This window comes from Erythrobacter sanguineus, assembly GCF_900143235.1.
GTDB lineage: Bacteria > Pseudomonadota > Alphaproteobacteria > Sphingomonadales > Sphingomonadaceae > Erythrobacter > Erythrobacter sanguineus.
In genome coordinates this window covers 56,356-112,865 of the sequence record NZ_FRDF01000006.1, presented here as the reverse complement: position 1 = coordinate 112,865, position 56,510 = coordinate 56,356, and the positions used below count along the sequence as shown (strand labels likewise).

Genomic DNA, 56,510 nt, shown 5'->3' with positions numbered 1-56,510 from the left:
ATTTCCGATGTCATGAACCAATCAAGCAAGGCAATCGCACCAGATTCTGTCGCTAGAGAGTCCTCCCGAACCAGATCACGCGACCAACCACATGCACCTCGGTCCTATCCATGTCGTGCCATGTCGGGTAAGCCGGATTGTCGCTGGCAATGGTGATCTGACGACCGCCTGGCTTAATCGCAATACGCTTCACCACGAGCGCATCATCAGAGCGAAGGACATAGATCCCGTCACGCAGCCGCGAGCCATGATCTGATGCATCGACGAGGACCTCGTCACCGTCGCTTAGCGTCGGCTCCATCGAATCTCCCTTTACCCCGACAATCGAGAGGCTGGCGCTCTTCGCCGACGTCAGGTGTCGCAGCCAGTGCTCGTCGAACCCGAACCGAGTATGCGCAGTCTCGCTAGCGGCGACCGCGCCAAAGCCGGCAGATGCTTCCACATCGAGTACGGGAATTTCAACCATGCCGTCGGTGACCGGATTGGCGGGGCCACCGAGGACCTGTTCATCGACTCCGAAGAAGCAAGCGAGCGTCTTTCGATCCTGGTCATCGAGCTTGCGGGGCGACCCGCGCTTGATGAACTGCTGCACATAGGCAGGGTTGCGGCCGAGCAACCGCGAGATCGAGGCATAGCCATATCCACCCTTGAGGATCAGCCGGTCGAGCTCTTCCCTCACATGTTCCATTCGTCTGCCCTTCAAATCCTGATTGTAGGAATTTTCCTAGACTCGAAGATTTGATCCTAGTAGGAACGAAACGAGAACACAAGGAAATTGCGAGTCGGAGCGAAAGGGATATGACCTTGCTGGAGAAGATCGAAAAGCATCTGAAAGAAAACCATATTTCCGCGACGCGCTTTGGTAGGCGTGCGGTCGGTGATCCCCGGTTCGTCCTCGATCTTAGGATGGGGCGCCGCCCGAGGCGCAGGACGCTGGAAAAGCTCGAATCCTACCTCGCTTCATTCGAGCGATCAGCCATCACGTCGGATAAGGTTACTAGGGAGCCCTGCGCTCTTCCAACTGCTCGAAGAGTTGTGCAACCTCCTGCCAGAGCGTCACATCGCCCCGCAGGTCAAAGTGCTCCAGTTCCTCGATCTTCACCAAAATGAAATCTTCTTGGGCTGCGAATTGATTCCGTTCGACCGGCTGGCCCTCTTTGACCTTGCGAACCAAACTACAAGATGCAGGACCTCGCATTGCCGATGATTTTCAGCTATTTTCTCTGAGAAAAAATGATCCGGAACTGAGGGGAGGGGGCTCTCTGCTCGCGAAGGAGCTAGTGACATGAACGATCAAGGCAAAGTGCCCCCCGAAGGCAAGGAGGACTGGGAAGGCTTTCGCGAGATCGATCGAGCTATCGCGGAAGACCGCCTGACTGCATATTCATGGAAGAAGATCTGGGCTGATCCCTGGGAAAGGCGTGGGATCTACCTGTTCGCGACCTTGTTCATTGGGTTCGTCATATACGTCGTGATCTACGACGGGCTGATCTGAGCTACCATTCCTTGACGTCATCGGCTGCTTCTGCGGAGGCACCCTTCGCATCGCGCGTCTTTCCATCGACATAGCTCTTCACGGTCCCGATCCGTTGATTGCCTAGACGCTGTGCCCGGTCGACTTCGCCAGCGATGTCTTCACGCTCGCTTCCGGGGCCGCTGAGGCTGCCTGGCACACCTCCAATGCGGACCGAACCACGCACGCTGCCAGGACTGGTGACCGAGGGGCGTGCAACAGGCTGCGAAGCTGGAAGGACGAGATCATCGGCGATCTCATCGTTGAGGCGTTCGGCATAGCTCTCGACGAACCGCGCCTGTAGCTGCTGCCCGCGTGCACTCATCTGGAAGTCGATATCGTCGAAGCGAACCTGGCCATAATAGTCGCGGTTGGAATCGATCTCGGCCATCCCCCATTCGCGGTAGGCCTGGCTGAGGTTGAGCGATCCCGCTGCATTGGCGCTCTCGTACCAGCTGGCCTGGTTCTCAAGGCGGCTGGCGATCTCCTCGGAGCGCCGCGCTTCGAGCGTGTAGCTTTGTGCCTCGGTCAGCGAAGTCGTGATGCCTGCGGCATTGCTCGAGACCAGCGCTTCGGAACTCGAGCTTGTCTCGCGAAGGAACCCTTCACGCGTGCTCGACCAGTTACGGCTGTCGGAAAGCTGGCGCAGTGCACCCGTTATGCGCGATCGGTCTTCGGAGGCGATCCCGATATCGCTGTCGGTCCAGCTCTGGTTGCGACCCCCTCCTAGCCCAAGCGTTCCCTTGGTGCCCTTTCGCTCCCCTTTGCCCTCGATTCCCGCATTTCCATTCAGGAACCATGAGACGGTGATGTCGTCGGATGCCCGGCGCGACAGGCCGAACTGCTGCTGGAGCGTCTTGGAGGCGTTGTCGACTTCGCTGAACGCGCTGCCGATGCTGTCGCTGGTCGAGGTGCCGCTCACGGTCTCGTTCGAGCGCGAGCGGGTGTAGGCATCGCGGATCTCGTTGAACCGTGTGACCGCCGAACTGGTCGATTGCTGGGCAAGGTTGGAGTAGGTCTCGCTCTGCCCGCGGCTCTGGCTCGCCATCGTCGACAGCCTGCTCGAGAAATCCTGCCCGAGCGTCGGCGTAAAGGGATAGCTTGAGGTCGGCACAGCCGCGAACTCGGCTTGTGGGAAGCTGGTCGTCTGCGTGCCGCTCTCGCCTATGCCGCGCGTCTGCGCCGCGCCATAGGCGATGCTGGGCGCAAGGGAGCCTTGCGCAAACTGGCGCGAGAACACGTTCGAATTGTCGAGGCTGGTGTTACCGAGCGAGACATTGCCGGTGCTCGCTTCGCGCGCGGCCTCCTCGGCAGCGTTCTGGCTGGGATTGAGGTAGCTGGTCGCCTGGCCCGAGATGGCCATCGCGCCTCTGGCGACGCCTCCTGCAAGGAACGGAATCGATGCCACAAGGTAGCCTGCAAGGATACCGATGTCGTTGTTGACGTCGGTCATCCCGGAGAATGTGGCGAGGGTGAGACCACTGGTGCCGCCCGCCGCTGCGACATCGCCCGCACCCTTCAGCATCAGGATCATGTGGAGGATGACGAACAGCGGCCCCCAGGCGGCAAGGTAGAAGAAGCCCGTCACATAACCCCTCAATGCAATCGGTCCGGTCTTCGGCATCAGGAACAACGGAAAAAGCACCGGGAACAGTGCGTAGAAGACGACCGTCAGCACAACGTTGAGGATCGGCACCCATTTCATGGCGTTATGTGCGATCGAGGAATAGGTCCGCTCCGTCTGGATATCGGCACGGGTCTGCGCAAACACATCCACGCTCGATGTGCCGCTTGCGCCGGCGAAGCCGTGCATCGCCTGGTTCATCGCGTTGATCGTCAGCACCTGGCGAAAGATGGTGCTCGCATCCTTCGAGACCCCGGTGAGATACTGGTAGGCGATCGGCAGGTCGGCCATCAGCTTGGCCTTTGCCAGCGCTTCGGTCTGCCTGGGATAGAGCTGGCGACCGGCAACGAGCGTCATCTCGCCGATCATGTTGGACCATTGGTGGCCGAGCGTGGTGTAGGCTTCGCGGCAGGTCACAATGACGGATGCTACCTCTCCGTTGTCGACATTGCGGATCACGAAGCGCTGGGCGCGCGCTTGGCTTCCCGGACCAATTGTCGTCCAGATGTCGTCCGAATCCGCCAGTTCCTTCATCGAATATCGGCCCAGGAGGATGTCGTAGAAGACGCATTGGCGGACATGTTCGTCGAAATTGGCGGCGAATTCGGGGTCGGCAATCCGCAGGCTCCGTGTCGCTTCGAGCAGGCGCGCGCCATAGATCATGCCGTTCTTCGAATAGTTGAGATCTTCCGGCAGCCCGAACACGGTCTCGGCCGAGCGGGTGAGGTAGTCACCCACCTGGCTGGTGAAACTCGCCATAAGCGCGAGGCCGAGCGGGACATTGGCGACCGTTGCAGGGGCAAGCCCCGGATTGACGCGATCGGTCACCTGCACATCCATCCGCGGCACCATCAGGCACATGTAGATGAGCGTCGCCCCGAGGAACCAGTTGAGCCAGGCGCGCCAGTCCTGGTTGAACGCAACAACGATCACACTTAGCGCCATCCCCATCACCAGCGCGACCTGTATCAGGCTCTTGTAGCCGCCAGCTCCGGTCCAGGCGGCGACAGCGTTGAGGACGTTGACGATGTACTCGCCGCCGCCGGTGGTGAAGATCTCGACCATGGTGTGTTCCTCAAGGGATGATCGAGCGCGACTGCAGCCCACGCGACCAGTCGAGCGCAGCCGACATCGAGGGCGACATCGAGGCCGCCAGCGCATTCTCGATCATCGCGGTCTTCTCGATGATCTGCATGATCGCGGAGACCTTGGCCTGACCCGTCGCCTGACGCTGGACGAGGCCCGAGCGGACCTCGGCGACCTGGCCGCGCCAGATCGCGAGCTTGGCTTCGTCAGCGGCGATGAAACTCGCCATCGAGCGCCCGGCTTCCGACACGATCCGGTCGAGGATCGCGTAAAGCAGGTCGATGCTGGCGATCTCCGCGAGCGTGTCGCGGTCGTCGGTCGGCATGCCGCGCCCGTATGCGGCCTGGACCGTGAGAATCTTGTAGAGCGGCACCGAGGCGACCTGCAGCAGCTCCTTCTCGGCATTGCCGATCGCGGTATCGGCGCGGATCGCATCGACCATGTTGCCGATGAGGAGGGCAACGCGCGGCCGGATCGCCTTGGCATTGGCGAGAGTCATTTGCTGGAAGGTGGGGTTCAGGCAGAGATCGGTCTCGTCGCAGCGGAACACCCGCACGGTCTGGCCCTGTGTCCCGTCGAGGAGCGCGGTTACCAGCGTCGAGGAGGCATCGCCCGCGAAGGGAACGAACTTGCCTGGCTCATCGTCTTTTGGCGGCACGTAGATCACCGTGCCGATCAGGGTCATGGCGTATTCGGCAAGCTCGCGATCGAAGGTGCCGCCGGGACTGAAGAAGGCGCTCTTTTTCAGGACATGCCAGGTGTAGTTGCGCGGCACACCGGGATTGACGTCGCCGTAGTCCGCACCTGCGCTCTCGTTGGTTGAGCTGCGCTGCCCGCGCGTGCCGCAGCCGTGCTTGGCCGCAGCATAATCTGTGAAGATGCCTTCGGAGTTGCCGATAGCTTCGCAAATCGCCTTGTCGGCCAGATCGCCCTTGGGCCACAGGCCGCCGACCAGCCCCTGCGCCATCTCGCAGGAGTTGATCGAGAGATTGTTCATGAGCTGCGCCTTCTGCGAAAACTCCTGCATGATCTTGTTGCATTCGGGACAGACCGTATCGATCGCCAGGCTGAAGGCGAACCCGACCGCGTTGTTGGCGACCGCTTTCAGCATCGCGACCATCTCGCTTGCATTGATGAAGGAAAAGGACCCGGCGAAGATGTCGATCCCGCCGCAGCCTGCCCGTGCTCTCGGAAGCTGGAGATTGGCGATGTTGGTCGTCTTCTGGGGGAAGCGCGTCCAGACATTGCCGAGACTGTAGTAGCCTGCCGACTGGCCTTCGAAAGCGGTCGGACCGGTGACGTTGGCCGCCGCGCCCATGTCATCCATGAAGCGGTCCATGCTGTCGCCGACGTTTGCAGAGAGCGGCGAGGCAATCATGCTGGCGGCGGCGAGTGTGAGCGCCGCCTTGCGAATGCTAATAGTCATGTCCGGCTTCCTTCGAGGTGAGGAGGTAGATGCGGTCCTGGAGCTCGTCGGCCGAAAGCACGCCGTATCCGATCGGGATCGGGCGCCTGGTCACACTGTCCCACAGCACCAGCGCCGGGGTGACCTTGGGTTCGAGGCCGAGCTTGCTGCGCTGGGTTGTCTCGACGCGGTAGTCGGGGAAGTGCCGTGAAGGCCCGCCATCGGTCGAAATCGCGCGCACGGTGATGCGCCAGCGGTCCGCGACGCCTTTGACGATCGGGCCCATTACCTCGCACGGAGCGCAGGTCGAGCTGAAGAAATAGAACAGGCCGTAGCGCTGTGTGAGCTGGGCCATGACCGTATCGCGCTCGGCGGCGCGCGCGTCCTGCCACTGCTTTTTCGCCAGCGCTCCGACCGGCCGTTCGAGCGTGTAGTCGAGCTCGGGGTCCTGCCAGATTGCCCGCTGCCAGACGTCGGAGAAGAGCGAGGCCCGGTCAAGCTGCGCGCGCTGGAAACGGATATAGGCCGCGACATTGGCCTCGGTCGGATAGAGGATTGCGCGTGCCTTCAACTCGCGCAGCTCTGCCGTGATGGCGTCGAGCTCCTGCGTCGCCCGAACCGGATCGGGATTGGCCTGTTGCGGCAAATCTTCAGTCTTGGGGTCAGGCTCCGGTTTCACGCAGTAGAACCAGTAGCCGAGCCTGCGCTGCTCGCAGTAGAGTGCCTCGGCGCTGGTGCTCGCCGCCGAATTCGTCGGTGGTTCGGCGGTTGCCGACACGGCTTGCGCGGTAGCGGCGAAGGGCAGGAGGGCGGTGCCGACGAGCGTCAGCGCTCCCAGGGTTGAAAGACGGATCATCGGTCGGTCCTCGCGTAGTATTCTTCGATCTTCTGCTGGATGAGGATGCTCGTCTCGAGTTCGTCGGGCAGCCGGGCGGCCTCGGTGAACTCGGCATAGACTTCGCTGAAATCCATCTGGCTGAGGTCGAGCCGGGCGAACTCGTCGAGGGTGAACCCGGCGCATTGTTCTTCCTTGGGCTTATCCCACGGCTTGGGCAGCTGTCGGCGCCCCTGTTCCTGGAGGATCCGCGAGAGCTTGGACTCGAAGCAGCAGTAGGCCTTTCTCTTGGTGAGGCAGACGCCGAGAAACCTGTCCGAGCAATAGGTCCCGACATAGGCGCACAGGCCCTGTGCATCGCGCTGGTGGAGCAGCACTTCCTCGCGGTCGCAGCCGAGCGCGACCAGCAGGCTGATGCCCGGGATGAGCGGGAAACCCTTGCCCTTGCAGCAGTTGAGCACGCCGAAGACCTTGGACGAACAGGTGTTGCGCGTCCCCCGGAACAGCGTCAGCGTCTCGGGATCGAACTGGCCGCGCGCCTCGTCCATCGCGTGGAGCGCGACCGCGGCATCCTTGAACTCGTCGTTGGCGGTACGCTCTATCGTCTCGCAGGAGCCGTCGATGCAGTAGAGGTCGCCGTCGCAGACATATTGGGTCGCGGTATCGGTCTGGGGAAGCGGACACTCATAAATCCGTTCCCAGGTCTCGCAGGGCGTTTCGTCGGTCAGGCATTCCTCGCGGATGAACCGGCAGGCGTTCTGGCTCTCGATATCCGCGCAGTCGGTCGCCGCTTCGCGCGAGGTGCAAGTGAAGCTCCGCTGCCATTCCCAGCAGGGCCTGGTGACCGGGACCCCGTCGATTTTACGAGTTTGCGGATCGGCGTCGGTGCAGATCTCGGCATCGAGCGTACAATCGCCGTTGTCGGCGAGCCCTGCGCACTGGCTTTCGTCGGGCGCGGACGTGACCGTGGTCGCGGTTGTGACCTGGTAAGGCGTCTGTCCCGGTACCTGTTCGTCGCAGGTCAGCTCGCTGATCGGGTCTCCGGGTTCGGTGCACCACCTGCGTCCGCCCGACGTGCCCCATCGCAGGCAGGTGTCACGGTGCCAGGTGACCCGGCAGGAATAACCGTTGAAGCCGGGGCACTCGGGCTCACCCGACCCGTTGATGTCGCCAAAGCGATTGCAAAGGTAGTGGTATTGCGGGCGCTGGCTGACGCTGGCGACGAGCGGCACGCTGCATTGGCCGGCCGACTGGTCGATCCGTGTGCCGGTGTTGCAGGTCGCGGTGTAGGTCCCCGCCGAGCCGGAACCCGGCGGCAGCGGAACGCAGGTTCCCTGTCCGCCGCCGATCGCCATGCCGCTGGTGTAATCAAGCGGTGTCTGGTTGATCGCGCGGCTGCGGGTGATGACCGCGTCGATATCCTGCGGGTCGAACCGCGCGCGGTTGGCGAGGCTGTCCTTGATCGCGCGGTAACCCTGATGGGTCGTCGTGGCAGCGGCTGCACCGCGCTCGATCCGGTCGGGATCGTCGGCGAGCGTCTCCAGGCCGCGCACTGCGTTGCGGTCGTAATGGGGAAGGGTGTTGCTGTCCGGCTGCACCTGCGCGGCTTGCTGGGCCTCGCCGCGCAGTTCCTCGGCGAAGGCCTTGCCGTCGGCGCGCGCGTCCTGCTGCGCCGCAGCGGGCAGGGCGGGCAGCAGCGCGGCAAGTGCGGCCAATGCGAACGTGAGTGCGCGGGTCATGGGCGATCTCCGCGCAGGCGCTGCAGGTGCAGGCGGGCGAGACTTGCGCCGGGTCCGCCTCCGGAAGCGAAGGTGTCGAGCACCTCCTCGACGCGGATATTGCCGGTGAGACGGTCGTGCGGGGGCGGCGCGTCGGTGCAGTCGAACCCGTCGCAAGGGTGGAAATCGGCCGCGAGCATCACGAAGCTAGGCGCTTGCCTGATATCGAAAGCGCGGAACAGGCGCGGATCGATGCCGAGCGCGCCCGCCTCCCCGCTGTCGCTCCAGATTGCCACGAGACGCTTCTTGAACCTGGCGCTGTCGTCCTGCGGGAACCCGCGCAGCACCGTGACCCCGCCCGCACGGGTAACGTCGCGGACCAGCGCCTTGAGCGAGGCTTCGGGCATGCCGAGCGAGGCAAAGGCGATGAAGCGGGGGCTCTCGCCTATCGCGGCGACTTCGGCGTCGGCCGCGCCGCGGATCATGCCGTCGAGATCGAGCGGACCGGTGTCGGCATCAGCGACGGCGATCGATGGCAATATGTCGGCATAGGCGGCGCGGTTGGCGTGAGCCTGCTGGCGCGACGCCTGTGCGTCCTCGGCAAGCGCCTCGGCCCTGGTCCGAACCGTCGTCGACAGCGCTTCGGGATCGGGCGCATGCTCGGCGGCGCGTTCGCGGATGCGTGCAAGATCGAGCTCGGGTTCGCTGTCCTGCGCCGAGGCAGCAGCAAAGGCAGCGGCTATACCGACGCTAGCAAAAACAAGAAGGTGGAAAGGATTTTTCATAGCGCGCAGCAATTCCTCTTGCGCCAGACGAGGTATCCCATGTCTTCGCCGATGGCGGGGATGACCTGTCCGGGTTCCTGAAGCGTGGTCGATGTTCCGATCGGCGGGCAGGCGTAGCGGCCCTTGGTCGCCGGGTTGGGGTTGGTGGCCTGGAAGCGGTATTGCTGCTTGCGCATGACCGGCATCAGGTACTTGCCGCACAGGCCCTTGGATCCCATCGTGCCCCAGGAGACGAGTTCGCGGTGGAGCTTGTAGGCGAAGCGCGAAAGCACCAGCCGCGAGGCCTGCACATGCCCGATCGAGGCCGAAACATTGCCGTTCATCGGATACATCGAGCCCTGGCAGCCCGCGCACCAGAACATCTCGTCGATCGGGAGCTTCGCGGTCGAGGCCACGCAGTCGGCCGCGCAGGCGGCGAGCGCCAGCGGGTTGGCGAAGAGCACGGCTTCCGGGTTGATGATCGCGGTAAGTTCGCTGTCCTGCCACAGCGGATCGATCTCGGAGATGTAGAGTATATCGATCGAGCCCGGCTCGAGGCACAGGAAATCAGCGACGATCTCCATCCAGTAGATCAGCGGATAGGCATACCAGTGGACATGCCAGCTTGAGTAATACTGGCTCGCGCCGCCGACTGCCGAGGGTCCGGAGATCGAACGGAAGCCGATGTCGAAGCCGGGATCGAGTTTCATGCCGCCGAGGTTGACGAAGCACCAGGGCTTCATGCTGACATCTGCCAGCCGCACCGGCTCCCAGAAGCCCATCGCGATCCCGGGTCTGAGACCGCACAGGCAAACCGGCAGGTCGGGGTTGTCGGGATCGGGCCGATTGCTGGGCCAGATCTTGAGCCCGCCGACCGAGATCGGGAACAGACATGACCAGCAGATATCGGTGATCGGATTGACGAAGCTGCCGGTGCATTTGCCCGGACCGGCATCGGCGAGGGCGGGGCTCGCGAGGCCCAGCGACAGGCTCGCTGCGAGAGCGAGGAACAGCGATCGCAAGCGCTTCATGGCCGCGCCCCTTTCGGAGGCAGCGCGATTTCGCTTACTTCGAGCAAGCGGCCCTGCTGGCGCACCCGCGCAGGCACGGCCCTGATGCCAAACTTCGCGGTCAGCTTGCCGCCCTGGTCGAAGTAGAAGCGGCGCTGGCGCGCCTTCATCAGTTCAAGCGGCGCGCCATTGACGAGGATCAGTTTGGCATTGCGGTCTTCGCTTAGCGCCCAGGCCAGCTGGGCTGGATCGTCGCCGTCGAGGAACAGCAGAGGGCTCCTCAGCTGTACGCTGTCGAGCGGGTTGACCAACGTGCCTGCGGCATGGATCAGCTCGCCTCTGGCGCCGCGAATGTCGGCAGCGAGCGTGATGGTCGGATCGAAGGTCCAGCGCCGATGGGCACTGGCGTGCGCGAGACCCGCAACCGGATCGGGCCGGTTGACGCGCGCGATGGTACGCCGTTTGAGTTCCTCATTGAGCCGCGCGGTCTCGCCCGAAGCCTCCATCGCCTTCAGCCGCGCATGGATCTGCTCGAGAAGGTCGCGTTCGATAAGCGGAAAGACCGCGCCGCGCTGGCCGTAGTCGCGCGCACCGACGCCCGTCGGCATGGCGGTGACGAGCAGGGCTGCGAGGAGGATTTGCACCGGCTTCACAGGATCGCCCTCCCGCTGCCGAGGATGCGGTCGCGGCAGACGAAGCCGATCTGGCCATAGCGGCTGTCGAGCCCGCGCGGATGGCCGGTGCCGGTGTAGTAGCATCCTTCGGGGATCCGGCCTTCGGGGCCCTGGTCGAGCGCGATGTCGAGGCGGGTGACCGCCAGCCGGGTCGCAACTCTCTTGCCGTTGATGAACACCTCCTGCCCGTGGTGGCTGACCACATCGCCGGGCATGCCGAGCACACGCTTGCCGAACATCTGCGGTCCTTCACCGAAATGTCTTTCGACAAGCTCGCTTGGCGGCGGCTCGAAGAAGATCAGCCTGCCGCGCTCGATCGGTGCGGTGCGATCGAGCCAGAACGCCCAGTGGGGCAGGCTCGGGCTGGCATTGATCAGGAAGGCGTGGTCCTTGCTGAAGGCGTCGAGCGGCGCCCAGGCAAGCGGGAGGAGCACGAGCCCTGACAATAGCAGCGGGCGGCGAAGCGGGCGCAGCAGGTTCATGGGCGCTTCCCTTCGGCAAGCTTGCCGGCGATCCGGCGTTCGAGTTCGGGGGTGGCGTCCTCCGCTGCACCGGCCAGCACCGCCTCGGCGACCAGCACCACGCGGCCATCGTGGCCCATTTCGGCAACCGCGCTCTCGGCGGCCTTGAGATAGGCGAGGCTGGCAGCCTGGACTGCGGCGGGATCGGCATCGGCGCGCGCAGCTTCTTCGACAAACCTCCCGATGGTCTCGGCGAGCCGGACGGTGACGATGCGCTGGGGCGGTTCGGCGAGAGCCTCGCGGGTGAGCCACGCGGCCCACAGCAGTCCGGCGATCAGAGCCAGAATGGCAAGGATTCTCAGCGCGAGCGCGCGTATCTTATGGGCGGTGTCAGGCATGGGGGGATGGTCCTTCGGCAAGCCGGCGATCGAGACGGCGCAGGAATGCGGGAAGCCGCAGCAGCGTGAGGCCGCCCGCGGCGATGAGAAAGGCGATCTGCAGGTCCTGGGCAAAGAAGCGCCGCGCCAGTGGCTCGGCGGTCCGGTAGTGCTCGGCAAGATTACCGAGCTGCGCGAACAGTGCCTCGAGATTCCAGCCTGCCAGCAGGAGGAAGACGAACAGCGGCAGTCCGAGCACCAGCAGGAGCGTGCTCGCGGCGAACCCGGCGCATTCGATGAGGACCAGGCAGGTGCCCTGGAACAGGGCTAGCCAGTCGAGCGACTGCCTCTCCCGTGCCTTGCGCGGTGCGGGGAGCGGGACGCGGTCGACGAGGGTGGTGGTTTCGAGGACCATCATGCACCTCCCCCAGGAACAGCAGGGCCGCCTGCGACCAGCGCGACCGCTCGGTCCAGCGGCATGCCGGTTTCGACGTGCCGCCGGATCGCGGCATAGGTGTCGGGATCGGATGAGAAGATCGTGGCCGAGAGCGGGTCGAGCACAAGCCGCCCGACCGCTTCCATCTCGGGACCCTTCACATAGATCTCGCTGTACTCGGTGCCCGAGCGCTTGAGACTGCGGATCAGCGTCTCGGTGCGGTCGTCCATGTCGAGCCGCGCTTCCTTGCGGAAATCGGCAATGGTCTCGGGCTTCTGCTGGAGCACCAGCATCCAGTCGCTGTTTTCGAGCGCCGCGCGCGCGCCGTCCGACTTGTAGTAGTCGTTGAGGGACTGGGTCGCGGTGGCGAGCGCGCCGCCATATTTGCGGGCGGTGCGGGCATAGGTCTCGACGAACTCGCCCATCGAGCCGCCCTTGAGCATGGCCCAGGCCTCGTCGATCAGCAGCAGCTTCTTGGTGGCCCGCGAGCTGCGGGTCATCGCCTGCCCGGTCATGAACATGATTGCCGAGAGCACGACGCTGCGCAGTTCCTCTCTGGCCGCGAGGTCGCTCATCTCGAAGACGGTAAAATCATCGTCGAGCGCGAAGCTCGCCTTGCCGGAGAAGAACCCGGCATAGCTGCCGCCGCGGCAGAACGGCGCGATCGCGGTGGCGAGATCCTTGCCCGCTTCGTTCTCGCCGCTGTGGAGTGCGTGGGCGACGTCGTCGATCGACCCTCCGCTGCCGAGCGTGTTCCACACCTGCGTCACCGCCCGGTCGATGAGCCCGCGCTCGGTGTCGGACGGCGCGGCGCTCGGCCGCGCCATCTGGCCGACGATCGCCTTGATCATCGCAAAGCAGTCGAGCCGGTAGTCGTCGTCATGGTCGGCGCGGGCGTCATCGACGAGCGAGAAGGGGTTCAACGAAAAGCCAGAGGCGAGCGTGAACTCGACGAAGCGCCCGCCCTGGAGCTTGACCGAGTGCTCGAAGCTGCGGCCGTCGTCGATCACCACGACCTTGGCGCCTGCTCCGCGCAGCGCGGCGCACAATTCCTGCAAGAGCACCGACTTGCCCGAGCCTGACTTGCCGCAGATCGCAATATTGTGGTTGCCTGCCTTGTTCTCGAACGGCGACCAGAAGAAGGGCTGGCCGCGCCGTCCGAGCAGCAGCAGGTGCGGAATGTCGCTGCCGAGATATTCGCCCTGGAGCGGGGCAATGTTCGCCGCCGTGGTCGAGAGCATGGTGCGGAAGCGCTTGAGTCGCGCAAGATCGTGGACGAGCCCGTCGGCAAGGCTCAATGGGAATGCCGCGACGAGACCCTGCAACTGCAGGAAGCGCTCGTCGGCAAGGTCCCACCCCGCTGCCTTGTAGATCGCCTTGACCGTGCGCTCATGCGTGTCGCCTTCGCCCAGCGGCGAGATGGTGGTGAGACCGTAGAACAGCTTGACCAGCTTCTTGCCCGCCTGGAGCTCGGCCTGGACATGGCGCCATTCGGCGGACTGCTCGGCGAGCTTGGGCAGGAAGCGCGCGCTCTTCGTTTCCGAAAGACTGGTGGTGCGCATGAACTTGTAGCCCGCGCGCGCACCGGCTGCTTCCTGGTCGGGATAATGGAGGCACAGCATGGTCGCGGCCGGGCAGGGGAAGCGCAGCTTGTCGGTGAACATGTCGCCGATGAGCCGTGCGCATTCCCACGGCGCCCAGCGCTCCGGCGTTGAGCGCACACCGTAATGGCGTAGGTCGAAACGGTCGGGATAGCAGGCGCCGACCTGCGGCACGCCGTCGCGGCCGCGCCCGGTCTCGCGGAAGCGTTCGGTGCGCAGGATCAGCCGGTCGTCCTCGACCTCGAGTTCGATATCGCGGCGGATCGCCTGCACGTCGAGCGTGTCCTCGCGGTTCCATTCGGTGCGGTCAGGCTCGCGCGCGGTGGTCGGCGAGGTGAGTTCGTCGATGAGCGCAAGCAGGCCTGCCGGTTCGAGCCGGTTCGACGACAGGCCGAGCGAGGCCAGCATGCCGACAAGCCCGTCGCGGCATTCGGTGAGCTCGGCATCGGTGACGCTGCCGGGAACGGGTACGCCGAGCGAGACGACCAGGCGGACGTGGCGGGCGTGGAACGGGGCATGTGCCGAACCCGAACGCCAGACGAGGTCGTAGAGCCGGTCGACGCGCGCGCGGGCGATGGCTTCGTAGATTCCACCCTGTTCGTAACGAGGGCCGAACCAGGGGCCGACGATCGCCCCGATCCGCGGGGACGCAAAGTTGAGCACCTGAAGGCAGGTGCCCTGCGGCAGGCTCTCGGAGAAGAACTGGCCGAGGATCTCGCCGGTGCGCTCGTCCGCCCCGATCAACGGGGTGACCTCGAGGACGAAGCCCTTCGAATGCGCGTTGCGATAGAGCCCGGTCTCCTCGTCGTAGACCCGGTACGGGAGCCAGTCCGAGAGCATATCGAGCGCGAAGCGCGGCCGCGCATGGTCGGCCTGCCGCGTGTCGCCGAACAGGCCGGCCAGCAGCGCATCGCGCGCAGCGGCGAACGATAGCGTCATGGCCGGTCTCCTTCGGGTTCGATCGTGTGGGGCACCCGGTCGGGGGAGGGGGGACGACCGGGTGCCCCGGTGACCGGCGCCGAGGCGCCGGGCAGCTCCGGAAAGGGCTGGGAGGGGTGCACCAGAACCTCCGGCAGCTGCAGGGGTAAAGGGGGTAGGGGATCGCTTGCGGGCGAGGCTGGAGCAGGGCCCGGCGCAGTCTCCGCGAGCAGACTGTCAGGTGCGGCCGCATGGCCGAGCGCGCGCAGGACCTCGCCGCTCGAACGCGGCGCCCGCCAGCTTGGCGCCGGACCTTCAGGCAGCGGGACATGGACCACGCGCGCCTCGTGGGTGCGCCCCGCTGCATCGCGGGTCGCGGCGATGACGATCCGCAGCGTCCGGGCACCGGATTGGTTGGCGGCGTGCGAATTTGTGGTGGCGCGCGCGGGAATAGCGGGCGCGTCGCTTGCGCCCGCCTGCCCGATTGCGCCGCTGTCGATGACCGTGGTCGGCGCGCAGGTCCCTCCGGGCGCACGGCAGGCAAAGCTGCCCTCGACATTGCTGCCGAGCGTGGTGCAGCCGCCAAGGACCATGGCAAGCCCTGGGCTGAGCATCAGGCTGGCGAGCGCGGCGCGGCGGCGGCGATAGGCGCTCATTGCCCGACCTCCGGCGCTGCGGCGGCGAACCGGCGCAGTGTAGCGGCATCGCGGTAGCCATGCAGCACGGCGCCGTCGCGCGCGCGCACGATCACCGGGGTTCCGGCAAAGCCGTTGCTTTTGGCGAAGGCCTGGTTGGCTTCGAGCGCGCGGGCTTCCTTGCAGGTCGCGCCATTGGGAATTGGCTTTCCGGCATAGGCATCATGCAGCGCGCGGACCGGGTCCGGCGCGCACAGCACGCTTTCGGCGATCCGCCGGCTTGCCGCCCCGAAGATCGAGATCGGACGTTCTTCGACCAGCACTCCGGCCTTGGCAAGCTCGCCTGCAAGGCGCTTGCAGTAGCCGCACTGGAAGTCGGAGAAGACCACCAGTCTTTGACCCTTCGGGTTGCCCCAGCGGATTGCGCCAGCCTTGGGAAGCGCGGTGAGATCAACCCTGTCAGGTGCCGCAGCCTCAGGGCGATCGCCTTGCTCGTGACGGCCGGCGGCCGCTTGGCCTGCGGCGCGCGCCGCGCCTGCCGCGAGGAGGTCGGGATTGAGATCGAGCAGCCGCGCCGCAGTGACGTCGCGGCGCTCTTCCATGTCGTAGAGACGTCCGACGAAGAGGTAGCGTGCCGCCTCGTCGACATAGAACAGCGTTTCGCCCGAAATCACCTCGCACCACGGCGCGAAGGTCTTGCAGTCGATCGCATCGATCGGGGTCCTGGGCAGACGCAGCTCGAGCGCCTGGAAAACGTCGCGCGTCATCGCGGCCTGCGCCGGCATGGCGGTGAGGATCGCGACACCGCTGGTAAGCAGTGCGGCGGCGCTGGCAGCGGCGAGTGTGATATGTGCGGCACGGGCCTTGAGGCCCGGCCGGTGTTGCAAGTAGTTCATTGGGGAGTGCTCCTGACATGGACGCCGTCGAGGAAGACGATCTCGACTGCGATGCCGGTCGGCATCTCGACGACGGGTTGATATTGTTCTGCGCGTTCGATGAGGTATCTGGCTGTCGTGTCGGCCGCTTCGCCTGCGCCCTGGCCCAGACCGCCGGCGAGAATGTCTGTCGGCGAGAGCGCTTCGCGCTGGCCGCCGCTGCCCACCTGGCCTGCGAAGATGCCGTTGGCATTGGCCGAGAAGCCGCGCCCGAAGCCGCCGACGATCCCGGCGAGCAATGCCTGGCTGACGAGGCTGCCTTCACGGCTGACCACGCGGCCGCGCACCCCCGACTTGCCGGCAAAGGCGATGAACCCCTTGACCTCGCTCACCGCGAAGCGGCCGCCGGGCTGCGCGCAGGTCATGCGCACCAGCTTGACGTAGACCTTCTCGCTCGAGAGATCGCCGCGCGCGGCACCGTTGACGAGGCAACCCGTGAGGTCGGTGGTTATCAGGCGATTGCCGCTCAGCACCGAGCGCGCCGGGCCGGTAATCCTCAGGACGACGGGTAGCGGATCGCTCTGGCTGGTGACCCCGGTCGAGGCATCGACCCCGACGATCACCGTGGCGGGCGCATAGCTGTTGGGCGGGAGGTAGTCGCGGCTCGCCTCCAGCAGCAGCGGCGGAGAACCGTCGGCCGCCCTCGGTTTTGCCGCGGCGGGTTTGTCGCCCGCGAAGCTCAGCAGGCTCGGCTTCGCCTCGCCTTGCGGGCCGCCGAACGGATCGGGCGCTGCGGCCTGCCCGCCGGGCGTGCGCGGATCGCCGATGGGGACAGGTGCTACCGGCGGGTTGGCGCGGACCGCCTCGAGTTCGGAGCGCAGCGCGGCATTTTCGGCAGAGATCGCATCGATCGCTGCCTGGCCGTCGCTGACCATGCGTGCGTTCTCGCCCCGCAGCGTTTCGAGTTCCTGCTCGATCGAGGCCCTGGGCAGCTGGCTCTCCTGCAAATCCTTGATCGCACGGCCCTGCGCATCGAGACGGTTGCCGTAGGTGGCGACGAACTCCCGGTTGGAGAGGTTGCGGTTGACGAGCGCGCCGGTCTCGATGGTCTCGGCGCCTGCGCCGGTAGTTTCGTCCTCGTCGTCGCCGCCGAAGATGAACATCGATCCGGCGAGGAGCGCGAGGGTGCCGATGCCGCCGAGCAGCAACTTCTGACGCTGGGCGACCGTGCGGTTGAGGTCGCGCCGCGGTTCCCCGTGGGCGCGGTTGTCATCGCCCTTGCTGGTGTCAGGGCGCTTCTCGGCAGCGGTCTGCGGCGCGCTGTCGCGGGTGTCCTGGTCGGCCATTATTCGAGCCCTCCTGCGGCAAAGACGAGGAACGCCTGGGTGGTCTCGCCAGGTGCCAGCGTGTCGCGGCCATAGGCAAAGGCGAGCGCGCCTGCCGGTGCCTCGCGCTCCGCGCCGAGATTGATCGGCGCGGCGCCCACATTGCGCAGCGTGAACGCCTGGCCGGTCAGCTCGGCGCCGCGGTATTCGGCGACCTGCTGGACTTCGATCGTGTCGGTGCGGCGCGGCCGCGAGAGCGCTGCGCGCACCCGGAAGCCTGGCAGCACGGCATTGCTTGCCATCGCTTCGATCAGGCGGACTGTGGCATCCTCTCCGCTGAGCGCGGCCTGTTCCCATTCACCGGCCTCGGGCCTGGCGAGCGCCGGGTTGGTGACGAACAACTGGCTCGCGTCCTCGCCTTCGACGCGGCAGACGAACTTGTAGACGTAGCCGCCCGTGCTGGTGGCGAAGAAGCTGACTTTTGCGCTCGCATATTGCAGCGGCACCGAGACATAGATGTCGCCGCGGACCGGCTCGTGGGTCACCTCGAAATCATTGTAAGGATAGCCGCTCGCCATCTTGGAGACGTTGGCGAATCCGTCCTCCACGAGCGCAATCCGGGTGAGCGCGCCGCGAGCGAGCACGCAGTCGATCGCCGCGCCGTCGGCGGCCTCGACGAACTGGTCGGCATGCGCCGGGCCTGGCGTCAGCGCGAGCGCCAGCGAGCTGCCGAGCGCGGCGAGACCGGATGGCTTAAGGCCCGGATCGGGACGCCGGATCGTTCCGGTTGCGAACAGGGTCACGCCGGCCGTAGCGAGCAGGGCAGGAAGGGGCTGGGCGAGCAGGGTCATTGGTCCTGGTCCTTGTTCTGGTTTTCCTGGGGGTCGGGAAGCTGGCGGAACCCGGTGAGACCAAGGCTCAGGCCCCGGCGCCTCCAGGTGAAGGCAAAGCTGCGCTGCTGGCTGGCGATCACCTGCGCTCCGACAAAGGTCTTGAGCGTGCCGGTGACGGTTGCGGTCAGTGCGCCCGGATCAACTTCCATTCGCGCAATCACGAAGGCCTGGCTGATGTCCGACCCGCGCTGCTCGTCGACGATCTTGACGAGCGCGGCCTTGAGGTGGCCGTGCGCGGCGGGATCGGCGAGCTTGAGGACTTGCTCCATCCAGTAGTCGAGGCTCTCGGGCGCACGGTTGAGCAGCATCAGCGCGGTGTCGCGGGTAACAAGCTCGAGGTATTGCGCCTCGAGAGCGCCGCTGGTAAGCGTCAGCCGTTCGGCGGTGACGGGCACGAGGATCACGCTCTCCTCGCGCGTCGCGGCGACGCCGATTGCGACGAGGCTGGTGAGGCCGAGCATCGCGGCGAGCGCGGCGAAGCGGTTGCGCTGTGCGAGATGGCGCTGGGCTTCCTCGTAGGCGAATTCGTGTTTCATGGTGGTCCTCCCTCAGCCTGCAAGCAGGCGGCAGTGGGAGGGCGGCGTGGCCTTCAGCCCGAGGAAGCTCCCCGGCAGGTACCAATAGGCAGCATGGACCAGTTTCGACCCGGCACCCGACGCCTTCGCCTTTCGAAGAGCGAACCAGGTGAGCCCGGACAGGGCGGTGCCGATGATGATGTGCTGCGCAAGGATGCCCCAGGCGAACGGGACGAGCAGTCCCGCAAACTCGTCGATGGTCCAGAAGCCTATCAGCTCCGGATCGTCGAGCCGTCTTGGAACGAGATACCTGTCGGCCATGCCGCCCTCCCTTCGTAGCCGCGGATCAGATGACCGCGGTCACGACCGAAGTGACGATCGGCACACCGGTACCGACGCCGATCCCGACACCCACCGGGACCGCGACCTGCCCGAGCGCGAAGCGGCCCGAGGCAAGGGCAATGAGGCCGCCGGCGAGGCTGAGGACGGTGATGATCTTGCCGCCCGAACCTTCGAGGAAGTCGGTGAACTTGGCGAGCGCCGGATCGAAGGTGGTGTCGGCACCTGCATAGGCCGCGCCTGCACAGGCCAGAGCGATAGCGGCGGGCAGGATGTAATCCCGGGCGCGAGTGGTGCTTTTGTGCCGGGAGGGAAGGGCGATTGTCTTGGTCATCGAGGAACTCCGTGTCGAACATACAGCGATGTGTTCGCTGTATGTTCTTTCCTCGATTGAGCGGCAGGGTGTAGGAAATCGGAAACGCGCCGAAGCGGATAGATCGCCAAGAAAAATCGGCAGCAACACTAGCGATTGACGCAATCTGCGCTCGCGAAGCCGTGGCATGCGCTCCAATTGCCGGAATATGCGCATGACGTGCCGGGAATTGCGTAGAGGGTGCCGGTTTTTGCGCGAATCACGGGTAGGCAAGGTAAATCAAAGCACTCCATGTTCCCTTTCTGTTCTTTTCGTTTTCCTACACCCTTCCTATGGGGGTACGGGTGAGTCGATGACAACCAGGGAGATAAGATGCGCAATGCCAGACCCCGCCTGCCCCGCAGAAATACCACTTGATGACGGCCTGGATCGGCTGCTCCTGTCCGCTGTGACCGCAAGCGGCAGGTCGCGCCAGGACATTGGCCAAGAAGCGCGCATCCATAAGGATGCGCTGCGACGGATCCTCGAAGGTAAGCGCGCCGCGACGCTTGACGAGGCCATCCGCATTCTATCGGCCAGCGGCGCCAAGCCGCATGTGGCTCTGGCGCTTCAGCTGCTTGGGGAAACCGGCAAGGCTGCAGAATGGATGTACACCGATCTCGGATCTTTCCTCGAGATATTCCTGCAAGAGCTCCCCGAAGCACTCGAAGCAATTTTGGGCTGCCAGCTGCACGAGGTCAGGCCTCGCTGGGCCAAGGGGGCGGCGCACAGGGTGGCGAGCCTTCTGGCCGAGCATATCGACGATCTCGAGCGAAGGGACACGCTCTATGCGAGATGAGCCCAATTCAGTGCCTAGTGAAGGTCGCACAATCGCAAGTAAAGCGCATGACCAGCCGATTCCGGGAGGATTTGCTCTGCCGGAACGTCTCTTGCGCCTGCCAGAGGTTATCGAGCGTGTCGGTCTTAAACGCACCGCAATTTACCAGCGAGCAAAAGAGGGGCGCTTTCCAAAGCCTCGATCACTGGGAACCAGGTGTACGGTGTGGGTCGAATCCGAAGTCGACGAATGGATTCAAGCCGTCCGAACCATAGATCTGTAGCCGCTGATCATGCTGGCAAACTCAGCCGGTGAAACCAGCCCACCGGATCTGGGCAAGGCGGAAAACTCCAGACCCTAGTGGTCCGAGGTTGGGTAGCAGTGCACAACCACCGCCCTGCTCTAAGCCCAGCCGGGGGAAAGCGGGGGGCATGTCTTTAAACGCCATAGGCCTTTAGAAACCGGTCTACGGCATCACTCACGTTCGCGCACAGTTTTTCCCGGTCGGGCTCTTCGGTTGAAAAGCGCGCCATGCACATGTCGAAGCCGCACAGTAGTCCAAAAAGATGGCCTGCCGCGAGGCAGCAGTCATGACAGCGGATTTTTCCGTTGGCGACTGACGCCTCCAACAGCGCGGTCAATTCGCGCTGCATCCGCCGCGGTCCGGTATTCAGGAATAATTCGCCGACTTCTGGCCGCAATTCCGCTTCGGCACCGATTCGGCGCCCAAAACTAATTATGTGGGGCTGGGTAAGGAAGTGGATCACCGCTTGTCCAAAAATCATCAGTGTGTCCCTGAGGTCGCCACCGGCTTCTTCAGGTGAGACAAAATCCGCTCCCATCATGACGCATTCGCGTTGTACCATGGCTGTGAACAGGGCCTCCTTGGTCTTAAACCTGTTGTACACCGTGACTTTTGAAACAGCGCTGCGGCTGGCGATGGTTTCGATTGAGGCACCAGCAAAGCCATGCATAAAAAATTCGTCGCGCGCCGCGTCCAAAATCGCCTCACGCTTGGCAAGGTCGATGGGGCGGTGCCTTGGCCATTTTCCTGCATTCACATCTTGCTGCCTTGCATTATGAGCCCAGGCGTTCAATTTGACGCATGCGTCTATTATCTAATATCGACAAGTAGAGCGTAAGGCCACCCAGCAGGTGGCTATTTTTGTCAACCTGATCCGGCGCGGCGCCTCTGCCGTACAAAATATCGGTACGGTCGATTTGTCGGTGATGGATCCGGCATCGCGCACCACCGATGTTGTCTTTCCCATACCATCAAAGGCGCCCGTACGGGTGCGCGGGGTGAAGGGTGTCGAATGGGCAGCAAACCATTTGTAATCCGGCACTACCATCCACACGCCTAAGGGGGACCTCGAGGGGTCAGCGTCATTGGTGTTGACGATAGTACCTTGATTGTCCTGCCCCATGAAGGACACAGTTACGTTCGTCGGCTTCGTTGGTAGCAGTCCGCAAATCCGCAAAACCCAGCCAGACGCATCGATCACCATCGTACCCGAAGGCGATCAGGGTGGACAATGGCAGCGAGTTCATCTCTCGGGACATGGACCTATGGGCTTACCAACGCGGGGTGATCCTTGACTTCTCCCGTCCTGGTAAGCCCACAGATAATCCTGCACTGAGCCTGTCGAAGGGGCATTCATCAAAGCATTCAACAGCAAGCTGCGCAGCGAATGCCTGAACGCGCACTCGTTCTTATCACTGGAAGATGCTTGCGAAACGCTGGAGGCGTGGCGCAAACATTACAACGAAGAGCGACCGCACAGCGCGATCGGGAATATCCCCCCGATCATGCTGGCAAACTAAGTCGGTGAAACCAGCCCACCGAACCTGAGCAAGGCGGAAAACTACAGACCTGAGTGGTCCGAGGTTAGGTAGCAGTGCAGCAAGGCGGAATACTCCAGACCCGAGTGGACCGAGGTTGGGTAGCAGTGCACTGACGACTGACGACCGTCAATGATGCCGAAGCTCAGAGACGCCCATTCCGCCTCAGGTCACTTGCGCCTTTGTGCAATGCGTTGCACTATTTGGCGGACTTTCTTGCGATTCGAAGGCTAACGGGCAAATCTCGTCACGTTTAGGGAAACCAACTTCATTATGAACAAACAAGTCTACGCCTTCGGCGGCGGCGCCACCAGGCAGGGCCCGCGCAGCCGCGACAAGACCATTGTCGGCGGTAAGGGCGCGAATCTGGCGGAAATGGCCGGAATCGGCCTGCCAGTTCCCCCGGGCTTTACCATCACCACCGAACAATGCGTGTTTTATCTGGCGGAAGGGAATGACTTTTCCGACAGTCTGAAGGCCGAAGTGGCCGTAGCGCTGGCCCATATCGAGGCTGCGGTTGGCAAAAGCTTTGGCAATCCGGCCGATCCCTTGCTGGTTTCGGTCCGTTCGGGCGCACGGGTGTCGATGCCCGGGATGATGGATACCGTGCTCAATCTAGGGCTCAATCACGCCACCGTTGCGGGGCTGGCGCAAACTTCGGGCGATCCGCGCTTTGCCTGGGACTCCTATCGCCGCTTCATCCAGATGTATTCCGATGTGGTGCTGGGTGTGGACCACCACCTGTTTGAAGGCGCACTGGAAATCGTCAAGGAGAACAACGGCTTTTACTCCGATGTTGAGATGGAGGTGCAGCATTGGCAGGCGCTGGTCAAGGAATACGAAGAGATTGTCGAGGCTGAGCTGGGCCGCCCGTTCCCTCAGGATGTCCACGAACAGTTGTGGGGAGCGATTCGAGCGGTGTTTGACAGCTGGGATGCCGACCGGGCCAAGGTCTATCGCCGGCTAAACAACATCCCCGGCGACTGGGGCACCGCGGTCAACGTCCAGGCGATGGTTTTCGGCAATATGGGCGATACCAGCGCCACCGGGGTGGCCTTTACCCGCGATCCGGCGACCGGCGAGCGGGCGTTCTATGGCGAGTGGCTGGTCAATGCCCAGGGCGAAGACGTGGTCGCCGGGATCCGTACCCCGCAATACCTGACCAAGGCCGCGCGCGAGCGGGCCAAGGCCAAGCCGCTATCGATGGAAGAGGCAATGCCGGCAGCTTACGGCAAACTGGCTGCGGTTTTCGAGCTGCTTGAAAAACACTACCGCGACATGCAGGACATCGAATTCACGGTTGAACGCGGGCAGCTGTGGATGCTCCAGACTCGCAGCGGCAAGCGAACCGCCAAGGCCGCGCTGAAGATGGCGGTCGACATGGTCCACGAAGGGCTGATCGATGAAAAGACCGCGATCCTGCGGGTCGATCCGATGGCGCTTGATCAACTGCTGCACCCCACGCTCGATCCCCAGGCCCCGCGTGACGTCTTGACCCTGGGGCTGCCGGCATCGCCCGGGGCGGCATCGGGCGCGATCGTGCTCGATTCCGACAGCGCCGAAAAGCGTTCGGCGATGGGCGAGGCGGTAATCCTAGTGCGGGTGGAAACCAGTCCGGAAGATATTCACGGCATGCACGCCGCCAAGGGCATCCTGACCGCGCGCGGGGGCATGACCAGCCACGCCGCGGTGGTGGCGCGTGGCATGGGGCGGCCCTGCGTTTCTGGCGCCTCGGCCGTCTCGATCGACCTCGCCAGCCGGTCATTGCGGATCGGCAACCGCGAGTTGAAGGAAGGCGATGTCATCACCCTGGACGGTGCCAGCGGCGAGGTTATGGCCGGGCTGGTAAAGACGATCGAGCCCGAACTGGTCGGCGATTTCGGCGTCCTGATGGAATGGGCCGACCGGCACCGCCGGATGAAGGTTCGCACCAATGCCGAAACCCCGGCCGATTGCCGCACCGCGCGTCAGTTTGGCGCCGAAGGGGTCGGCCTGTGCCGGACCGAGCATATGTTCTTTGACGCCAAGCGGATCGCCTCGGTACGCCAGATGATTCTAGCTGAAGACGATGACCAGCGACGCGCCGCCTTGGCCAAACTGCTGCCCGAGCAACGCGCCGATTTTCACGCGATCTTTGAGGTCATGGCGGGCCTGCCGGTGACGATCCGGCTGCTCGATCCGCCGCTCCACGAGTTTCTGCCGCACGAAGATGCCGAGTTCGAGGATCTGGCCGAGATGATCGGGGTGGGGGCAGCAACCCTGCGCCGCCGGGCCAACGAGCTTCACGAATTCAACCCGATGCTGGGCCATCGCGGCTGCCGCCTGGGGATCACCTTTCCCGAGATCTACGAGATGCAGGCCCGGGCGATTTTCGAAGCCGCCTGCGAGGTGGAAGCCCAGCACGGCGAGGCCGTGGTGCCCGAGGTGATGATCCCGCTGGTCGCCACCCGCAAGGAGCTGGAAATCCTCAAGGCCCTGGTCGATCGGACCGCGGCGGCGGTGTTCGCAGAACAGGGCCGGACACTGGCCTATCAGGTTGGCACGATGATCGAACTGCCGCGCGCGGCGCTGATGGCTGGCAAGATTGCCGAAGTTGGTGAATTCTTCTCGTTCGGGACCAACGATCTGACCCAGACTACGCTGGGCGTCAGCCGCGACGATGCCGCGCGGTTCCTTGGCGCTTATGTCGAAAAGGGAATCTTCCCGCGCGATCCGTTCGTCAGCCTGGATATCGAAGGGGTCGGCCAGCTGGTCCGGCTGGCGGCCGAACGCGGGCGGTCGACGCGGCCCGACATCAAGCTGGGGATCTGCGGCGAGCATGGCGGCGATCCGGACAGCATTGCCTTCTGTGAGGAGGTCCGGCTGGACTATGTCAGCGCATCGCCCTTCCGGGTACCGATCGCGAGGCTGGCCGCAGCCCAGGCAATTTTGCAGAAATGAAGGACAGGCTCCTTAAGTCGGTGAATATTCTTACACTGTCCATCAAAAGTTTCTCGGTTACAAAATCACCATCAGCCTCTTGCTCGATCAGTTCGATCAGACCTTTTTTGCCTAAAGACATCGTCATAGTCTAAGGTCGAAATCGCGTCCGGACCTAGCGAGAACTCCATAGAAGCGTTGGAGGCGATCCTTGGTGTTAGGAAGGCCGCCCAGACCGAGCGCTTAGCACTGATGCCAATCGACCAGCTAGGTAATGACCTCAGCGCGGTAGCATGGGACGATATGGCTGTGCCGATCATGACAAATTTTGAGACTGATGCTGCATATTTGCGGGCCTACGTGCGCGATGATCGAACGGTTGCAGGCGGCCAGGGGTCACTCAACCATTGTGGTCCTGCTCCGATCTTTTCGTAGCAGGGTTGCGCTAGCCACCGCCAGAGCAATCAAGGCCGCAGCTACGATTGGCGCGTCACTCTGCGCGCCAAATTTGCGAAACAGCAATGCGGCCAGAATGGCCCCTAACGTTTGACCAATCAGCCTTGACAACGACAGCATTGCCGAAGCCGCTCCAGCGCGGGCGTGTGGAGCAATAGCGATCATACTATGGTTGTTGGGAACCTGGAAAATGCCGAAGCCGATGCCGCAAATCACTGCCGCTGCGACGATCTGGAAAGTCGAAACGCCCGGTTGCAACAATGACAGCCAAATTGCGCCACCGGTTAGGACAATCAACCCCGAAGCGCACAGCCAGGCTGACGCATAGCGATTGACCAGACGCCCGGAAACGAACGCTGCAATCACGATGCCGAGCGGCAGTGGCACCATGAAAAGGCCGATAGTCTCAGGTTTGAAGTGAAACCGTTGTTGCAGAATGAATGGGAATGACAATGTGATAAGCATCATGACAGCATAGGCTGTTGCAGACATAGCATAAGCTGTGCGCAGCGAGTCCAGCTTCAGCAAATCGAGCGGTACCATCGAGTCCTGGTTGGCTGTCGTGCGTTTACCGAGGAACCATATGGCCGGGATCGCGATGCCGATTGAAAGCAATGTCCACCGAGAAACGGAATCTTGAGCCAGATCATTGAGGAAGAGGAATAAGGCCGCAAAGCCCGCACTGCACAACAAGGCCGAACGGTAATCGAATGCCTTTTTTTGCGACCCGGTCGAAGGGATTGCCCAGAATCCGAGTGCAAGCGCGAGCAAGCCGAACGGAAGCCCCACTGCAAAAATGGCGTGCCATCCCGCAATCGAAAGGACGAGCGCACCGACCGCCGGTCCGGCGGCCGAAGCAATCGAAACGGCGATGGTATTGTATCCTATGCCGCGCGGGACCAATGCAGGAGGGTAGATTGTCCGAACCAATGCCCCGCTGACCACCATTACTGCCGCGGCACCGATACCTTGCACAAAGCGCGACGACGCCAGAACTGCCAAACTGTGTGCGTTGATACTGCCAAAGGCCGCAAGCATGAAAATCAAGAGGCCGCCCAGATAGACTTTCTTGTAGCCAAGGATTTCGGCGGCCTTCGCCATCGGCAAAAGCGCCATCACGATGGCGATCTGATAGGCGTTGATTGCCCATACCGATTTTGCCGCAGTTATGGCCAAACCTTTCGAGATAAAAGGCAGAGCTACGTTAGCAATTGATACGTCCATAATGGTAAGAAATATGGCACTCCAGATCGAGAGTGCCGCCCAGAACCGACGAGGAACTGGAAGCCCGGTTGTAGGTTGGGATCCGTCCGCAATAGTTGACGTCCCGACTTGAGGCGCTCCATCGATCGAGCTCATGACGCCGCGGCTTGGGGCTTTTGGCCCATCTTTTTGCACTTCCCAAACATTATGACGGTCCTTAGCGTCATCCGCCAAGTGCGAGGCACGCGGTTTGCAGGTCTCTATTCGACTTCAGAATTGTAAGCCCAACCTTGGTCATCGACGTGCGGCTTGCCGCATGGAGCACTAAGAGCGAACGGCAGGCGATGCTCCTGTCCGTTAGCTCCCATTTTGTGGCCCTGCTGGTCGATCGGCCCCTAATCGGTCTAGCCCTGCGCCGAACTCTGTTGCGGTGATCGACCGCAGAGTGGGCGCAAAGGCCGCATTACATCTTGAGAATGGCCTTGATCGCGTTGCCGGAAACTTCCGTTTCCTCGACGGCTTGATTGATCTGGTCGAAATCGTAGAACGTGCAGAGCCGTTCGAACGGAAACAGACCGGCCTCGCGCATCGCAATCAGTTGCGGGATGAAGACTTGTGGTGTGCTCGAACCTTCGACCACCCCGCGCAATTTGCGGCCGAAAAGCATGTTGTTCATGTCGAGCGAGAATTCAGTTCCCAACTTCGCCCCGCCGACTACGGCCGTTTCCCCCATTGTATGGGTACTGTCTACCGCGCTGCGCAGAACCTGCGGAATGGCGGTGGTATCAATCGCATAGTCCGCGCCGCCCCCCGTCATGGCAATGATCGTTTCCTGAGCATTGTTGGTGTTGGCATCAATAATGTCGGTTGCACCAAGTTCACGGGCCAACTGCAGACGCGTGGGATTGCGGTCGACAGCGATAATCTTGACGCAACCGGAAGCCTTTGCAGCCATCACCGCGCTGAGACCAACCGAGCCGACGCCGAAGATTGCAATCGACGAGCCGGGGGCTGGCTGCAGCGCATTGAGGACGGTGCCTGCGCCGGTCTGAATTCCGCAGCCTAATGGGCCGAGAAGCTCAATCGGTGCGTTGTCGGCAACCTTGACGCAGTTGTTTTCAGTTGCGATCGAATAGGTCGCGAATGAAGACTGTCCGAAGAAGCAGGCATTCACATCTTCCCCGTTGCGTGTGATCGGGGTCGATCCGTCAAGCCGACGGCCCATGAAATTGAGCGGAAAAAGGCTTGGGCAATAGGCTTGGTGACCCTTCATGCACGACGGGCAAGTCCCGCAATAGCTGAACGATAGCACCACCTTGTCGCCCGGCTTGACCGTGGTGACTCCGCGCCCGACCTTTTCGACAACGCCAGAACCCTCATGGCCCAGAACGGCGGGAAGTGGGGTCGGGTAATACTGGTCGCGGACGGTAAGATCGGTGTGGCACATCCCAGCCGCAGCAATCTTGACAAGTACTTCACCGTCACGGGGCTCTTCGATATCGACGTTATCGAGGACAAATTTCCCGCCCTGGCTTTCAATGATTGCGGCATAGGCTTGCATAAAGGCTCTCCTCTTATTGCGCTCTTGGGCGCTTTATTAGCAGAAAAAGTACAGGTTCTTGTCTTGCGTCACGCGCGCATCGATCAGCAGTTTGCGCCGGAACACCTGGAAACCATTACCAACCCGGCGCAGCTTATCCTCACGCCCCAGCGTATGAACGGTCATTTCAAGTTGGCGGCGGTTGCGATAGACGACCACGTTTGAATAAACGTCGAACTCGCCATCGCCTGCATCGAAAGCTTCGACGTTGCTGACCATGTACCGGATCTTGGACGGCGGATCCTCCATCCATACGGTGCCGGTATAAAGCCGCTCTACGCGTTGCTTGAGCTCGCCATAATCGTCATTATAAATTGCAGCATCGTCGGGTGTCGGATCGGGGCGACGGTCGCGGATCAAGCGTTGTTCATAAATCGGCATCCAGTAATGGATGTCCTCGGCGACCATGTCCGTTAACCATTCTCGGTATTGCCCGTTCTGAAGCATCCGGACTTCGGCACGATAATGCATTTCAATCGCGGACTGGACATCCAATCCCGCTAAGGTCTGTTTACCCGTCATAAACTCTCCGGCATTCGATGCGTTTGAAAAAGTTTGTGAATTACTCGGCTGCGTCGACTTTGTCGGTCCAGTAATTACGATTGGTGAACATCGAATCCCAGGTGTCGTCGTTTGCCTTCACCGCCTTCCAATCGGGCGCATCCAGCATTTCCTTCCAGAAACGATAGAAGCCGCGATGGGATGTTTCGCCGATGAAGCTGGATCCAACAATCCCCGGAAAAACGGGGTGCGGACCTTCGAAGCCGGCACCCATGCTGGAGTTGATGCGGCCGTCGCGGGTGATGGTTCCGCGGTTGACAAAGGTGGACGACGACATGTTCTCGCCATCGTCGCTTTCCAGCGTTCCGGCAGTGCCGAAACTCCGGGTGGCTTCGCGCTGGATCATGCTCTTCGTTTCCGCGTCGGCGTCACGCGGCACCATCGTGTACGTCCACACTTCAATCTCGTGCGGGCCACGCGGATGCCAGACCTTGAACGTATTGGTTCCGTAAAGGAACGAGCAGCTCGGGAAGATCGAGCAGTTCCAGTGGCCAACATAAAGTTCTTCACGCTCCGGTCCGAACTTTCGGCCAACTTCAGCGCGGGTGTCGGCAAGGTATTTTGCCCAGCCATCGCGCTTGACGTGGATCGCCGGGGCGGCGTTGTTGATCACTCCGAAGCCATGCCCGTGCCGGGTCGTGAACTGATAGCCCAGACTTTCAAAGGGCAGGTCCGCCCGGTTCCCCGACAGACCGGCAAGTTCGCCGCCGATCTGGGCCAAGGCGCCGGCGTGGGTCCAGCCGACATGGTAGCCATCGCCGACGAAATTCTCTGTCGGCACCTTCCAATTGCAGGCCAGAAGACTTTTCATCGGCGGACCCAGCAGCTCCAGCCCGCCTCCGGCACCTTCCCAGATCGTATCGAGGTACCAACGGAATTCGCCCAGAAATTCCTCCAGACTTGGCGCGTCGGCATCGCCGCAGCCGAAAATGAAGCCTTTGTACGTCTCTACCCGAACGTGCTTGGCGCCCAGCTTCGCCTTGTCGAGCTGGCCATGATAGCACCGCGTTTCGAGCGGGACATCGACCAGACTGCCGTCCTGACCGTAAACCCAGCCGTGGTAGTTGCAGACGAACGCCTTGGCATTGCCGCTGTCGGCATGGCAAATCTGGTTGCCGCGATGGGTGCACGAATTGATGAACGCCCGGAACGAGCCATCTTGCTGATGCGACAGGATGACCTTGTCTTCAGCCATATAGGTGGTGATGAAATCGCCGGGCTTGGGAAGGAGCGACTCGTGCCCCAGAAACAGCCACGAACGAGCAAAAATCCTTTCCAACTCAAGGTTGTATACGTCCTTATCCCAGAAAATCTCGCGCGACTGATTCGATTCGACATTGTCGACAAGGTTGAGGATTTCAGACATACTTCTCTCCGTACAGCTCTCTTGGCTTGAATCTAAAAAAGTCAAACACTATAGGCAATGCGATGCATGATATGCAAAAAACTGAGCTTGCGCAAGTGCTGCTTGGCCTGTTTGGATCCTGGTTTTGAGCACGCTTGCCCGTGGTCTCTCTGTCTGGCGAGACGCGCGATCGGGAGTCTGGAACTCGCCAACCTTGCTGCTTTGCCTGGCATCCTTCTTCTGGGCTTTGAATCCGATTGTCGCCCGCGCAGCGCGCGACTTGATCTCACCCACGTCGCTTGCATTCTGGAGGTGGGTGGTTGCTTTTCTGTTCGTGCTTCCTTTCGCCTGGCGACATATCAGGGACGATAGGCAAACTCTGCGCGAATCATGGCCAGTGCTTATGCCGCTCGGTTTTTTTGGTGTCGGGCTGTTCAGCTACCTCGTCTATGCGGGTCTACAGTATACTACTGCAACCAACAGCCTGATGCTGCAAGCCATCATGCCGATCATGACGATGGTGATACCTGCGGTTGTGTTTGGGGAGCGGTTGCGTCCACTTCTTGCTCTCGGCGCCGGACTATCGTTTGCGGGGGTCGTGTGGATCGTCACTCAAGGGCATCCGCTTGCCCTGCAATGGGGCGCACTCAACCGCGGGGATTTGCTCGCAGTGACAGCTGTATTCCTTTATTCGGCCTACGCCACCTTCCTTCGCAAGGCGCCGGCCGTGCATCACCTCAGCTTGCTCGCCGCCCTTTTTGCGATCGGCGCGGCGTCGTTGGCAATACCCTACATCGCTATGCTGGCCAGCGAAGGCCTGTCCTTGCCGTCGGTCGAAGTCGTGGCTACCGTTCTGTATGTCGGGATATTTCCCTCGCTTGCCGCCTATGGCTTGTTCAACCGTTCGGTAGTACTGATCGGATCGGTTCGCGCAGGGGTTTACATGAATTTGCCGACGGTGTTCGGGGTCGGACTCGCCATACCGCTCCTTGGTGAATATTTATCTTCATATCATTTTGTGGGCGCGATCATGATCATCGCCGCGATCGCCATTTCACGTCGATAGCCCCGAGACTCTTCGAATGCGCAACCCAGGATGCATGAAGCCATGACCGAAAAACAGCACAATCAGTCATATGCCGAAGCGTTTCGTCACGCTGCCGAAGACCCTGAAGGCTTTTGGGCGGACGCCGCGCAGACGTTGGACTGGTTTTCGGAGCCCCGACTGACCTATGACGAAGAAAAGGGCTGGTTTTCCGACGGGATTCTCAACACCTGCCACAATTGCCTGGACAGGCATGTCCTGGCAGGACGCGGCGATGCAGTTGCACTGAACTACGACAGCCCTTCTACAGGTGCCTTTCGCAGCTTCACCTATTCACAGCTGCTGATGGAAACGGGACGGGTGGCGGCGATGCTTGCCAGCCTGGGTGTGTCGAAGGGCGACCGGGTCGTCATCTTCATGCCGATGGTGCCCGAGACGGCCTTCGCGATGCTGGCTTGCGCACGATTGGGCGCGATCCATTCGGTGGTTTTCGGCGGATTCGCCGCACCGGAACTTGCCAAGCGGATTGATGATGCCAAACCCAAGGTAATCCTGACCGCTTCGTGCGGGCTCGAAGGGGCGAGGGTCATTGCCTACAAACCTTTGGTTGATGAGGCGGTCGAACTTTCGTTGCACAGCGTTGAACATGTCGTCCTTCTAAAGCGCGAGCGGCTGACGGCCGACCTTGGCCATGAGCGGGATATTGATTGGCAGGAACTGCGCAACCGCACCGCAAGCGATCCAATGCCAGCCTGTGTGTCGCTCGTTTCGGGGGACCCGCTCTATATCCTCTACACCTCGGGAACTACCGGCATTCCCAAGGGTGTCGTGCGCGACAATGGAGGCCATGCTGTTGCGCTTTCGTGGTCCATGGAGAATATCTATGGCATTGGTTCGGGTGACGCGTTCTGGGCGGCATCGGACGTTGGCTGGGTCGTTGGCCACAGTTACATCGTCTATGGGCCGTTGCTGGTGGGAGGAACTTCTGTCTTGTTCGAGGGGAAACCGGTTGGCACGCCGGATGCTGGCACTTTCTGGCGGACGATTACACGCAACAAGGTCAGAACCTTCTTTACTGCACCCACTGCGATCCGGGCGATCCGCAAGGAAGATCCCGAAGCAAGATTCTTGAAAGAGATCGGCACGGGCGAATGCCGCGCGATCTTCCTCGCAGGTGAGCGCGCGGACCCCGCAACCATTGAATGGCTTGAGCAGGAAAGCGGGCTGCCAGTGTTTGATCACTGGTGGCAGACCGAGCTGGGTTGGCCGGCCATCGCCTCATGTTTCGCGATGGGCGATTTGCGGCGCAAACCAGGCAGCGCGGGGCTTGCAGTGCCCGGCTACAAATTTGCAATTCTGCGCGACGATGGCACCGCAGTGGACGAAGGCGAAAGCGGCAACGTTGTCATTCAGACACCCCTGCCGCCTGGAGCCTTTCGGACGCTGTGGAACAACCAAGCTGCCTTTGCGAAAAACTTCGCCAGTTTTCCAGGCTATTACGAAACGGGCGATTCTGGCTATTGTGACGGCGTCGGCTTTCTCCACATCATGGGGCGGACCGATGACATCATCAATGTCGCAGGCCACCGACTTTCTACCGGTCAGATGGAGGAAATTGTGGCGCGGCTTGCGGAGGTCAGCGAATGCGCGGTGGTGGGCGCAAAAGACGCCGTCAAGGGCATGGCGCCGGTCGCCTTCATAACCGCACAGTCTGGGGCAGCGGATGAAGGCGCGATTGCCGGACTTGCAATCTCGGCCGTGCGCGCTGAACTGGGTGCCGTCGCGGCATTAAAGACCGTGTATGTGGTTGATCAATTGCCGAAGACCCGATCGGGAAAGATCCTTCGCAATCTGCTGCGCAAGATCGTTGATCGCGAACCTTTCAGTGTGCCACCAACGATCGATGACCCGGCCATACCCAAAGCTATCGCCGCGCAGTTTGATGAAGATTGATCCTCAGCCAGGCCAGTCTTGAAAGTCGCTATCAACAATACCTACCGAAGTCCTCCGCGCGACAATCCGGTTCAAGGAGTTTGTGTAAGCAGATGAACCCACTACACGTCGCTGATCATCTTTTCAGACGAATCCGTGCACCAAATTTTGCTCGACGCCGATCCACATTTGAGGGAAAGCGCCTGGTATCTCACTCATCATCGCCATACTTGATAAATTTGAAATAATGGACCACGATATGAAGAAAACTAGTGAAGATTTTGAAAATGGGCTCAATGAAAGTAATGATAAGAGGAAATCTATTCAGTCAGTTGAAATTGGGGTGCGCGTTTTATTGGCTTTAGTGGAGACTGGAGGAGGTGAAGGGGCCTTTCTCCGCGAAGTGGCAGAACATTCAGGTCTGTCCCGCAGCCAAGCCCACCGGTATTTGCTTTCCTTTGTGAATACCGGGGTGGCCGAACAGGACGAACGGAGCGGGCGGTATTATTTGGGGGGGCTCACGGTCCGTCTTGGCCTGGCGGCAATGGCACGGCTGGACACTGTGCGCATAGCCGCGGAGCATTTGGAAGATCTTTTGGCAGAAATGAAAACTACCGGCTTGCTTTCCGTGTGGGGCGATTACGGCCCAACTGTCATTCGCTGGATCGATGGTGGAATGCCGCTGTTTACATCTCTGCACACGGGATCGGTATTGCCATTGCAGACATCGTCGACCGGGATCCTCTTTCTGACGCATTGCCCTCCTGAACAGACCAGGGAACGGGTCGAACGCGAGCGGGCTGAGGGTATTGTCGTCGATGACCTCGAACTTGCCGCGCAAATTGAGGAGGCCAGGCGTGTGGGTTTCGCCAGGACTTACGGAACTGTCGTACCGGGACTATCGGCGACGTCTGTGCCGGTTCTGGATTCACAAGATCGCTTGGTCGCGACGATGAGTGTCTTGGCTCGTGCGGACCAAAAGACGTTTTTCAGCAAGGCCAAAATCGATAGGATCACTGGTGTGGCGCGCAGTGCAAGCAGGGCCATCGGTTGGCAGGGTTAGGGCCGACACCAGATCACTCAGACTGTCAGGGGGAGAGGTAAAATAGTTGAGGGCAAGGCGTATGCACGCAGCATTGAGCCATTGCGACGTACCGAACGCAGAGCCGAAGAGCCCCGCCTGACCCAAACCCCGGTAGCAGCAGCTCCGTTAGCCAGATCAGGCCAATTCTGGACAAACGAGTGTCGGGTATCGCATTTGCAAAGCCATAGGAGCGAAATTTGATGTCTCGTCAGCGCCAACTTCACCTCGGTGCGTTCATGCGACCGGTCAGCATCCACACCGGCGCCTGGCGCTATCCCGGAGCAATCCACGACGCCAATTTCAATTTCCCGGCCATCAGGCAATTTGCGCGCAAACTGGAGGAGGGAAAGTTCGATGCCTTCTTCATGGCCGATCATCTCGGCGTGCTGAACATGTCGGTCGATGCTCTGCGGCGCAGCCACACCGTCACCTCGTTCGAACCTCTTACCCTGCTGTCAGCCCTGGCGGGCGCTACCGAACGGATCGGCCTGGTTGCGACTGCATCGACCACCTTTGAAGAACCCTTTCATGTCGCGCGTCGGTTTGCTTCGCTTGATCATCTCAGCGGTGGGCGAGCTGGCTGGAACGTCGTTACCACTGCAAACCCTGACAATGCCAAAAATTTTGGTTACGAAGTGCAGCCGGAACATGAAGGCCGCTATCTGCGCGCCCGCGAATTCTACGATGTGGTGACCGGCCTGTGGGACAGCTTTGCGGAGGATGCTTTCGTCTGCGATGCCGAGAGCGGAATATATTTCGATCCTCAACGGATGCACGTGCTCGATCACAAGGGACCGCATTTTTCAGTTCGCGGCCCGCTCAACATTGCTCGCCCGGTCCAAGGATGGCCGGTCATTTTTCAGGCCGGGGCCTCGGAAGCTGGGCGTCAGCTCGCCGCCGAAACGGCTGAGGTTGTCTTTGCCGCAGAAGCGAGCCTCGACGGTGGCAAGCGCTTCTATGCTGATGTGAAGGGGCGCATGGCGCCGGTCGGGCGGAATCCCGATCATCTGAAAATTCTGCCCGCAGCATTCGTCGTCGTCGGCGAAACGGTCGAACAGGCCCAGGCCAAGCGCGCCCAGCTTGACAGTCTGGTCCATTACGAAAGCGGCATTCAATCGCTTTGCGGCATGCTCGGGTTTGACGTGTCGGGCTTTGATCCCGATGGCCCGCTTCCGGAAATTCCCGAAACCAACGCCAGCAAGACTGCGCGGGAAAAGGTTATCGAGGATGCGCGGGCGCACAATCTGACGATCCGCCAGCTCGCCGCAAAGGCCGGCAGCTATGGGGGGCTCGCCTTTGTCGGCACGCCGGCATCAATCGCCGACGAAATGGAAATTTGGCTGGAGGAGCGTGGGTCAGACGGGTTCGTCGTCATGTTCCCCTATCTCCCGGAAGGACTGAACGACTTTGTCGATATGGTCGTGCCCGAATTGCAGCGCAGGGGCATTTTCCGCAAGGAATACGAAGGTACGACCTTGCGCCACCATTTCGGACTTCCACGGCCCGAAAATCGCTTCTTCTAATTCCGCTTGTCCGCAAGCGGATGGGCAACGCAGGATGAAAGTTGGTCACGGCAATGGGGAAGATGACAAGCAAGGACGCTGCTGACGAATTCTGGCAATTTTCGCTGGAAGTCTATGCGAAGCCGCAAGTCGCTGACCTGTGTCTGGCCCTGCAGGACGAGCATGGATTCGATGTCAACGTTTTGCTGTTATGTCTATGGTTGGCGCAAGGCGAGGGCAGGACTCTCAGCCAATTCGAGATCGGTGACCTGTTGGGTGGTGTTGCTGCATTGAACGAAAACTTGGTCTGGCCGGTGCGCGGTGCGCGGCGGTGGGCCAAGTCGTGGCTTCAGCAGGCACCGGACCTGCAAGCGGTAGCTGCGAGAGACAAGCTTTACACCAGCCTGAAGGCGAGCGAACTTCAGATGGAGCGCCAGATCCAGATCGAACTGGTCCGATGTCTTGCCTATGATGGCCAGCAACATGGCCAACCACTGGACTTGTCCGCACAATCCGCCGCGCGATTGAGCCTGGAGGCTTATCGCGCGGCAATTGCGGCTCCGAAAGATACTGCCGCGCTGCTGACGCGGTTGGCCATCAAGGCCCTTATTTAACCGGCATCGCCGGTGTCGTCACGGGCGGTTCTGCGCTCATGATGTGAGCGTAAATCTCATCGATCTCTGCGTCGCTCAGCTCAGTTGGGCGGAATGGCGGCATTTCGATAAGCCCCTGACGCACGATCGTGCGCAAATATTCCCGATCAAGGTCGGCTCTGCCGAACAGCGATGCCACCGGTCGTCCTGCTTGTTCAAGCAGCATGGTTCCAGGGTGACCCGGGCCGGGGTTATGGCATCCCGCGCACATCAAAGCATAATTCTCTGCGCCGTCGGGTTTTTCGACCGTCGGGTCGCTGTTGCAGGCGCTCAATATGCCAAGGAGCGAAATGGCGATCAGTTTTTTCATTATGCCTCTAACTCGATTGATTGCAGGGCAGATCAGGCGGACGCGAACAGCGCAGTTGGGTCAAGGGCCTTTTTGACCCTCGCGTGGAGTGTCGAAAGTCCGCCCGAAGCGAATGTCTTATCGACCGTGGCGCGCAGGCCCGGTTCGGTGAATACTTGCCCGAATCCGGCCTCCGCCTGTGCCTCGATCAAGGCTTCGGCGCAGGCGCGAGCGCGCGCTGCGCTGCGCTGGTCCGACCCAGTGCTCGGGAGGAACTGGCGGTGGTTGGCTGAACGCCATATGGCGACAGCTTCACTAACCATATCGAAACCATGCTCTGCGCAGGTATCGCGTGAAAGCTCGTAGAGACGCATCGCGTCTTCACCATCGACCGGGCTAACCGGGTTGACCGTCAGCGCCTGGTTGCCGTTCCACTGTGCGATTGGTGCCGGAGGGCTGGCTACAGCCCCTGTCATAGTCCCCATTCGCCATGACCAGAGCCGGGGGTCGACGCCACGACCGTCTGCGATGACTTTCGCCCCGGGGACCGATCCGAAGGCGCCGTTGACCAGATCCCACAGGATCGGGACGTTGTCCGGCAGACCGTAGAGCGAACCGTATAGATTCCAGTACCCCAAACCCATCGCCTTACCAGCCGCTTTGACCGCGCTGGCCGCCATCGGGCCCTGACCGGCGTAGTCGCTACGCTTCTTGCCGAGCAAGGCGGCTTCGTGAAGCGCATTGCTTACGGCAACGCCATTGGCCACAACCATGTTCAGTTTGAGGGGGCCGAGCACATCGAGCAGCGGAGCCAGCCCGTCCTCGTTTTCCACGGTAACCATGAACGTCTTGAAAGCAGGCGGTTCCGGCATCAGCCACGTGCCGACCTTGGTTGGCACGGCGAAATCGGATTGTGAGAACAGTCCGTCGACCCACGGGCCGTATCCGAACTTGAACAATTGCCAGCAGGTGCTTTTGGGCATGGCGCCCATGCCGGTGCGGACCAGCCTGCCATCGGCGAGCATGACTTCAAGGCCGCATTGCATCAGACTATGATCCGAATAGGGTGTGTAGCCCGCGCTCCGTTCCACGAAGCTGGCGGCCACGCTCGCATCGGGATTGCCGGGGAAATCCACCCAAAGCTTGATATTCTTGCTTTTGATATTGGCATTGAGCTCGCGGAAGGTGACGCCGGGTTCGACCAGGCAGTAAGCCAGTTCCTCGTTCACCTCGAGGACTTGGTTCATGCGCTGCAAATCGAGCACGATAACCTTGTCCAGCCCGGTTTTCTCAAGACCATGCGCGCCATTACAAACCGGCTGCAATACCCCGCCAGCGCCTTTCGCCGCACTTAGCGCAACTGCCAGCTGCGCTTCATTTGCGGGCAGGACAACACCGACCGGAATGGCGAGGGGTGTGGCGTAGCGGGCCAGCACGGCGGGCGATCGATCGACCGCTCCGGCGCCCAGAGCCGCTTCAATTGCTGTCAGTGCAGCCGCCTGGCGAGCCTGATCAATCATCCTTGTTTCCTCATTTGCCTATTGCTGAAGTATTTTGGGATAGCGATCGAGATTTTCCGCATCGACGGCGAAGTCTGCCGAGCGGACCCCGGCCCCGATGGTGCTGGCCGGTTCGCTGTCACGCCATGAAAAGCAGCAAGTCACGCAGCGATAGATCGTCCAGACAACGATGTTGTCCTCGCGCCCCTGATAGTCTTCGATTGCGCCTGTACTCGAACAGCGCGGACAGAGCGTCTCGCTCATTTTGCAACTCCTTGCTGAAGTAACCGGATTGCCTTGCTCAACGCATCAATGTCCGGGCCAGTCGGTGGACTAACGAGATGTGCCTCGCCGATGGGATCGGGCCGCAGGTAGCTTGTCGCGTCAATGATCAGCCGGTGGCCCTTGCCAGGCACGACCGCAGACGGGTCGATCGGCACGGCAGGCATATTTGGGAGCACGATTATATCGTCGGCGCGGGTACGCGTCGACAGCGCCCACATCACCTGGTTGAGGTCGAAGGGGTCGACATCGGCATCGACCATGATCAGGTTCTTGAGATACATCACGCCGTGCGGCGTGCTCAGCGCACGCAGAGCAACGGTCTTGGCGAAGCCGGCCATCCGGTTTTTGACCGAGATGATCCCGGTCAAACCGTGTTGGTAGAGCGCGTTGACAGCCGTGACTTCGGGAAAGTCCTTGCGCAACTGGGCATATATAGGCGCGGAGGTGTGCAACCCGATCAGCGTGTCGTGTTCGGTCCAGCCACGGCCGATGTAGATATTCTCGAAGATCGGATCTCGGCGATGCGATACCGCCGTAACCTTGAAAATCGGCGCCTTGCGGACCCCGCTGTAAGAACCGGGGAATTCGCCGAACGGACCTTCCAGCACACGCTCGCCCAGCTGCATTTCCGCTTCGATCACGATCTCGCTGTCCGCGAGAATATCGACACCATTGCCAGATTTGGTAAGTCTGATCGGCGCGCCCATCATCGCCGAGGCGTAGGCGTACTCGGATTCCTCGTAACCGATCGGCGTGGCGGCGAAGACCGCAAGTCCCGGGTGGTTGCCGAGCATGACCGCGATCTTAAGCGGCAGACCGTTGCGTTCGGCGGCCATGATCTGCCGACCCATGTCGTGCGACGGAATGGTCATCAGGCTGAAGCTATCCGGGCCTTGCACTTGCAGCCGGTAAATGCCGACATTCTGTTTGCCGAAATTGTCGGGATCTTCGGGATCGCGTGACGCGACCGAAGCCTTGCCCATGAAGAACCCGCCGTCGTATTCGTTGATGCGATAAACCGGGAGGATATCGTAGAGATTGATTCCGCTTTCGACCCGGCACTCGTGGACCGGAGCCTGGCCTTCGGGAACGTAACTGATCTGAGCCTCGGCATCGCCCCAGCGACCGGCGATCTCGAAGAACAGCTCGCGGATTGTCGTGCCCTTGGGCCGGCCCAGCAGCAACGCGATATTGTCCCACGAACCGTGGACGCCCACCACGGTACGCTTGCCGGGATAGCCGGCGATGTTGTCGAACAAGATCGCGGGCGCACCATTGGCATCGCGCGAAGCCGCGACCGCGACATTGCGCAGGTCGGGTTCCGGCAGCACCCGTTCGCTCCAGGTGATCGCCTGGCCTTCGCCTTCAAGGAGTTCAAGAAAGTCCCGCAACGAGGAAATGCCGCGCGCTTTATTGGCCAAGTCGTTCATATTCGGTTCCTAACGCGAGCGGGATTAGTGACCACTGGGATTGGCCGTGGCGGACTGGATCGTAACCCATTTCCACTCGGTCATGATCTCGAGGTCGGCTTCGGTGCCCTCGCGTCCGAAGCCGGAAGCCTTGGTCCCCCCGAACGGTACGTGCGGCTCGTCATGGAGGGTCGGGGCGTTGATATGGACCATCCCGCTTTCGGCCTCGTGAGCAAAGCGCAAGGCCTTGTCGAGATCACGGGTGAAGATCGAGGCGGATAGGCCGTACTCGGTATCGTTCGCCAGTTCGATCGCCTCTTCGAGCGTGTCGAACGGATAGAGCGAAGTGACCGGCCCGAAGGTTTCTTCATAGTAGACAGTCATGTCGGCGGTAACGCCGCGCAGCACCGTCGCGGAGCAGCAGTTGCCAGTCCACTCCGCACCGGCCAGCACTTCGGCCCCTTTTGCGCGGGCATCATCGACGTGGCTGCGCACCCGATCGCGTTGGCGTTCGGAGATGATGGGGCCAAGCATGGTGGTGGGTTCGCGTAAGTCGCCCATCTTGGCTTTGGAAGCTGCGGCGGCGAAGGCCTTCGCAAAATCATCAAAAATGGAGCGTTCGACATAGATGCGCGACGCGCCCATGCAGACTTGGCCCTGGAACATGAAAATGCTGAAGAGTGCCGCTCCAACCGCTTTTTCCAGGTCGGCATCGGCGCAGACGATCAGCGGGCTCTTGCCGCCAAGCTCAAGCGTATATTTCTTGAGGTTCCTGGCTGCGATCCCGGCAATGTGCTTGCCGACGCGCGAGGAGCCAGTGAAAGTAATCGCAGCGACATTGGCATGACCGGTGAGCGCATCGCCGATTTCGGCACCATTGCCGTAGACGATGTTGAACAGGCCGTCAGGAACGCCTGCCTCGCGCCACAGATCTGCGAGCAAGTCAGCCAGGCGCGGTGCGGCTTCGGAGGGGAGCAGAACGAAGGCGTTGCCGGTTGCAAGCGCCATGGCGGACTGCTTGATACCTTTGATCAGCGGAACATTGAACGGCGTTATGCCGGCAACGACACCCACCGCCTGGCGCAGGCTCATGCTGAAGCGGCCCGGTGTGTCCGAAGGAATGGTTTCGCCGCGGACCCGGCGCGGAACCCCGGCGGCAGCGCGCAGGAAACCGATCGCGAACCGGGTCTCGAAGCCTGCTTTGGCAACCGGCGAGCCGACCTCATCGATCAGCACTTCCTGGAACTTGGCGACGTCGCGTTCCATGATCTCCGCCGCCTTGAACATCCAGCCCTCACGAACTGCGGCAGGTAGGTTGCGATGCATGCGGAATGCTGCCACGCCAGCCTCAACCGCGCTGTTAACGTCGTCGGAAGTGCCGGCTGCTACCATCGCGTAAAGACTGTCATCGACTGGATTGAGGTCGTCGAAATAGGCACCACTGCCTGGCGCTACCCGGGCTCCGCCTATCCAGTGGTCTATATTCTTCATACTTCTTCGATCCTTGACTTAGGGGGCCAAGCTGCCGTTTCGCTCACGATGTTTCTCGCATCGCTTTGGGCCAGATGCCCTGCTTGCCTGGTGAAAGAATGCCGTTGGGGTCCATCACATCTTTGATGCGGTGGTGTAGGTCCCACAATGCGCCATCGTTGTGCTTATAGGTTTTGGCAATCTGGTCCATGAAGGCGAGGTGGGTGCGGTATTCGCCGAAACCAACTTCTGCCGCCTCATCGACCAGCAAACCGAAGAGATCGTAGGCCCTATTGCGCATCGCCTCGTCGGCCCGGTCGTACATGATCATCAGGATGTGATGCATGTCACGCCAACCGACAAGAAATTCCCCTATGTAGTCAAAACCGTATTCGTGGCAGCGCCGCTTTATCATGTTGTACTGAGCGAGCGCTTCCGCACCGCTTGGCGCTGAGATCGGCGAGAAATTGACGTGCCCGCCACCACCGATCCAGTTCATAATGCTGAATTCAGTCATGTTCGGCTCGCCGCGCATCAGCCGCACGCGGTAATCCCAGGCAGGGTCATTCTCCCGGTCGAGGTACAGTTTCGCGCCGGGGATGCTCATCAAGGCTTCCTCGACGATCTTCCAGTTGTTCTCGATAATGGGGGGTGGTCCGTAGAGCGCACCGTAGTAGTTCCACATCCCCAGCTTGAGGTCCGAGGCGATCCGCGTGCGAGCCGACTGCGGGAGCGGACCCTTGCCATCGAAGTAATGGCGACGTGTGACCTTGGCCGAGGCTTCCCACAGAAGATCGACCGCAACGGCGGCGTTCGGGATGATCTGGTTGACCTTCAGCGGCCGGGTGATCTCGAAGATCGCCTCGAGATCCTCCTCACGCTCGTAGGTTATCATGAAGGGCTTGTAGCCGGGAGGTTCGGGCATCAGCCAGATGCCCATTTTCGTGACAACGCCGAAATTCGATTGGGTAAACATGCCGTCAAATTGCGGACCGGCGGCGTGTTTGGTTACCTGCCAGTGCTTCGATCCCGCGAGTGCGCCTTGGCCGGTCCGCACGACTTCACCGTCAGCCAGGACCACTTCCATGCCGCATTGCATGATGAAATGATCGCCATAAGGGGTGTAGCCTGCGCCATGTTCCAGCGCATTGCCCATCACGCCGCCCCATGCTGGCGCCGCGGGATCGATCCAGAGCTTGCTACCGATCGCACGCAGATGCCGATAAAGCTGCATGTACGAAACGCCGGGCTCGACAAGAGCATATCCGTATTTTTCGTTGACTTCGATAATCCGGTTCATCCGACGCAGGTCAAGCATCACATAGCCGGACTTGCGCGGGGCAGGGCCGCCATAAGCGAAGTTGCGCCCTGTGCCGATTGTCCAGAGCGGGATCTTGTAAGCGTTGGCGATCTTGAGGATCTTCTGAATCTGTTCGACACCGTCAGGGGCAACGGCCGCTGAAGGTATAAATTCACCGTCGGCAAGGGGAGAATAAGCATCCCTGTAGCTCGACAGCGGCTGTTCATCGACGTACACACGGTCCTTGCCGACGACTCCTGCGAACTCTTTGATCGCATTTGAGAAATCGGCGGCTGCAACCCCTTGGGGAACAACGCTGCTCACGATTGATATCCTTCAAATTCATAAACCCACGAGACCAGCATGCCAGGGCTGCTGGCCAGTAACGCGCAGGGTCCGGAGGTGCAGTCGTTTGTGACTTGAGGTGATCTGTTGTCCATGACGCTCTGCAACTGGTGAGCAACTGCCACCGGCCAGGCGTGTGTCGTGCTCTCAATCAGGCGTGCGCTTCCTTCGGTCCGATGACGCCATCTGCCGCCCGCAAAGTGATGCTGCCAGAACTGCCGCGCATGTGCGCCGCGTTCGCGCAGCAACTGCCCTGCGATCATCGCGACGGGATCAGATGTCATCCCGATGATCGTCCCGGTGGTTGCTTCAAGTTCGTACAACAAGCCATTGAGCGATGGGTCGATGCGGATCACTTCACCTGCAAAGCCGTTGTCGATCAGAGCGGAAGCGAACTGGCGGCTTTCAGGCACGCCACTTTCCTCAACCAGGGTGACAGTGCGGCTCCGGCCTGGTTCCGACCGCGCAAGGGCGCCAAGCCCAACGGCAGCGGTGCCGAGCGCTCCGGCTCCCAAAACATCCCTACGTTTTAGATTCCAAGCCATCATGCCTGCCTTTCGATTTTCTTGTGTGGCAATGCCGGATCGGGGTTTTCGCCAGTCAATCCCTGCCAGCGATCCTCCAGGTTGCGATGAAGTCCGAATTGATCGAGCACCCGCATGCAGCTGTGATCGATAATTTCGTCGATGTTGAGTGGGCGATTGTAAAACGCTGGGACGGGAGGGAAGATCACCGCGCCCATTTCTGTGCACGCAGTCATGTTGCGGAGGTGCGCCAGATTAAGCGGCGTTTCTCGCGTCATCAGCACCAGTTTGCGCCGTTCCTTGAGCATGACGTCCGCCGCGCGGGTGATCAAATTGTCGGACAGGCCATTGGCGACTGCAGCCAATGTCCGCATTGAGCATGGCGCGATCACCATGCCTTCGCACAGGAACGAACCGCTCGCGATGCTCGCCCCTACATTGCGACTGCTGTGCACGACGTTTGCAGCATCCTCGAATTGCCGCCGCCCATCGACAAGTTCTTCGCGGATGTTGAGTAAGGCGGCCTGCGACATCACCAGATGGGTTTCCCAGCCAGCGTGATCTTTCAGCATTGTCAACAGACGCAACCCGTAGATCGCACCGGTCGCTCCGGTTATGGCAACGACGATCCGTTTCACGAGCGCACAGCGCCAACAACGGTTGGTTCTGAAACTTCAACGAGTGGACAAGATACACTTGTCATCAATCTGTCACCTGTCATCTTCGTCCGAGATAAAAAGGGGGGCGGCAAGTTAAGCCGCCCCCCTATCCTAAGTTTTAGAATTCATAACCGATCCTGAGGAACCATTCCCGTGGGCGGGAAAATGTCGCCAAGGCAACGCCGCCAACATCCAGATCGACATATCCACCTTGGATGTACCGCTCATCAGTCAGATTGGTAACGCCCGCGGTGATCGTGATCTGATCTCCGGGGAGGGTGTACGAAGCGTTCGCACCAAACACGCTGTAAGCGGGTTGGAAAAGTTGCGGGCTGTTGATAGCGTCCTTGAAACTGCCGCTCTGATGATACCAATCGCCACGGAGTACCAGGGTGCCGTTTTCATTGTCGAGCACAGTCGCATTTGCTGCAACGGTTCCTGTCCATTCAGGCACGAAAGCGAACTGGGAGTCGAGGTTAACAGGAAACGCGGCCGGATCCACCGAGCGATAGCCGGCATCCAGATAGCCCACGCCATAGTCAATCCGCAGCCAATCGGTCGGGGCAGCCTGTCCCTCGATTTCAAAGCCTCTGATCCGTCCCTGGCCACCGTTGCGAACCCTGGGGGCAATGCCCTCGTTCACGACGATCTGGATATCGGTATAATCAGACTGGAACACCGCCAAGTTCATCCGCAGGCGGCGATCAAACAACTCGGTCTTGAGGCCGACCTCGTAGGAGTCGACGAATTCGGGCCTGAAGGAGGGGGTTTCCAGTTCGCCCGGGAAGATGCGCTGGGTGAAACCGCCGTTCTTGAAGCCCCTCGAATAAGAGATATAGCCTAGGATATCGTCGCTGAACGAGTAGTTTGCCGATATCGCCGGGGTCCATTCCTTGGCTTTGACGGAAACCTCCACCGCCGGGAGAAGGTGGTTACCGCCCGGATTGGTTGCCGAGGGAACGCAGGTTGGATCAGGAAACCCATTAGGCAAGAGCTGCGGTGCAGCCTGTCCGGTGATACAGCGAGCAAACTGGACGAACACACCATCATCAAAGCCCGGCAATACTCCGGCGGTAAAGTCGCGGGTAATGACCTGCGCCGAAGGATCGAAGCGCTTTGTTTCGTCAGTGTAGCGAATGCCTGGGGTTATCGACAGACGATCCGTAACCTCAAATGTCGCCTGGGCGAAGGCGGCATAACTGTCATTGTCGATCCGGCCGCCGCTGAAGAAATTGGCGAATCCGAACCGCAATGGCTCGATATCCTCGCCTTTTTCCTTCAAGTAAAAAGCGCCTAAGGTGAACTTCAGCCTGTCGTCTAGCACACTTCCGACCAGCTGAAGCTCCTGCGAAGCTTGCCACACGTCGATATTGTTGGTGAGCCCCAACACTTCATGAGGGGTGGCGTCAAAGTCGAATTCGATGGTCGATTTCTGGTCACGATAGGCGCTGATCGATTTCAGGGTTACATTCCCTAGATCATATTCCATCGTCAGGTTCACGCCCCATAGGTCGAAATCGGACTGGTTGGGTCCGCCCGCAAATGTCGTGTCAATGTCGCCGGTAACAAAGCGAGCGGAGACACAATTGGGATTGTCAAGGGGTGCCAGTTCACCCGGAGCACCGCATTGCCCAGCCCCGCCGCCGAGCTTGTTATAGCCAAAATTTGAACTTGGGAATGCGACTGTCCTGCCGTCAGGAAGCGTGACGATCTGCAACAGATCGGGGGAATCCCGGTTCTCGATAAGAGTGCTTGCTGCGGTCCCTTCGCGACGGATGTTAACGTCACCTGCCAGGGTCGCTGTGAAAACATTACTTGGTTCCCATTTGATGGCTACGCGTCCTGAGAAACTGTCCTTGTCGCCCTGCCGGTCACCGTCAACCAGCCGCAACTGGTAGCCGTCGCGCGTTTCATAGGATGCGACCGCTCGCACGGCGAGCGTGTCGCTGATGGGAATATTAATAATGCCCTTGATGTCGGCCCGATTGAACCGACCGGTGGCGGCCTCGAGCTTGAGTTCGAAATCGTTGGAAGGTTCACGGCTGTTGACGATGATCGCACCGCCAATGGTGTTCTTGCCGAAGAGCGTTCCCTGCGGGCCGCGAAGGATCTGTACACTTCCGATATCGGCCAGGTCGAGCAGGCCGCCAACCGACCGAGAGACGTAAACGCCATCAACATAGATGCCCACGCCAGGGTCTACCGTGATATTGAAATCGGTCTGGCCAACGCCTCGGATAAAGGCGGTGAGCGAGGCGCTTGATCCGGAGATATTCCCAACCGGTTGGATGTTGACGTTCGGCGCAAAGGACGCAACCTGCGCGACGTTGAGGATTTGCCGGTCTTCAATCATTTCCCCGCTCATCGCGGTAATTGCGATCGGGGTGTCTTGCGCATTTTCTTCACGTTTGCGTGCGGTGACCACAATTTCGTCGAGACCGCCACTGCTCTGCTCGACGGCTGTATCGTCATTTCCCGCATCCTGACCCCAGGCTGGGGCCGATGACATGACCATAGCCAAGCCGCTGCCAGCCAGGAGCAATGCTCTGTTACCTGTGTATCTATTTTTAGTCATTACTCTCTCCCGTAATTTTTTTTTATAAATTTGATTCTGTGAGAAATTCAGTTAGAAAATATCCTGTCTCTTAGGAGCGGGTTTCCATCGCGCGCAGCCAGGCGCCATGCTGTTGATAGCGACGATATTTTTTCACCCACACTTAAGACCCTCCCAACCGCATTATCCGCTTGTAAAATTTATGCTTTCTTTTAAGTAAGAAGATAACTTTCAAGAAAATCGAGGCGATCATTGCCCCAGAATATCTGATCATCGACAAACATCATCGGCGCGCCGAATACGCCCCGCTGGTAGGCTTGCGTACGCACCTTGCGATATTCGCCCTGGCCCGCGGGTGAAGCGACGAATTCACACAGTGCATCGGCATCGAGGCCGACGTCTTCGGCACAACCGCGCAACTCATTCTGATCGCGCGGATCGATCCCGAGTCCCCAGATCCGGTGGTACGCCGCTGTAACAAATGCTTCGGCCTGGTCTTGGCTGCGGGCATAAAGCGTGGCACAGTTCCAATCTGCGCAGGCGAAGCTCGCGGGAAAGGTCAAAGGCACCTCGTACTTGGCCGCCCAGCGCTCCAGATCGGCCATCAGGACCTTTATCTTTGGAGCAACCTCACGGTTGGACGGGCCATAGTTTCCGGCAGCAATCTTCGCTTCCGGAATGTCGATCGGCCAATATTCGATCACACAGCCGGTCCTACGGGCCAAATCAGGCAGTTTCGCCTGCGCGAGGTAGCTGAACGGACTGATGAAATCGAAATAGAAATCGATCGTTTTCGTCATGACGTGGTTCCGTAACCCACTAGCTTTTCGTAGTTTTCCCAGAATCCAACGATTGAACCCTCGGTGACCAGGTGATCTGCATCCTCCGCACGGCCTCCGCCCATGGCGATGTACGATTCTGCTTCCGTTTCGCCGATGATGGCCCTTTGGACGATTTCGACAGCTTCACCATCTTCCATGGATACCAGCCCGGCCGGACCGATCAGGTTGGTTTGCTTTTGCCGGATAGCCTGCATCTCTGCATCATCATCAGCGTAGCCGAAATGGGTCCAGACAAGCTCGAAGCCGTCGGTGCCCCTGGTTACGGTCTGCCGCACCGCCAGGGTGTTCTGAATCTGCTGGAGCACCAGGTTCGGGAATACTGCGAGGATTACGAGGGTTATGCCATCATCGAATTCCTGCCGACCTTTAAGGAGCGACATGTCCTGCAGCTTGAACTCTGTGTCAAAGGTGCGGGAATCCCCATAGGCCTGCTTATCCGCAGCATCGTCGTTGCTGGCAGCGATTGAGTAGAGCAGCGAATGACGCTTGTTCGCGTCCATCACGCTTTTGCCCGTCTGTGTCGAACGGTACATTCCGAAAGTGTTGTGGAACAGGTGCAACAGACTTGCGTGATAAGGGTCGCGCGTGTTCTCCGCGTATAGCTTCCAGTTGCCGTGCACATGCTGACGCTGGTCGCCCAGCACCTTGATTGGCTTGCACATGATGCGTTCGATGTGCTCGATCACGATCGGCCCCAGGAAATCGCGCAGCGGCTCAACGGTTTCAGAGAAACTGGCGAAAACCAGACCGCCAATGCTTTCTGCGCGGAGCTTTTTCAAACCGTGTTGCTTCATGTCGAAGTCACCGGGCATGCCGCCCTGACCCTTGAGGCCGCGCCGGAATGGGACTCCGATCAGATTGCCTTCCAGATCATAGGCCCACTGATGGTATACGCATTCCAGGTTCGGGCGGTTGCCGCGCACTTCGCGGCAAACCAGCGCACCGCGGTGCGCGCAGCGATTGACCACGGCGTGCACTTTACCGTCAATGGCACGGGTCACTATGACCGGAGTCTCGCCGACGAAGGTTGACTTGAAGTCTCCCGGTTCGGGCACTTCCGCTTCCAGGGCAACAAAAGACCACGTTTCACCCTGGAAGATGTTCTCCTGCTCTCGCCGATAATATTCAGGATCGGTGAATACGCGATACGGCACGCGGCATCCCGCGACTTCCGATGCATCGGAATTCTGACTGTCCCTAAGCGTTGTTTCTGGCATAAGTAAAATCTCAAAATTGGCTTAGATTGGGCGTACCATCATTGTATCTATGACATTCGTATCAAATACAGCGACTTTCGATGTAAAAAGCGGTTTCTCTCCGCTACAGTCGATCTCATCGATATATTTCCCGGAATTGTATATTTCCGTACGGCCGTCCGCTCGCGTCATGAATACGGTGTAATTTGTTTGTGCCGTGATTTTTAACTCGTGTTCTGACACGATGCGAGTAGGCCCAAGAATATGCCGATAGCTGTGCACCGGAAAGATATTTGCTTTGCGCAGCGATATGATGCGGTCGACCAGCATGCCTTTGCTATCACAGAATATCGCCGAGAGGCTCAGATTGCGCTCATGGTTCTCGCGCGCAATAACCTTGTAAATGCAATCGTCCGTGAACAGCTCTGGCCATTCCTCAAGTCGATCATCATCTATCCACTCGGCGTGGATGGCGTTGAGTTCGGTTGCGAGATGCTGCAAGCGAAGGCGCTCGAAGATGGCGAGATCCATCTCAGGCAACTCCGTCTGGTTGATCGATGCAAACCCACTCGTCGTCGATCGTGACGGGGTAGGTCTTGACCGGAACCTGACATGGAAAGGCCTTCGCCGCCCCAGTGGCGATATCGAACGAGCCACCATGAAAAGGGCATTCGATGATGCCGCCATCTTGGTACCCATCAGTCAGCATTGCGTTTCCATGGGTGCACATGTTGTCGGTCACGAAGATGTCACCATCGACGTTGTAGACAGCCAGCGCCGGCAGTTGCTCCAGAAACACGCCGACCGGTTCGCCATCCTTGACGTCAGCAACCGGGCAAAGACGCACCTTACTTGTCATCGCGCTTCGTAGTCCTTTGATGTATTTGATATAACAGCGATTCTGGGGGCGGCTTACTGGAGAGGAATATCCATGCCGTACCCCTGGGCCTCATTGCCGTGACCGAAAATGTCGCGGGTGTAGAATTCCTGCTGGGCGGGCGCCTTGCGAGCACCCCAACCAAATTCCCACAACCAGCCAGAAGGGTTGGCGCAGTAGAAGGTAAGGGCCAAATCGTTGGCATGCTTGCCGAGCTGAAGCGCGACATCAATCTGCCGCTCGCGCACGATGTCGTGGGCGAGCCCGAGGTCGTCCAGTTCGGTATATTCAAACATCAGATGGTTGATGCGCTTCTCCATCGGGCCGAGGCCGAAGGCGACCGAGTGCTGCCGATCATTGCAATGCATGAAGTACGGCATGGCCACCATGCCGTTGGGCAGGTGCAACTGGTATTCAACCGATCCGCGCAGCCCTAACAGGCGGTAAAACGCGGCTGCTGCTTCGACATCGTCTTGGCGCAGGATGCAGTGACCGATCCCTTCTGACCCGGTGACGAATTTGCCGAACATGGGGCGTCCGGGATGGAACGGCTTGTGGGCGTCAACTTGCGGGCCGTAGAAGATTTCGGTGGGGTTTCCACCGGGATCGGTCATCTTGGCCAGGCCGAGCACGCGGCGCTCGCGGGCTTCGGCGTCGCTCGCCACAGTCACTGCTACCCCGGCGTTGGTCAGCTTTTCAACCATTGCCTCGAACTCGGTCGGATCACCAAGCCGCCAGCCCATGTAGGCCAGATCGTCAGTGTCGCCTTTGATAAGTGCAATGCGGTGATGCCACAGATCCATCCGGAGATAGATCCGATCGCCCTCACCTTCGTCGACGACTTCCATTCCGGCAACCTCGGCTGCGTAGGCTCGCCACGCATCGAGATCTGTCACTGACATGCCCAGATATCCAAGTTCGGTGACCGATGACATTAACTGATTCTCCCAAAATTGCCGCCTTTTGGCGCTCTGTCAGGCATGCTCGACGACGCTAAACATGCGGCTTCGGCTACCAGATTCGAGAAATTTTCTAGTCGAATGTTTCGCAGGGTGCAATACGTTGCACAAGATAAATTTTAGCGGTAGGATTCGGCTGTCTGCGATTGGCTGGTCGAGTCGACGATAGGCGATTGGCGTACAGGTAACCGTTCAACGACCGGTTTCGGTAATGGCAGCGGGGCCAAGTGATCGCAGAAGCGACGTCGGGCCAAGAGGACGATGCGGGAGAGACAGGTAATGAACTCGAAAGAACAACTGGTGGGGCGTATTGCCAACCTGCAGGTCCTGCGGGGGCGACTGCAATCCTGGTTGGCCAAGGATAAAACGCGCGGCATCTATCAGGTGGATCGTGCAGCTTTTACCGACCCGGAAATGTTTGAGCTTGAGGTAAAGTACGTTTTTGAACGCAACTGGGTGTTCGTTGCGCATGAAAGTCAGGTCGCTAAGCCCAACGATTTCATCACAACAAAAATCGGCAGGGTGCCTGTCCTTATTACGCGAGACAGGGCCGGGAGCCTTCGTGGCATGATCAATGCCTGCGCGCATCGGGGCGCGCGCGTCTGCCGTGAAAAGGCCGGAAATAAAAAGAATTTCATGTGCCCGTTTCATGGATGGACCTATTCATCGGCAGGCGATTTGCTGGACGTCACCGAAGAAGCGGCTGGCGGCTATGCGCCGGGCTTCGACAAGGCTGATTTTGGTCTGCCGAAAATTGCGCGCCTTGAAAGCTATCGCGGTTTCATATTCGCAAGCCTTTCCGACGACGTCTTACCGCTTGAGGATTATCTGGCAGGGTCGAAAACGTTCATTGATCTGCTTGTCGATCAATCCCAGACCGGAGAGCTTGAGGTAATCCCTGGCGCGACCCGTTATCGTTATCAGGGCAACTGGAAGATGCAGGTTGAAAACGGTCTGGACGGATACCACGTCAGCACTGTCCACGCCAACTACTTCATGACCGTTCAGCGGCGTGTTCTGGGCGAATCGAAAAACGATACCAAGGCGATCGATTTTGCCAATTTCAATCAGCAGGATGGCGGGTCGTTCTCTTTCAAGAATGGCCATACGGTCCTGTGGGCTGACTATGCCAATTTCAAGGACCGGCCGAACTTTCAGTGGATCGATTGGCTGACTGCCAACCACGGGGAAGAGAAGGTATTGTGGATGAATAAACGGATCCGCAATCTCCAGCTTTTCCCCAACGTGTTCCTGATGGACCAGACCAGCAGCCAGATCAGAATCATTCACCCGATTTCGGTCGATGAAACGGAAGTCACGACCTATTGCATCGCGCCTGTTGGTGAGAGTGCTGAGGCCCGGGCCTTGCGGATTCGGCAGTATGAAGACTTCTTCAACGCCAGCGGCATGGCGACACCCGATGACCTGACCGAGTTCAACAATTGTCAGATTGCTTTCGCTGCCGGCGAAGGCCGGGTGAACGACATGTCGCGCGGCGCTCCCAGATGGGAGAAGGGCGCTGGGCGTTTCGGTGCAGGACTGGATGTAGACGCCGTCCTCAGCAGTCCCGCTGTGGCCGACGAAGGCCTTTATGTTGCGATCCATGATGAGTGGGTGAACCGCATGAATTCGGCGATCGATCGCGAAAGCGCCGAACTGATGGCGTTTGGGGACAAGGAGCCGGTTTTGTGACTGACGTAGATGCAAAATGGCTGTCGGTGTTGCGCTTCCTTGGACGAGAGGCCCAGGCGCTGGACGAGAAGGACTGGGATTCCTGGTTGGCGCTGTACGACGAGGAGACTGAATATTGGGTGCCTGCCTGGGATGATAGCGAACGCCTGACCGCCGATCCGAAGCGTGAAATCTCGCTCATCTATTATCATAACCGGGGCGGGCTGGAAGACCGGGTGTTTCGCATCCGAACCGGCCGGTCTTCATCCAGTACGCCTGCTCCGCGGACGCAGCATATGTTCACGCTGCTGTCGGTCGATGACACCACTGCTGGTTTGCAGGTGCGAACCTCATGGACCGTCACTTCGGTGCTTGAAGGAGATGTCACCGTTTACAGCGGATCCGCGCACTACGACCTTGCGCCAGCAGGCAATTCCTTTGTGATCAAGCGCAAGAAGACGATCGTGATCAACGACGTCGCCAAGACCATGCTCGATGTCTACAGTATCTGACCGGCCAATGGGTTCGCTTGGCGCACGGCCGGTCGTTGGAACGCTGATCGGCGACCCTGCCGGGATCGGTCCGCAGGTTGCGGTCAAGGCGCTTGCGAGCGGGCAGGTTCACGAGGTGTCGGTCCCGGTTCTGGTCGGGTCGTCTGCGGCCGTCGAACGGGCCATCGACATGACTGGGGTCAAAGCGCGCGTGCGTGCCATGAAGTCGCTCGAGACGCCCAGTGACGATCCGGGCGTGATTGATGTGATCGACACGGGTGCCTTGCCTGCCGGGGTTCTGCCGCTGGGCGAAGACACTGAGGCGGCGGGGCACGCGACGGCGCAGTGGCTTGATGAGCTTGATGCGCTGGCGCGGGACGGATCCTTTGCGGCGACGATCATGGGACCGATCAGTACCGGTTCGCTGAAGATGGCCGGCAAGCTGGACAAGGTTATCAGCCCCACGCCCGGCGAGAGCTATCTCGTTTTGCTGACCGGCCCCTTGCGGGTTGCGCATCTGACTGATCATATGTCCTTGCGTCAGGTGATCGATGTCATTTCCGCTGATCTGGTGGCCAAGGCCATCGGTCAGGTGAATGATGCCATGCGGTCTTGGGGCATTGCCAAACCGCGCATTGCGGTTGCCGGGCTTAATCCGCACGCTATGGGCGATGAGGAGCGGCTGGCCATCGTGCCGGGTGTCGAGCGGGCCAAGGCCATGGGGATTGCCGTAGAAGGGCCGGTCGCGCCGGATTCGGTCTTCCGCCAGTGCATCGAGGGCCGCTACGACATGGTTCTCGCGATGTTCCACGATCAGGGCCATATTGCTGTCAAGACCTGGGGATTTTCGGGCAACTGCGTAATCATAATGGGGCCGCCCTATCTCCACATGTCGGTCGCCCATGGCACCGCCTACGACATTGTCGGTTCAGGCATAGCGGACGCAGCGATGATGCTCAGTGCGATGCGCACCTGTGGGCGGCTCGCATCTGGGCAGGGATTTGAACTTGAAGGAGAAGCGAAATGAACACTCAAGTGCGGGTTGAGGCCCAGCGATCAATCCCCACGGCGATCGACTATAAGGTCTATCACGACCCCGAAGTCTTCGCTGCGGAACAGAGCAACGTCTTCAAAGGGCGCACCTGGTGTTACCTTGGACTAGAAGCCGAAATTGCCAATGCAGGCGATTTTCGGACGAGCCATGTCGGTGAAACACCAGTGGTACTGGTGCGCGGTCAGGACAGCAAGATCTTCGCCTGGGTCAACCGCTGCGCACACAAGGGGGCGACCGTGTGCCGCTCGCTGCGCGGTAACCAGGCCGATGGCGCTTTTGTCTGCGTCTATCACCAGTGGGCTTACGATTCCGAAGGAACGCTGGTTGGCGTGCCGTTCCGGCGCGGCATGAAGGGCGTCGGCGGCTATGACAAGGATTTCGATCCGGCCAATCACTCGCTCGAGAAGCTGCGGGTTGAGAGCTACAAGGGCATGGTTTTCGGCACGTTTTCGTCCGAGATAGAGCCGCTCGAGGATTTTCTAGGTCCCGTGATGCGCAAATATATCGACCGGGTTTTCCATCGTCCGATCAAAGTGTTGGGCTATTCGCGGCAGTATATGGCGGGCAATTGGAAGCTCTATTCCGAAAACAGCCGGGATAGCTATCACGGCGCCTTGCTGCATCTGTTCTACCCCACCTTCGGCATTTACCGCCAAAGCCAGGACAGCGCCGGAGAGCTTACGGAGCAGGGCTTCCATAATGTCTTTACGGTGTCCAAGCCCAAGGGCGACATCGATTACACGTCGTTCGGCGACGAAGCCAATCGGGAGATGCAAGGGGCGACGAAATTGCAGGATGAAAGACTGTTGCAATTCCGGCCCGAAATTGACGACGATGTGGGGCTGCACATCCAGTCGCTGTTCCCCAACGTGGTGCTGCAGCAAATCCAGAACACGCTGGCGACCCGTCAGATCGTGACGCTTGGCCCTGACAAGACAGAGCTGGTCTGGACCTATTTTGGCTATGCCGACGATGATGAGGAAACAACGCGGCACCGCCTGCGCAACCTGAATCTTGTCGGGCCTTCCGGGCTGATATCGATGGAGGACGGCGAAGCAGTCGAGCTTTGCCAGCAGGGGACCATCGGGGCGGAAGGCAAGTTTAATTTCATCGAAATGGGTGGCGACGATGTGCGCGAATACTACGCGCCGATGGGCATGGATGAGAACGCCGTGCGTGGATTCTGGAAAGGGTATCTGGAATTGATGAGTGATGCCTTGTCGGCCTCGACAGCGGAGGTGCCGGCATGACGATCGCCGATCCCGTTCTGCAAGGGCTGATCGATTCCCTGAACGCCGCTTACGGCCTATGCCTCGATGACGGGCGTCTTGAAGATTGGCCCGAGTTCTTTGTTGAAGATTGCCTCTATCAGGTGATCGCTCGCGAGAATGTCGACAATGGCCTGCCTGCCGCAGTGATGTATTGTGACAGCAAGGGGATGCTGGTGGATCGCGTGGTGGCCCTGCGCCATGCCAACGTGTTCCCCGAACATTTCAGTCGTCATCTAATCTCTCGGGCGGTTGTGACCGGGAGCGAGGGGAACACGGTGACGGCGGAGGCCAGCTATGCCGTGCTGCAAACCCGCAACGACGGTGAAACGCGCATCTACAATGCCGGGAAGTATATCGACAGGTTGCTTGTCAAGGACGGCGCGGCAAGGTTGGTCAGCCGGACGTGCGTCTACGACACCCACCGGATCGCGACCCTGCTGGCGACCCCGATCTGACGGCCGTAATTTTTACCGACAAGAGACAAGAGGAGAAACACAATGCAATTGTTCATCAGTCCCGGCGCCTGTTCGCTTGCACCGCATATTGCCCTGCGCGAAACCGGCGCGGATTTCGAGGCGGTCAAGGTCGATCTCGCAACCCGCAAAACCGAAGCAGGCGACGATTTTCTGGCCGTTAATCCTTCAGGCAAGGTCCCGGCGCTGACCCTGGACAACGGTGAGACCCTGACAGAGAACCCGGCCATCCTGCTCTATATCGCCGATCAGGGATCTGCAGTTGGCCTGGCGCCAGCCGAGGGCAGCCTTGCGCGTTACCAGTTGTTGAGCCGCCTCAGCTTCCTCGGTTCAGAATTCCACAAGGCCTTTGTGCCTTTGTTTGCTCCCGGAACGTCCGATGAAGCCAAGGCGGCGGCCGCAGTGGCGGTCAAGAACCACCTTGCCGCGCTCGACAAGGAACTGACCGGGCGGGATCATTTCGCCGGCGATTCGTTCAGCGTCGCCGACATCTACCTGTTCGTGATGCTTGGATGGCCTGGATATGTGGGCATCGATATGTCTGCATATCCCGCGCTCGGCGCTTATGCCGGCAAGATCGCGCAGCGTCCCGCTGTGGGTGCAGCGCTAAAAGCCGAAGGTCTGGCATGAGGCAGCGCGTGAACCGCACGCGGACATACGGCGAGTAAAGGGCATTCGCTAATTGCCAATGCGTTCTGTTTTGTGCAATACATTGGGAAAGCGAATCTAGCGACCGTCTATAGCGCCTCCCGTCAAAATGACGGGAGGCGCTAAGGATCGAAGGCGGAAAAGGCGCGATCGGGAGAGATATGGTCACCGCAACGAAAGAAGATGCACGCCCCGAGATTGGCAAGTCGCTGGTGGTCGATGGCAGTGTTACCAACTACCATGATGTGGGCGAAGGTACGCCGGTCGTGCTTATCCATGGATCGGGACCAGGTGTCACGGCATGGGCTAACTGGCGGCTCAATATGCCAGCTCTTGCGAAACAGTTCCGGGTGATTGCGCCGGACATGTACGGATTTGGTTATTCCGATTCCAAGGGCCGTATCGAAGACAAGCAGAT

General features: G+C 60.4%; 56 protein-coding genes and 1 pseudogene (1 of these 57 running past the window's edge). 18 read left to right on the top strand and 39 right to left on the bottom strand.

Going from position 1 to position 56,510, the window contains the following annotated elements; genetic code table 11:
* Nucleotides 1-52: 52 nt before the first annotated feature.
* Both BUA05_RS06350 and BUA05_RS14725 read right to left on the bottom strand, forming a co-directional pair.
* Nucleotides 53-688 carry a S24 family peptidase gene (locus BUA05_RS06350; RefSeq protein WP_072673825.1) on the bottom strand — a complete coding sequence of 212 codons (636 nt, stop codon included), beginning with the start codon at nt 686-688 and terminating at the stop codon, nt 53-55.
* Between the two features lie 309 nt (nt 689-997).
* A complete protein-coding gene (locus tag BUA05_RS14725) occupies nt 998-1,174 on the bottom strand; it encodes a hypothetical protein (protein ID WP_158093692.1) in 177 nt (58 codons plus the stop codon).
* Nucleotides 1,175-1,285: 111 nt separating this feature from the next.
* On the opposite strand from BUA05_RS14725, the gene BUA05_RS06340 reads away from it, so the two are divergent.
* Entirely contained in the window at nt 1,286-1,495 is a 210-nt protein-coding gene (locus BUA05_RS06340) for a hypothetical protein (protein ID WP_072673823.1), read from the top strand.
* Between the two features lies 1 nt (nt 1,496).
* Here BUA05_RS06340 and BUA05_RS06335 read toward each other — a convergent pair whose 3' ends face one another.
* Genes BUA05_RS06335 through BUA05_RS06250 form a run of 18 tightly spaced genes read right to left on the bottom strand, consistent with a single transcriptional unit; the run spans nt 1,497 to nt 19,338 of the window.
* Complete coding sequence (locus BUA05_RS06335; protein WP_072673822.1) at nt 1,497-4,202, bottom strand: conjugal transfer protein TraG N-terminal domain-containing protein; 2,706 nt, start codon at nt 4,200-4,202, stop codon at nt 1,497-1,499.
* 10 nt (nt 4,203-4,212) lie between these two features.
* Nucleotides 4,213-5,649, bottom strand: coding sequence for a conjugal transfer protein TraH (locus tag BUA05_RS06330; RefSeq protein ID WP_072673821.1), 1,437 nt, complete (start codon nt 5,647-5,649; stop codon nt 4,213-4,215).
* On the bottom strand, nt 5,639-6,484 hold the full coding sequence (locus tag BUA05_RS06325; RefSeq protein ID WP_072673820.1) for a conjugal transfer protein TraF: 846 nt from the start codon (nt 6,482-6,484) through the stop codon (nt 5,639-5,641). Before BUA05_RS06325 ends, BUA05_RS06330 begins: the two co-directional genes overlap by 11 nt.
* Nucleotides 6,481-8,202: a conjugal transfer protein TraN gene (locus tag BUA05_RS06320; RefSeq protein ID WP_072673819.1), complete on the bottom strand. Its 1,722-nt coding sequence runs from the start codon at nt 8,200-8,202 to the stop codon at nt 6,481-6,483. The genes BUA05_RS06325 and BUA05_RS06320 overlap by 4 nt, the downstream gene beginning before the upstream one ends.
* Complete coding sequence (locus BUA05_RS06315) at nt 8,199-8,966, bottom strand: type-F conjugative transfer system pilin assembly protein TrbC (RefSeq protein WP_072673818.1); 768 nt, start codon at nt 8,964-8,966, stop codon at nt 8,199-8,201. Before BUA05_RS06315 ends, BUA05_RS06320 begins: the two co-directional genes overlap by 4 nt.
* Nucleotides 8,963-9,976, bottom strand: coding sequence for a conjugal transfer pilus assembly protein TraU (gene traU / locus BUA05_RS06310; RefSeq protein ID WP_072673817.1), 1,014 nt, complete (start codon nt 9,974-9,976; stop codon nt 8,963-8,965). Before traU ends, BUA05_RS06315 begins: the two co-directional genes overlap by 4 nt.
* The gene (gene traW / locus BUA05_RS06305) at nt 9,973-10,599 is read right to left on the bottom strand and encodes a type-F conjugative transfer system protein TraW (protein WP_072673911.1); all 627 of its coding nucleotides are present in this window, start codon (nt 10,597-10,599) and stop codon (nt 9,973-9,975) included. Before traW ends, traU begins: the two co-directional genes overlap by 4 nt.
* A gap of 5 nt (nt 10,600-10,604) precedes the next feature.
* On the bottom strand, nt 10,605-11,111 hold the full coding sequence (locus tag BUA05_RS06300) for a S26 family signal peptidase (protein ID WP_072673816.1): 507 nt from the start codon (nt 11,109-11,111) through the stop codon (nt 10,605-10,607).
* Complete coding sequence (locus tag BUA05_RS06295) at nt 11,108-11,488, bottom strand: TrbI F-type domain-containing protein (RefSeq protein WP_072673815.1); 381 nt, start codon at nt 11,486-11,488, stop codon at nt 11,108-11,110. The genes BUA05_RS06300 and BUA05_RS06295 overlap by 4 nt, the downstream gene beginning before the upstream one ends.
* A complete protein-coding gene (locus tag BUA05_RS06290; RefSeq protein ID WP_178139151.1) occupies nt 11,481-11,885 on the bottom strand; it encodes a hypothetical protein in 405 nt (134 codons plus the stop codon). The genes BUA05_RS06295 and BUA05_RS06290 overlap by 8 nt, the downstream gene beginning before the upstream one ends.
* The gene (gene traC / locus BUA05_RS06285; RefSeq protein WP_072673814.1) at nt 11,882-14,443 is read right to left on the bottom strand and encodes a type IV secretion system protein TraC; all 2,562 of its coding nucleotides are present in this window, start codon (nt 14,441-14,443) and stop codon (nt 11,882-11,884) included. Before traC ends, BUA05_RS06290 begins: the two co-directional genes overlap by 4 nt.
* Nucleotides 14,440-15,078 (bottom strand): hypothetical protein, encoded by a 639-nt coding sequence (locus BUA05_RS06280; RefSeq protein WP_245790113.1) that lies wholly within the window; start codon nt 15,076-15,078, stop codon nt 14,440-14,442. The genes traC and BUA05_RS06280 overlap by 4 nt, the downstream gene beginning before the upstream one ends.
* Nucleotides 15,075-15,953 carry a DsbC family protein gene (locus BUA05_RS06275; RefSeq protein WP_072673813.1) on the bottom strand — a complete coding sequence of 293 codons (879 nt, stop codon included), beginning with the start codon at nt 15,951-15,953 and terminating at the stop codon, nt 15,075-15,077. Before BUA05_RS06275 ends, BUA05_RS06280 begins: the two co-directional genes overlap by 4 nt.
* On the bottom strand, nt 15,950-17,278 hold the full coding sequence (locus BUA05_RS06270; protein WP_072673812.1) for a TraB/VirB10 family protein: 1,329 nt from the start codon (nt 17,276-17,278) through the stop codon (nt 15,950-15,952). The genes BUA05_RS06275 and BUA05_RS06270 overlap by 4 nt, the downstream gene beginning before the upstream one ends.
* Nucleotides 17,278-18,108 (bottom strand): type-F conjugative transfer system secretin TraK, encoded by an 831-nt coding sequence (locus BUA05_RS06265; protein ID WP_072673811.1) that lies wholly within the window; start codon nt 18,106-18,108, stop codon nt 17,278-17,280. The genes BUA05_RS06270 and BUA05_RS06265 overlap by 1 nt, the downstream gene beginning before the upstream one ends.
* Nucleotides 18,105-18,686, bottom strand: a complete 582-nt coding sequence (locus BUA05_RS06260; protein ID WP_072673810.1) for a type IV conjugative transfer system protein TraE — start codon at nt 18,684-18,686, stop codon at nt 18,105-18,107. Before BUA05_RS06260 ends, BUA05_RS06265 begins: the two co-directional genes overlap by 4 nt.
* A gap of 12 nt (nt 18,687-18,698) precedes the next feature.
* Nucleotides 18,699-18,986: a type IV conjugative transfer system protein TraL gene (traL, locus tag BUA05_RS06255; RefSeq protein WP_011413152.1), complete on the bottom strand. Its 288-nt coding sequence runs from the start codon at nt 18,984-18,986 to the stop codon at nt 18,699-18,701.
* A gap of 25 nt (nt 18,987-19,011) precedes the next feature.
* Complete coding sequence (locus BUA05_RS06250) at nt 19,012-19,338, bottom strand: hypothetical protein (protein WP_072673809.1); 327 nt, start codon at nt 19,336-19,338, stop codon at nt 19,012-19,014.
* A 358-nt stretch (nt 19,339-19,696) separates the two neighbouring features.
* On the opposite strand from BUA05_RS06250, the gene BUA05_RS06245 reads away from it, so the two are divergent.
* Both BUA05_RS06245 and BUA05_RS06240 read left to right on the top strand, forming a co-directional pair.
* Nucleotides 19,697-20,155: a hypothetical protein gene (locus tag BUA05_RS06245; protein WP_072673909.1), complete on the top strand. Its 459-nt coding sequence runs from the start codon at nt 19,697-19,699 to the stop codon at nt 20,153-20,155.
* A complete protein-coding gene (locus BUA05_RS06240; RefSeq protein ID WP_084662497.1) occupies nt 20,145-20,417 on the top strand; it encodes an AlpA family phage regulatory protein in 273 nt (90 codons plus the stop codon). The genes BUA05_RS06245 and BUA05_RS06240 overlap by 11 nt, the downstream gene beginning before the upstream one ends.
* 154 nt (nt 20,418-20,571) lie before the next feature.
* Here the strand turns inward: BUA05_RS06240 and BUA05_RS06235 are convergent, their stop codons facing one another.
* Nucleotides 20,572-21,195: a TetR/AcrR family transcriptional regulator gene (locus BUA05_RS06235; protein ID WP_072673808.1), complete on the bottom strand. Its 624-nt coding sequence runs from the start codon at nt 21,193-21,195 to the stop codon at nt 20,572-20,574.
* A 94-nt stretch (nt 21,196-21,289) separates the two neighbouring features.
* Here BUA05_RS06235 and BUA05_RS14475 point away from each other — a divergent pair, with 94 nt between their 5' ends.
* The 3 genes and pseudogenes from BUA05_RS14475 to ppdK all read left to right on the top strand — a co-directional run bounded on the left by BUA05_RS14475 (nt 21,290) and on the right by ppdK (nt 24,916).
* On the top strand, nt 21,290-21,472 hold the full coding sequence (locus BUA05_RS14475) for a hypothetical protein (RefSeq protein WP_143150267.1): 183 nt from the start codon (nt 21,290-21,292) through the stop codon (nt 21,470-21,472).
* A gap of 172 nt (nt 21,473-21,644) precedes the next feature.
* Nucleotides 21,645-21,958, top strand: a pseudogene (locus BUA05_RS06230) (integrase core domain-containing protein); the annotation flags it as partial.
* 291 nt (nt 21,959-22,249) lie between these two features.
* Entirely contained in the window at nt 22,250-24,916 is a 2,667-nt protein-coding gene (gene ppdK, locus BUA05_RS06225; protein ID WP_072673807.1) for a pyruvate, phosphate dikinase, read from the top strand.
* 375 nt (nt 24,917-25,291) lie between these two features.
* On the opposite strand, the gene BUA05_RS06220 is transcribed toward ppdK, so the two are convergent.
* The 4 genes from BUA05_RS06220 to BUA05_RS06205 form a co-directional block, all read right to left on the bottom strand.
* The gene (locus BUA05_RS06220) at nt 25,292-26,710 is read right to left on the bottom strand and encodes an MFS transporter (protein WP_072673806.1); all 1,419 of its coding nucleotides are present in this window, start codon (nt 26,708-26,710) and stop codon (nt 25,292-25,294) included.
* A gap of 307 nt (nt 26,711-27,017) precedes the next feature.
* Nucleotides 27,018-28,115 (bottom strand): NAD(P)-dependent alcohol dehydrogenase, encoded by a 1,098-nt coding sequence (locus BUA05_RS06215; RefSeq protein ID WP_072673805.1) that lies wholly within the window; start codon nt 28,113-28,115, stop codon nt 27,018-27,020.
* 36 nt (nt 28,116-28,151) lie between these two features.
* Entirely contained in the window at nt 28,152-28,676 is a 525-nt protein-coding gene (locus BUA05_RS06210; RefSeq protein ID WP_072673804.1) for an aromatic-ring-hydroxylating dioxygenase subunit beta, read from the bottom strand.
* Nucleotides 28,677-28,716: 40 nt separating this feature from the next.
* On the bottom strand, nt 28,717-30,081 hold the full coding sequence (locus BUA05_RS06205; RefSeq protein ID WP_072673803.1) for an aromatic ring-hydroxylating oxygenase subunit alpha: 1,365 nt from the start codon (nt 30,079-30,081) through the stop codon (nt 28,717-28,719).
* A 124-nt stretch (nt 30,082-30,205) separates the two neighbouring features.
* Here BUA05_RS06205 and BUA05_RS06200 point away from each other — a divergent pair, with 124 nt between their 5' ends.
* From BUA05_RS06200 to BUA05_RS06180, 5 genes are all read left to right on the top strand, one after another.
* The gene (locus tag BUA05_RS06200; protein WP_072673802.1) at nt 30,206-31,126 is read left to right on the top strand and encodes a DMT family transporter; all 921 of its coding nucleotides are present in this window, start codon (nt 30,206-30,208) and stop codon (nt 31,124-31,126) included.
* 42 nt (nt 31,127-31,168) lie between these two features.
* The gene (locus BUA05_RS06195) at nt 31,169-33,058 is read left to right on the top strand and encodes an AMP-binding protein (protein ID WP_072673907.1); all 1,890 of its coding nucleotides are present in this window, start codon (nt 31,169-31,171) and stop codon (nt 33,056-33,058) included.
* Nucleotides 33,059-33,284: 226 nt separating this feature from the next.
* Nucleotides 33,285-34,100 (top strand): IclR family transcriptional regulator, encoded by an 816-nt coding sequence (locus BUA05_RS06190; RefSeq protein WP_072673801.1) that lies wholly within the window; start codon nt 33,285-33,287, stop codon nt 34,098-34,100.
* Nucleotides 34,101-34,321: 221 nt separating this feature from the next.
* The gene (locus BUA05_RS06185; RefSeq protein ID WP_072673800.1) at nt 34,322-35,644 is read left to right on the top strand and encodes an LLM class flavin-dependent oxidoreductase; all 1,323 of its coding nucleotides are present in this window, start codon (nt 34,322-34,324) and stop codon (nt 35,642-35,644) included.
* A gap of 41 nt (nt 35,645-35,685) precedes the next feature.
* Nucleotides 35,686-36,237 carry a TIGR02444 family protein gene (locus BUA05_RS06180; RefSeq protein ID WP_245790112.1) on the top strand — a complete coding sequence of 184 codons (552 nt, stop codon included), beginning with the start codon at nt 35,686-35,688 and terminating at the stop codon, nt 36,235-36,237.
* Here BUA05_RS06180 and BUA05_RS06175 read toward each other — a convergent pair.
* From BUA05_RS06175 to bphC, 14 genes are all read right to left on the bottom strand, one after another.
* A complete protein-coding gene (locus BUA05_RS06175) occupies nt 36,230-36,586 on the bottom strand; it encodes a c-type cytochrome (protein ID WP_072673799.1) in 357 nt (118 codons plus the stop codon). The two genes, BUA05_RS06180 and BUA05_RS06175, sit on opposite strands and share 8 nt — an antisense overlap.
* A gap of 32 nt (nt 36,587-36,618) precedes the next feature.
* Nucleotides 36,619-38,085: an FAD-binding oxidoreductase gene (locus tag BUA05_RS06170; protein WP_072673798.1), complete on the bottom strand. Its 1,467-nt coding sequence runs from the start codon at nt 38,083-38,085 to the stop codon at nt 36,619-36,621.
* 18 nt (nt 38,086-38,103) lie between these two features.
* Nucleotides 38,104-38,328: a non-oxidative hydroxyarylic acid decarboxylases subunit D gene (locus BUA05_RS06165; RefSeq protein ID WP_072673797.1), complete on the bottom strand. Its 225-nt coding sequence runs from the start codon at nt 38,326-38,328 to the stop codon at nt 38,104-38,106.
* Complete coding sequence (locus BUA05_RS06160) at nt 38,325-39,779, bottom strand: non-oxidative hydroxyarylic acid decarboxylases subunit C (protein WP_072673796.1); 1,455 nt, start codon at nt 39,777-39,779, stop codon at nt 38,325-38,327. Before BUA05_RS06160 ends, BUA05_RS06165 begins: the two co-directional genes overlap by 4 nt.
* Nucleotides 39,780-39,803: 24 nt before the next feature.
* Nucleotides 39,804-41,249: an aldehyde dehydrogenase family protein gene (locus BUA05_RS06155; RefSeq protein ID WP_072673795.1), complete on the bottom strand. Its 1,446-nt coding sequence runs from the start codon at nt 41,247-41,249 to the stop codon at nt 39,804-39,806.
* Nucleotides 41,250-41,292: 43 nt separating this feature from the next.
* Entirely contained in the window at nt 41,293-42,852 is a 1,560-nt protein-coding gene (locus BUA05_RS06150; RefSeq protein WP_072673794.1) for an FAD-binding oxidoreductase, read from the bottom strand.
* On the bottom strand, nt 42,849-43,286 hold the full coding sequence (locus BUA05_RS06145) for a hypothetical protein (protein WP_245790111.1): 438 nt from the start codon (nt 43,284-43,286) through the stop codon (nt 42,849-42,851). The genes BUA05_RS06150 and BUA05_RS06145 overlap by 4 nt, the downstream gene beginning before the upstream one ends.
* 131 nt (nt 43,287-43,417) lie before the next feature.
* The gene (locus tag BUA05_RS06140; RefSeq protein ID WP_072673792.1) at nt 43,418-44,035 is read right to left on the bottom strand and encodes a UbiX family flavin prenyltransferase; all 618 of its coding nucleotides are present in this window, start codon (nt 44,033-44,035) and stop codon (nt 43,418-43,420) included.
* A 139-nt stretch (nt 44,036-44,174) separates the two neighbouring features.
* A complete protein-coding gene (locus BUA05_RS06135) occupies nt 44,175-46,631 on the bottom strand; it encodes a TonB-dependent receptor (protein ID WP_072673791.1) in 2,457 nt (818 codons plus the stop codon).
* Between the two features lie 191 nt (nt 46,632-46,822).
* A complete protein-coding gene (locus BUA05_RS06130) occupies nt 46,823-47,410 on the bottom strand; it encodes a 2-hydroxychromene-2-carboxylate isomerase (RefSeq protein WP_072673790.1) in 588 nt (195 codons plus the stop codon).
* Nucleotides 47,407-48,669, bottom strand: coding sequence for an aromatic ring-hydroxylating dioxygenase subunit alpha (locus tag BUA05_RS06125; protein ID WP_072673789.1), 1,263 nt, complete (start codon nt 48,667-48,669; stop codon nt 47,407-47,409). The genes BUA05_RS06130 and BUA05_RS06125 overlap by 4 nt, the downstream gene beginning before the upstream one ends.
* Before the next feature lie 21 nt (nt 48,670-48,690).
* A complete protein-coding gene (locus tag BUA05_RS06120) occupies nt 48,691-49,179 on the bottom strand; it encodes an aromatic-ring-hydroxylating dioxygenase subunit beta (protein ID WP_072673788.1) in 489 nt (162 codons plus the stop codon).
* Nucleotide 49,180: 1 nt separating this feature from the next.
* Nucleotides 49,181-49,507 carry a non-heme iron oxygenase ferredoxin subunit gene (locus BUA05_RS06115; RefSeq protein WP_072673787.1) on the bottom strand — a complete coding sequence of 109 codons (327 nt, stop codon included), beginning with the start codon at nt 49,505-49,507 and terminating at the stop codon, nt 49,181-49,183.
* A gap of 53 nt (nt 49,508-49,560) precedes the next feature.
* Nucleotides 49,561-50,460, bottom strand: coding sequence for a biphenyl-2,3-diol 1,2-dioxygenase (bphC, locus tag BUA05_RS06110; protein WP_072673786.1), 900 nt, complete (start codon nt 50,458-50,460; stop codon nt 49,561-49,563).
* A gap of 303 nt (nt 50,461-50,763) precedes the next feature.
* Between bphC and BUA05_RS06105 the strand changes: the two genes are divergently transcribed.
* From BUA05_RS06105 to BUA05_RS06075, 7 genes are all read left to right on the top strand, one after another.
* Entirely contained in the window at nt 50,764-52,176 is a 1,413-nt protein-coding gene (locus BUA05_RS06105) for an SRPBCC family protein (protein WP_072673785.1), read from the top strand.
* Nucleotides 52,173-52,667 (top strand): aromatic-ring-hydroxylating dioxygenase subunit beta, encoded by a 495-nt coding sequence (locus BUA05_RS06100; RefSeq protein ID WP_072673784.1) that lies wholly within the window; start codon nt 52,173-52,175, stop codon nt 52,665-52,667. The genes BUA05_RS06105 and BUA05_RS06100 overlap by 4 nt, the downstream gene beginning before the upstream one ends.
* Nucleotides 52,651-53,673 (top strand): PdxA family dehydrogenase, encoded by a 1,023-nt coding sequence (locus BUA05_RS06095; RefSeq protein ID WP_072673783.1) that lies wholly within the window; start codon nt 52,651-52,653, stop codon nt 53,671-53,673. Before BUA05_RS06100 ends, BUA05_RS06095 begins: the two co-directional genes overlap by 17 nt.
* Nucleotides 53,670-54,950 carry an aromatic ring-hydroxylating dioxygenase subunit alpha gene (locus tag BUA05_RS06090; protein ID WP_072673782.1) on the top strand — a complete coding sequence of 427 codons (1,281 nt, stop codon included), beginning with the start codon at nt 53,670-53,672 and terminating at the stop codon, nt 54,948-54,950. Before BUA05_RS06095 ends, BUA05_RS06090 begins: the two co-directional genes overlap by 4 nt.
* Complete coding sequence (locus BUA05_RS06085) at nt 54,947-55,426, top strand: aromatic-ring-hydroxylating dioxygenase subunit beta (protein ID WP_072673781.1); 480 nt, start codon at nt 54,947-54,949, stop codon at nt 55,424-55,426. Before BUA05_RS06090 ends, BUA05_RS06085 begins: the two co-directional genes overlap by 4 nt.
* Before the next feature lie 42 nt (nt 55,427-55,468).
* The gene (gene gstA / locus BUA05_RS06080) at nt 55,469-56,074 is read left to right on the top strand and encodes a glutathione transferase GstA (RefSeq protein WP_072673780.1); all 606 of its coding nucleotides are present in this window, start codon (nt 55,469-55,471) and stop codon (nt 56,072-56,074) included.
* Between the two features lie 179 nt (nt 56,075-56,253).
* On the top strand, nt 56,254-56,510 hold the beginning of the coding sequence (locus BUA05_RS06075) for an alpha/beta fold hydrolase (protein WP_072673779.1). 595 nt of this gene lie beyond the right edge of the window; only the first 257 of its 852 coding nucleotides appear in the window; it begins with the start codon at nt 56,254-56,256; its stop codon lies off the right edge, out of view.

Bases quoted from the DNA above. Each gene is read 5' to 3' on its own strand.
- BUA05_RS06350 (WP_072673825.1), bottom strand. From the start codon at position 688: ATGGAACATGTGAGGGAAGAGCTCGACCGGCTGATCCTCAAGGGTGGA.
- BUA05_RS06340 (WP_072673823.1), top strand. From the start codon at position 1,286: ATGAACGATCAAGGCAAAGTGCCCCCCGAAGGCAAGGAGGACTGGGAA.
- BUA05_RS06335 (WP_072673822.1), bottom strand. From the start codon at position 4,202: ATGGTCGAGATCTTCACCACCGGCGGCGGCGAGTACATCGTCAACGTC.
- BUA05_RS06330 (WP_072673821.1), bottom strand. From the start codon at position 5,649: ATGACTATTAGCATTCGCAAGGCGGCGCTCACACTCGCCGCCGCCAGC.
- BUA05_RS06325 (WP_072673820.1), bottom strand. From the start codon at position 6,484: ATGATCCGTCTTTCAACCCTGGGAGCGCTGACGCTCGTCGGCACCGCC.
- BUA05_RS06320 (WP_072673819.1), bottom strand. From the start codon at position 8,202: ATGACCCGCGCACTCACGTTCGCATTGGCCGCACTTGCCGCGCTGCTG.
- BUA05_RS06315 (WP_072673818.1), bottom strand. From the start codon at position 8,966: ATGAAAAATCCTTTCCACCTTCTTGTTTTTGCTAGCGTCGGTATAGCC.
- traU (WP_072673817.1), bottom strand. From the start codon at position 9,976: ATGAAGCGCTTGCGATCGCTGTTCCTCGCTCTCGCAGCGAGCCTGTCG.
- BUA05_RS06300 (WP_072673816.1), bottom strand. From the start codon at position 11,111: ATGAACCTGCTGCGCCCGCTTCGCCGCCCGCTGCTATTGTCAGGGCTC.
- BUA05_RS06295 (WP_072673815.1), bottom strand. From the start codon at position 11,488: ATGCCTGACACCGCCCATAAGATACGCGCGCTCGCGCTGAGAATCCTT.
- BUA05_RS06290 (WP_178139151.1), bottom strand. From the start codon at position 11,885: ATGATGGTCCTCGAAACCACCACCCTCGTCGACCGCGTCCCGCTCCCC.
- traC (WP_072673814.1), bottom strand. From the start codon at position 14,443: ATGACGCTATCGTTCGCCGCTGCGCGCGATGCGCTGCTGGCCGGCCTG.
- BUA05_RS06280 (WP_245790113.1), bottom strand. From the start codon at position 15,078: ATGAGCGCCTATCGCCGCCGCCGCGCCGCGCTCGCCAGCCTGATGCTC.
- BUA05_RS06275 (WP_072673813.1), bottom strand. From the start codon at position 15,953: ATGAACTACTTGCAACACCGGCCGGGCCTCAAGGCCCGTGCCGCACAT.
- BUA05_RS06270 (WP_072673812.1), bottom strand. From the start codon at position 17,278: ATGGCCGACCAGGACACCCGCGACAGCGCGCCGCAGACCGCTGCCGAG.
- BUA05_RS06265 (WP_072673811.1), bottom strand. From the start codon at position 18,108: ATGACCCTGCTCGCCCAGCCCCTTCCTGCCCTGCTCGCTACGGCCGGC.
- BUA05_RS06260 (WP_072673810.1), bottom strand. From the start codon at position 18,686: ATGAAACACGAATTCGCCTACGAGGAAGCCCAGCGCCATCTCGCACAG.
- traL (WP_011413152.1), bottom strand. From the start codon at position 18,986: ATGGCCGACAGGTATCTCGTTCCAAGACGGCTCGACGATCCGGAGCTG.
- BUA05_RS06250 (WP_072673809.1), bottom strand. From the start codon at position 19,338: ATGACCAAGACAATCGCCCTTCCCTCCCGGCACAAAAGCACCACTCGC.
- BUA05_RS06245 (WP_072673909.1), top strand. From the start codon at position 19,697: ATGCCAGACCCCGCCTGCCCCGCAGAAATACCACTTGATGACGGCCTG.
- BUA05_RS06240 (WP_084662497.1), top strand. From the start codon at position 20,145: ATGCGAGATGAGCCCAATTCAGTGCCTAGTGAAGGTCGCACAATCGCA.
- ppdK (WP_072673807.1), top strand. From the start codon at position 22,250: ATGAACAAACAAGTCTACGCCTTCGGCGGCGGCGCCACCAGGCAGGGC.
- BUA05_RS06220 (WP_072673806.1), bottom strand. From the start codon at position 26,710: ATGAGCTCGATCGATGGAGCGCCTCAAGTCGGGACGTCAACTATTGCG.
- BUA05_RS06215 (WP_072673805.1), bottom strand. From the start codon at position 28,115: ATGCAAGCCTATGCCGCAATCATTGAAAGCCAGGGCGGGAAATTTGTC.
- BUA05_RS06210 (WP_072673804.1), bottom strand. From the start codon at position 28,676: ATGACGGGTAAACAGACCTTAGCGGGATTGGATGTCCAGTCCGCGATT.
- BUA05_RS06205 (WP_072673803.1), bottom strand. From the start codon at position 30,081: ATGTCTGAAATCCTCAACCTTGTCGACAATGTCGAATCGAATCAGTCG.
- BUA05_RS06195 (WP_072673907.1), top strand. From the start codon at position 31,169: ATGACCGAAAAACAGCACAATCAGTCATATGCCGAAGCGTTTCGTCAC.
- BUA05_RS06190 (WP_072673801.1), top strand. From the start codon at position 33,285: ATGGACCACGATATGAAGAAAACTAGTGAAGATTTTGAAAATGGGCTC.
- BUA05_RS06185 (WP_072673800.1), top strand. From the start codon at position 34,322: ATGTCTCGTCAGCGCCAACTTCACCTCGGTGCGTTCATGCGACCGGTC.
- BUA05_RS06175 (WP_072673799.1), bottom strand. From the start codon at position 36,586: ATGAAAAAACTGATCGCCATTTCGCTCCTTGGCATATTGAGCGCCTGC.
- BUA05_RS06170 (WP_072673798.1), bottom strand. From the start codon at position 38,085: ATGATTGATCAGGCTCGCCAGGCGGCTGCACTGACAGCAATTGAAGCG.
- BUA05_RS06165 (WP_072673797.1), bottom strand. From the start codon at position 38,328: ATGAGCGAGACGCTCTGTCCGCGCTGTTCGAGTACAGGCGCAATCGAA.
- BUA05_RS06160 (WP_072673796.1), bottom strand. From the start codon at position 39,779: ATGAACGACTTGGCCAATAAAGCGCGCGGCATTTCCTCGTTGCGGGAC.
- BUA05_RS06155 (WP_072673795.1), bottom strand. From the start codon at position 41,249: ATGAAGAATATAGACCACTGGATAGGCGGAGCCCGGGTAGCGCCAGGC.
- BUA05_RS06135 (WP_072673791.1), bottom strand. From the start codon at position 46,631: ATGACTAAAAATAGATACACAGGTAACAGAGCATTGCTCCTGGCTGGC.
- BUA05_RS06130 (WP_072673790.1), bottom strand. From the start codon at position 47,410: ATGACGAAAACGATCGATTTCTATTTCGATTTCATCAGTCCGTTCAGC.
- BUA05_RS06125 (WP_072673789.1), bottom strand. From the start codon at position 48,669: ATGCCAGAAACAACGCTTAGGGACAGTCAGAATTCCGATGCATCGGAA.
- BUA05_RS06120 (WP_072673788.1), bottom strand. From the start codon at position 49,179: ATGGATCTCGCCATCTTCGAGCGCCTTCGCTTGCAGCATCTCGCAACC.
- BUA05_RS06115 (WP_072673787.1), bottom strand. From the start codon at position 49,507: ATGACAAGTAAGGTGCGTCTTTGCCCGGTTGCTGACGTCAAGGATGGC.
- bphC (WP_072673786.1), bottom strand. From the start codon at position 50,460: ATGTCATCGGTCACCGAACTTGGATATCTGGGCATGTCAGTGACAGAT.
- BUA05_RS06105 (WP_072673785.1), top strand. From the start codon at position 50,764: ATGAACTCGAAAGAACAACTGGTGGGGCGTATTGCCAACCTGCAGGTC.
- BUA05_RS06095 (WP_072673783.1), top strand. From the start codon at position 52,651: ATGTCTACAGTATCTGACCGGCCAATGGGTTCGCTTGGCGCACGGCCG.
- BUA05_RS06090 (WP_072673782.1), top strand. From the start codon at position 53,670: ATGAACACTCAAGTGCGGGTTGAGGCCCAGCGATCAATCCCCACGGCG.
- BUA05_RS06085 (WP_072673781.1), top strand. From the start codon at position 54,947: ATGACGATCGCCGATCCCGTTCTGCAAGGGCTGATCGATTCCCTGAAC.
- gstA (WP_072673780.1), top strand. From the start codon at position 55,469: ATGCAATTGTTCATCAGTCCCGGCGCCTGTTCGCTTGCACCGCATATT.